Annotated in this window: 48 protein-coding genes; 20 read left to right on the forward strand and 28 right to left on the reverse strand. The window is 46.2% G+C overall.

Annotated features, from left to right (window positions below):
- Positions 1–67: 67 nt before the first annotated feature.
- A complete protein-coding gene (locus Q1A70_RS07260; protein WP_299688414.1) occupies positions 68–994 on the reverse strand; it encodes a D-2-hydroxyacid dehydrogenase in 927 nt (308 codons plus the stop codon).
- A 71-nt stretch (positions 995–1,065) separates the two neighbouring features.
- Between Q1A70_RS07260 and Q1A70_RS07265 the strand changes: the two genes are divergently transcribed.
- A complete protein-coding gene (locus Q1A70_RS07265) occupies positions 1,066–1,653 on the forward strand; it encodes a DUF416 family protein (RefSeq protein WP_299688417.1) in 588 nt (195 codons plus the stop codon).
- Between the two features lie 82 nt (positions 1,654–1,735).
- Here Q1A70_RS07265 and Q1A70_RS07270 read toward each other — a convergent pair whose 3' ends face one another.
- A complete protein-coding gene (locus Q1A70_RS07270; protein ID WP_299688420.1) occupies positions 1,736–2,869 on the reverse strand; it encodes a hemolysin family protein in 1,134 nt (377 codons plus the stop codon).
- Positions 2,870–3,139: 270 nt separating this feature from the next.
- Here Q1A70_RS07270 and hupA point away from each other — a divergent pair, with 270 nt between their 5' ends.
- Positions 3,140–3,412 (forward strand): nucleoid-associated protein HU-alpha, encoded by a 273-nt coding sequence (hupA, locus tag Q1A70_RS07275; protein ID WP_004729753.1) that lies wholly within the window; start codon positions 3,140–3,142, stop codon positions 3,410–3,412.
- Positions 3,413–3,458: 46 nt separating this feature from the next.
- A complete protein-coding gene (locus Q1A70_RS07280) occupies positions 3,459–4,157 on the forward strand; it encodes a DUF1481 domain-containing protein (protein ID WP_299688425.1) in 699 nt (232 codons plus the stop codon).
- Positions 4,158–4,324: 167 nt separating this feature from the next.
- On the opposite strand, the gene purD is transcribed toward Q1A70_RS07280, so the two are convergent.
- Together purD and purH are read right to left on the reverse strand one after the other, a co-directional pair.
- A complete protein-coding gene (gene purD / locus Q1A70_RS07285) occupies positions 4,325–5,614 on the reverse strand; it encodes a phosphoribosylamine--glycine ligase (protein WP_299688428.1) in 1,290 nt (429 codons plus the stop codon).
- Between the two features lie 283 nt (positions 5,615–5,897).
- Positions 5,898–7,490 (reverse strand): bifunctional phosphoribosylaminoimidazolecarboxamide formyltransferase/IMP cyclohydrolase, encoded by a 1,593-nt coding sequence (gene purH / locus Q1A70_RS07290; RefSeq protein ID WP_299688430.1) that lies wholly within the window; start codon positions 7,488–7,490, stop codon positions 5,898–5,900.
- A gap of 325 nt (positions 7,491–7,815) precedes the next feature.
- Here purH and zntR point away from each other — a divergent pair, with 325 nt between their 5' ends.
- The 7 genes from zntR to Q1A70_RS07325 all read left to right on the forward strand — a co-directional run bounded on the left by zntR (position 7,816) and on the right by Q1A70_RS07325 (position 13,834).
- Positions 7,816–8,247, forward strand: coding sequence for a Zn(2+)-responsive transcriptional regulator (gene zntR / locus Q1A70_RS07295; RefSeq protein ID WP_299688433.1), 432 nt, complete (start codon positions 7,816–7,818; stop codon positions 8,245–8,247).
- A gap of 442 nt (positions 8,248–8,689) precedes the next feature.
- Positions 8,690–9,892 carry a site-specific integrase gene (locus Q1A70_RS07300; protein WP_299688437.1) on the forward strand — a complete coding sequence of 401 codons (1,203 nt, stop codon included), beginning with the start codon at positions 8,690–8,692 and terminating at the stop codon, positions 9,890–9,892.
- Positions 9,892–10,473, forward strand: a complete 582-nt coding sequence (locus Q1A70_RS07305; protein ID WP_299688439.1) for a hypothetical protein — start codon at positions 9,892–9,894, stop codon at positions 10,471–10,473. The genes Q1A70_RS07300 and Q1A70_RS07305 overlap by 1 nt, the downstream gene beginning before the upstream one ends.
- 122 nt (positions 10,474–10,595) lie before the next feature.
- A complete protein-coding gene (locus Q1A70_RS07310; protein WP_299688544.1) occupies positions 10,596–10,736 on the forward strand; it encodes an AlpA family phage regulatory protein in 141 nt (46 codons plus the stop codon).
- A gap of 263 nt (positions 10,737–10,999) precedes the next feature.
- Positions 11,000–12,772, forward strand: coding sequence for a DUF5906 domain-containing protein (locus tag Q1A70_RS07315; protein ID WP_299688442.1), 1,773 nt, complete (start codon positions 11,000–11,002; stop codon positions 12,770–12,772).
- 309 nt (positions 12,773–13,081) lie between these two features.
- Positions 13,082–13,402 carry a hypothetical protein gene (locus Q1A70_RS07320; protein WP_299688445.1) on the forward strand — a complete coding sequence of 107 codons (321 nt, stop codon included), beginning with the start codon at positions 13,082–13,084 and terminating at the stop codon, positions 13,400–13,402.
- 297 nt (positions 13,403–13,699) lie between these two features.
- Complete coding sequence (locus Q1A70_RS07325; protein WP_299688448.1) at positions 13,700–13,834, forward strand: hypothetical protein; 135 nt, start codon at positions 13,700–13,702, stop codon at positions 13,832–13,834.
- Positions 13,835–14,171: 337 nt separating this feature from the next.
- Here Q1A70_RS07325 and fis read toward each other — a convergent pair whose 3' ends face one another.
- The 9 genes from fis to Q1A70_RS07370 all read right to left on the reverse strand — a co-directional run bounded on the left by fis (position 14,172) and on the right by Q1A70_RS07370 (position 23,981).
- On the reverse strand, positions 14,172–14,468 hold the full coding sequence (gene fis / locus Q1A70_RS07330; protein WP_004729744.1) for a DNA-binding transcriptional regulator Fis: 297 nt from the start codon (positions 14,466–14,468) through the stop codon (positions 14,172–14,174).
- Positions 14,469–14,491: 23 nt separating this feature from the next.
- Positions 14,492–15,460 carry a tRNA dihydrouridine synthase DusB gene (gene dusB, locus Q1A70_RS07335; RefSeq protein WP_299688452.1) on the reverse strand — a complete coding sequence of 323 codons (969 nt, stop codon included), beginning with the start codon at positions 15,458–15,460 and terminating at the stop codon, positions 14,492–14,494.
- Positions 15,461–15,599: 139 nt separating this feature from the next.
- On the reverse strand, positions 15,600–16,487 hold the full coding sequence (gene prmA, locus Q1A70_RS07340) for a 50S ribosomal protein L11 methyltransferase (protein WP_299688455.1): 888 nt from the start codon (positions 16,485–16,487) through the stop codon (positions 15,600–15,602).
- 187 nt (positions 16,488–16,674) lie between these two features.
- Positions 16,675–18,018 carry an acetyl-CoA carboxylase biotin carboxylase subunit gene (accC, locus tag Q1A70_RS07345; RefSeq protein ID WP_299688458.1) on the reverse strand — a complete coding sequence of 448 codons (1,344 nt, stop codon included), beginning with the start codon at positions 18,016–18,018 and terminating at the stop codon, positions 16,675–16,677.
- Positions 18,019–18,033: 15 nt separating this feature from the next.
- Complete coding sequence (accB, locus tag Q1A70_RS07350; protein WP_299688461.1) at positions 18,034–18,489, reverse strand: acetyl-CoA carboxylase biotin carboxyl carrier protein; 456 nt, start codon at positions 18,487–18,489, stop codon at positions 18,034–18,036.
- Positions 18,490–18,569: 80 nt separating this feature from the next.
- The gene (gene aroQ, locus Q1A70_RS07355; protein ID WP_299688465.1) at positions 18,570–19,019 is read right to left on the reverse strand and encodes a type II 3-dehydroquinate dehydratase; all 450 of its coding nucleotides are present in this window, start codon (positions 19,017–19,019) and stop codon (positions 18,570–18,572) included.
- 324 nt (positions 19,020–19,343) lie between these two features.
- Positions 19,344–21,293 carry an acetate--CoA ligase gene (gene acs, locus Q1A70_RS07360; protein ID WP_299688468.1) on the reverse strand — a complete coding sequence of 650 codons (1,950 nt, stop codon included), beginning with the start codon at positions 21,291–21,293 and terminating at the stop codon, positions 19,344–19,346.
- Positions 21,294–21,511: 218 nt separating this feature from the next.
- Positions 21,512–22,144: a 3'-5' exonuclease gene (locus tag Q1A70_RS07365; protein ID WP_299688471.1), complete on the reverse strand. Its 633-nt coding sequence runs from the start codon at positions 22,142–22,144 to the stop codon at positions 21,512–21,514.
- 4 nt (positions 22,145–22,148) lie between these two features.
- The gene (locus Q1A70_RS07370) at positions 22,149–23,981 is read right to left on the reverse strand and encodes a DUF294 nucleotidyltransferase-like domain-containing protein (protein ID WP_299688474.1); all 1,833 of its coding nucleotides are present in this window, start codon (positions 23,979–23,981) and stop codon (positions 22,149–22,151) included.
- Positions 23,982–24,208: 227 nt separating this feature from the next.
- Between Q1A70_RS07370 and Q1A70_RS07375 the strand changes: the two genes are divergently transcribed.
- Together Q1A70_RS07375 and Q1A70_RS07380 are read left to right on the forward strand one after the other, a co-directional pair.
- Positions 24,209–25,366, forward strand: coding sequence for a 3-phenylpropionate MFS transporter (locus Q1A70_RS07375; RefSeq protein ID WP_299688477.1), 1,158 nt, complete (start codon positions 24,209–24,211; stop codon positions 25,364–25,366).
- A gap of 221 nt (positions 25,367–25,587) precedes the next feature.
- Positions 25,588–29,019: a PAS domain-containing hybrid sensor histidine kinase/response regulator gene (locus tag Q1A70_RS07380; protein ID WP_299688480.1), complete on the forward strand. Its 3,432-nt coding sequence runs from the start codon at positions 25,588–25,590 to the stop codon at positions 29,017–29,019.
- Positions 29,020–29,376: 357 nt separating this feature from the next.
- On the opposite strand, the gene Q1A70_RS07385 is transcribed toward Q1A70_RS07380, so the two are convergent.
- Both Q1A70_RS07385 and Q1A70_RS07390 read right to left on the reverse strand, forming a co-directional pair.
- Positions 29,377–31,080, reverse strand: coding sequence for a sodium:solute symporter family protein (locus Q1A70_RS07385; RefSeq protein WP_239830601.1), 1,704 nt, complete (start codon positions 31,078–31,080; stop codon positions 29,377–29,379).
- Positions 31,081–31,090: 10 nt separating this feature from the next.
- A complete protein-coding gene (locus Q1A70_RS07390) occupies positions 31,091–31,357 on the reverse strand; it encodes a DUF4212 domain-containing protein (RefSeq protein ID WP_010435433.1) in 267 nt (88 codons plus the stop codon).
- Positions 31,358–31,773: 416 nt separating this feature from the next.
- On the opposite strand from Q1A70_RS07390, the gene Q1A70_RS07395 reads away from it, so the two are divergent.
- Positions 31,774–33,525: a potassium/proton antiporter gene (locus Q1A70_RS07395; RefSeq protein WP_299688486.1), complete on the forward strand. Its 1,752-nt coding sequence runs from the start codon at positions 31,774–31,776 to the stop codon at positions 33,523–33,525.
- On the opposite strand, the gene Q1A70_RS07400 is transcribed toward Q1A70_RS07395, so the two are convergent.
- The 4 genes from Q1A70_RS07400 to aspA all read right to left on the reverse strand — a co-directional run bounded on the left by Q1A70_RS07400 (position 33,522) and on the right by aspA (position 39,382).
- Positions 33,522–34,151 carry a response regulator transcription factor gene (locus Q1A70_RS07400; protein ID WP_299688489.1) on the reverse strand — a complete coding sequence of 210 codons (630 nt, stop codon included), beginning with the start codon at positions 34,149–34,151 and terminating at the stop codon, positions 33,522–33,524. The two genes, Q1A70_RS07395 and Q1A70_RS07400, sit on opposite strands and share 4 nt — an antisense overlap.
- Positions 34,152–34,362: 211 nt before the next feature.
- Positions 34,363–36,213 carry a protein-disulfide reductase DsbD gene (locus Q1A70_RS07405; protein WP_299688492.1) on the reverse strand — a complete coding sequence of 617 codons (1,851 nt, stop codon included), beginning with the start codon at positions 36,211–36,213 and terminating at the stop codon, positions 34,363–34,365.
- A 229-nt stretch (positions 36,214–36,442) separates the two neighbouring features.
- Positions 36,443–37,750, reverse strand: coding sequence for an anaerobic C4-dicarboxylate transporter (locus Q1A70_RS07410; RefSeq protein WP_299688495.1), 1,308 nt, complete (start codon positions 37,748–37,750; stop codon positions 36,443–36,445).
- Positions 37,751–37,930: 180 nt separating this feature from the next.
- Positions 37,931–39,382, reverse strand: a complete 1,452-nt coding sequence (aspA, locus tag Q1A70_RS07415; RefSeq protein ID WP_299688498.1) for an aspartate ammonia-lyase — start codon at positions 39,380–39,382, stop codon at positions 37,931–37,933.
- A 284-nt stretch (positions 39,383–39,666) separates the two neighbouring features.
- On the opposite strand from aspA, the gene Q1A70_RS07420 reads away from it, so the two are divergent.
- Positions 39,667–40,191 carry an FxsA family protein gene (locus Q1A70_RS07420; RefSeq protein ID WP_299688501.1) on the forward strand — a complete coding sequence of 175 codons (525 nt, stop codon included), beginning with the start codon at positions 39,667–39,669 and terminating at the stop codon, positions 40,189–40,191.
- Positions 40,192–40,503: 312 nt separating this feature from the next.
- Here Q1A70_RS07420 and trmL read toward each other — a convergent pair whose 3' ends face one another.
- The 3 genes from trmL to Q1A70_RS07435 form a co-directional block, all read right to left on the reverse strand.
- Positions 40,504–40,983: a tRNA (uridine(34)/cytosine(34)/5-carboxymethylaminomethyluridine(34)-2'-O)-methyltransferase TrmL gene (gene trmL, locus Q1A70_RS07425; protein WP_299688504.1), complete on the reverse strand. Its 480-nt coding sequence runs from the start codon at positions 40,981–40,983 to the stop codon at positions 40,504–40,506.
- Positions 40,984–41,090: 107 nt separating this feature from the next.
- Positions 41,091–42,470 carry an envelope stress sensor histidine kinase CpxA gene (gene cpxA, locus Q1A70_RS07430; protein ID WP_299688507.1) on the reverse strand — a complete coding sequence of 460 codons (1,380 nt, stop codon included), beginning with the start codon at positions 42,468–42,470 and terminating at the stop codon, positions 41,091–41,093.
- Positions 42,470–43,159 carry a response regulator gene (locus Q1A70_RS07435; RefSeq protein WP_299688510.1) on the reverse strand — a complete coding sequence of 230 codons (690 nt, stop codon included), beginning with the start codon at positions 43,157–43,159 and terminating at the stop codon, positions 42,470–42,472. Before Q1A70_RS07435 ends, cpxA begins: the two co-directional genes overlap by 1 nt.
- Before the next feature lie 177 nt (positions 43,160–43,336).
- Here Q1A70_RS07435 and Q1A70_RS07440 point away from each other — a divergent pair, with 177 nt between their 5' ends.
- The 3 genes from Q1A70_RS07440 (at position 43,337) to pfkA (ending at position 46,226) form a co-directional block, all read left to right on the forward strand.
- Positions 43,337–43,843: a CpxP family protein gene (locus Q1A70_RS07440; protein ID WP_299688513.1), complete on the forward strand. Its 507-nt coding sequence runs from the start codon at positions 43,337–43,339 to the stop codon at positions 43,841–43,843.
- Between the two features lie 197 nt (positions 43,844–44,040).
- Complete coding sequence (gene fieF / locus Q1A70_RS07445; protein WP_299688516.1) at positions 44,041–44,949, forward strand: CDF family cation-efflux transporter FieF; 909 nt, start codon at positions 44,041–44,043, stop codon at positions 44,947–44,949.
- Positions 44,950–45,263: 314 nt separating this feature from the next.
- Positions 45,264–46,226 carry a 6-phosphofructokinase gene (gene pfkA / locus Q1A70_RS07450; RefSeq protein WP_299688519.1) on the forward strand — a complete coding sequence of 321 codons (963 nt, stop codon included), beginning with the start codon at positions 45,264–45,266 and terminating at the stop codon, positions 46,224–46,226.
- 146 nt (positions 46,227–46,372) lie between these two features.
- Here pfkA and tpiA read toward each other — a convergent pair whose 3' ends face one another.
- A complete protein-coding gene (gene tpiA, locus Q1A70_RS07455) occupies positions 46,373–47,143 on the reverse strand; it encodes a triose-phosphate isomerase (protein WP_299688522.1) in 771 nt (256 codons plus the stop codon).
- A 252-nt stretch (positions 47,144–47,395) separates the two neighbouring features.
- Between tpiA and Q1A70_RS07460 the strand changes: the two genes are divergently transcribed.
- Both Q1A70_RS07460 and Q1A70_RS07465 read left to right on the forward strand, forming a co-directional pair.
- Positions 47,396–47,743, forward strand: coding sequence for a 5-carboxymethyl-2-hydroxymuconate Delta-isomerase (locus Q1A70_RS07460; RefSeq protein WP_299688525.1), 348 nt, complete (start codon positions 47,396–47,398; stop codon positions 47,741–47,743).
- Between the two features lie 88 nt (positions 47,744–47,831).
- The gene (locus Q1A70_RS07465; protein ID WP_299688528.1) at positions 47,832–48,254 is read left to right on the forward strand and encodes a DUF805 domain-containing protein; all 423 of its coding nucleotides are present in this window, start codon (positions 47,832–47,834) and stop codon (positions 48,252–48,254) included.
- 66 nt (positions 48,255–48,320) lie between these two features.
- Here the strand turns inward: Q1A70_RS07465 and Q1A70_RS07470 are convergent, their stop codons facing one another.
- From Q1A70_RS07470 to glpX, 3 genes are all read right to left on the reverse strand, one after another.
- A complete protein-coding gene (locus Q1A70_RS07470) occupies positions 48,321–48,671 on the reverse strand; it encodes a DUF3135 domain-containing protein (protein ID WP_299688547.1) in 351 nt (116 codons plus the stop codon).
- A 121-nt stretch (positions 48,672–48,792) separates the two neighbouring features.
- A complete protein-coding gene (locus Q1A70_RS07475; protein ID WP_299688531.1) occupies positions 48,793–49,434 on the reverse strand; it encodes a metalloregulator ArsR/SmtB family transcription factor in 642 nt (213 codons plus the stop codon).
- Positions 49,435–49,631: 197 nt separating this feature from the next.
- The gene (gene glpX, locus Q1A70_RS07480) at positions 49,632–50,639 is read right to left on the reverse strand and encodes a class II fructose-bisphosphatase (protein WP_299688534.1); all 1,008 of its coding nucleotides are present in this window, start codon (positions 50,637–50,639) and stop codon (positions 49,632–49,634) included.
- A gap of 331 nt (positions 50,640–50,970) precedes the next feature.
- Here glpX and zapB point away from each other — a divergent pair, with 331 nt between their 5' ends.
- The gene (gene zapB, locus Q1A70_RS07485) at positions 50,971–51,213 is read left to right on the forward strand and encodes a cell division protein ZapB (RefSeq protein WP_008219652.1); all 243 of its coding nucleotides are present in this window, start codon (positions 50,971–50,973) and stop codon (positions 51,211–51,213) included.
- Positions 51,214–51,322: 109 nt separating this feature from the next.
- Here zapB and rraA read toward each other — a convergent pair whose 3' ends face one another.
- Together rraA and Q1A70_RS07495 are read right to left on the reverse strand one after the other, a co-directional pair.
- On the reverse strand, positions 51,323–51,841 hold the full coding sequence (rraA, locus tag Q1A70_RS07490; RefSeq protein WP_299688538.1) for a ribonuclease E activity regulator RraA: 519 nt from the start codon (positions 51,839–51,841) through the stop codon (positions 51,323–51,325).
- Positions 51,842–51,914: 73 nt separating this feature from the next.
- Positions 51,915–52,832, reverse strand: a complete 918-nt coding sequence (locus Q1A70_RS07495) for a 1,4-dihydroxy-2-naphthoate polyprenyltransferase (RefSeq protein WP_299688541.1) — start codon at positions 52,830–52,832, stop codon at positions 51,915–51,917.
- Positions 52,833–52,980 lie beyond the last annotated feature (148 nt).

Raw genomic sequence — 52,980 nt, forward strand, 5'->3', positions numbered from 1 at the left:
GCATTCATGTTGATGTGGCTACCGATGTATTGTTGAACGCGAAATGTACAGCAAAGATCAACACGCCCTAGTAACCTTTATCAAAATTGATGACATGATTAAGTGTAAAGCCATCTCGCCACTGTTGGTAATTCTCTACGAAGATCTCGACCACTTGTCTTGGCTCACTGAGTGCAGCGATGTGTGGCGTAATCGTCACTTGCGGTAGTTTCCAGAAAGGGTGATCTTGCGGAAGGGGCTCGCTTTCAAATACGTCTAAAAATGCGTGTTCTACCCATCGGTTTTTAATAGCTAACAGTAAAGCTTTGTTGTCGATGCTTTCCCCTCTGCCGACATTAAACAGCAGCACATTAGAGCAGTAACTTAACGTGGTTTGGTTCAACAGCTGATAGGTTTCAACGGTTGATGGCAAGGTGTTGACCACAATATCGGCCTGCTTGAGGGCAGCCTTTATTTCATTGATGTGGAAGGTCTCTTTAAAGGTTTCTTGTTTGGATGGGATGCCTGTACGATTGACACCTATGGTATGAATACCAAAAGCCGCTGCGGTTTTTGCCAAATGACTGCCGATCGAACCTGTTCCTAAAATCACCATGGTTTTGTCAGTTAGGCTAGAATAAAGCTGAGGCTGCCAGTTTCGTTGCTGTTGTTGCTGGTGGTAATGAGGAAAGTGTCTAAAGTGGCTGATTGCGTAACCTAAAACGTATTCTGCGATAGCCGGGCCAAAGATGCCTTTGACATTGGTTAGCGTATAGTCCTGACGCAGATCCGGCTGAGTGAGTTTATTGATTCCAGCATAGGTACTCTGTAACCAGTCTAGCTCTTTAAACTCGCCGAGGTGCTCTGCGATTAGAGGCGGTGACGCCAAGACAATCTTTGCTGATTCGGGGTTTTGAGTGATTTCTAGGTCAGGTAGATCGTGGTTGAGTATCAGTTGTGTATAGGTATCGTCATGCTCAGTAGCAATATAGAGCTTATTCGTAAAATTGTTCATCGGCTTACCTTTTCCCCCCAGTATTTATCAAGTACACTTTCGATGTCTTTTTCTGCAATTATTGAGTGACTATGCTTCAGAATCCACTGCAGGTTCGTCTTGAAAAGTTAGAACCTTGGCAACAAATTACCTTTATGGCGTGTCTATGTGAGCGTATGTACCCTAACTATGCCATGTTTTGTGAGAATACAGAATTTGCGGAAGCTCGAATCTATCGTGATGTTTTGGATAGCATTTGGGAAATCCTAACGGTGAAAACGGCAAAGGTGAACTTTGAGCGTCAACTCGAGAAAGTGGAAGAGCTATTCCCTAGCGCAGATGATTTCGATTTCTATGGCGTATACCCAGCAATGGACGCATGCCAAGGCTTAGCGACGTTGATTCATGGCCTGCTTGATCGTGAACATATGTTGGAAGCGGTAATTAAAGTCAGTCAACAATCAGTGAAGACGGTTGCTGAACTTGAGTTTGCTCAAGGTGCTGAAGAAGTGACGAACGAAAACCAGAAAGAAAACGAAGCGGTGTGTGAAGAGTGGGACGTTCAGTGGGCCATTTTCCGACCTCTACGTGAAACGACTGAGCGTGACCTAGAGCTGATCAAAGATCTACGTCATGAACTGCGTGAAGATCCCGTCAGTAATATTGGTGTCTCGCTATAATTGGCTATCGCACGACAGCATAAATAAAAAAACAAAGGCTCCCGGTGGAGCCTTTGTTGTATCTGGCGATATCAAATTTAGATTAAGCGTCTTTTTTGTCTTGGTTCTGCGCTTTGTCTTTCGATGCGTCGTTCTCTGATGGGGTTTCTTCCTCTAGCTCGTCCTCGTCATCGCGGTTTTCGATAACACCGTGTGTTTCTTTCCACTTCTCCCAACGTTGGAACGCCAGTTCTTGCATGTCAGTCGTCTTATCCGCCTCGTCGACAATCTCTTCGCCCACTAGGTGTTCAAAAATATCTTCTAGGGTGATGATCCCCTGAATGGTGCCGTACTCATCCACAACTAAAGACAGTTGCAGGCGGTTCGCCATCATCTGGTCAAAGGCCTTAGCCAAGCCCATGTTGTTCAGCAACACATGGATAGGGCGCATTACTTCACCCAAGGCTTTTTCTCCACTACCAGCTTGCTGCAATCTGAACAGCTCTAAGCGGTGGACAAAACCGATGATATTGTCACTCTGCTCACTGTAGACCAGTGGGCGAGAGAATGGCGTGTCTTTGTGTTTCTCTAGGAAGGTATTGACGCTCATTTCCGCATCGACACGGAATACTACAGGCCGTGGCGTCATGATCTGAGTAACGGGTACATCTTGAATGCCCAATAGGTTGCTCAGGATCTTTGATTCGCCTTCTGCAAACTCACCACTCTCTTTTGCCAGAATGGCCATCGCAGATAGTTCATCACGCATTTTTGGCGCTTGGTGGCCTCGAGCAAGGCGTTTAGTGATCTGTTCTGAGAACCAGACAAACGGTGTCAGCAGGAATACCATCCAGCGTAATACGGTTGATGCTGCTGGAGCGAGTTGACGCCAGTAAGTGGCACCAATGGTTTTTGGCACAATCTCAGACAAGACTAAAATACCGAGCGTTAACACGGCAGAGAAAACACCTAGCCATTGGCTGCCAAAAACGACAGCCGCTTGTGCACCTGCGGTTGCCGCGCCGATAGTATGTGCGATGGTGTTGAGCGTTAAAATGGACGCTAGTGGGCGGTCTATGTCTGTTTTCAGTTTATCTAATGAGCCTGCTGCAGGGTGTCCATTTTGTTTGAGTTGAGCAATGTAGCTTGGACTAATACTCAACAGTACAGCTTCCAAAACGGAACAAATGAAAGAAATTCCAATGGCAATGGAGACGTAAATAGTTAGCAGCAGCATGTTTGCCCTTAAATTAAATTGTACGCTTTATCAGCGATTCAACGTCGATTATAGAGAATAACTAGTAGCTAGGTCACCATTAATTTTACTCTCCAGCCCTTTTAAATAAGGGCTTGCCTAGGATAATCAGTAACAAATTGTGAGTTATTACTCATATTATGGCTAAAACTGCGGCATTAGAGCTAAAGAACGGCGACAAACCTTTGCCAGATAGGGCATTTATGTTTTAGAGTAAATTGAATTCAAAAATACAAAGAAGGGAAACCTAAAATGAACAAGACTCAATTAATCGACTTTATTGCTGAAAAAGCGGACCTTTCTAAAGCACAAGCTAAAGCTGCTCTAGAAGCGACTCTTGGTGGTGTAACGGATGCTCTTAAAGATGGCGATCAAGTTCAGCTAATTGGTTTTGGTACTTTCAAAGTAAATCACCGTGCCGCTCGCACGGGTCGTAACCCAAAAACTGGTGATGAGATTCAAATCGCTGCTGCAAACGTTCCAGCATTTGTTGCAGGTAAAGCGCTGAAAGATTCAGTGAAATAATCTAAACTGTGCCGAGGTAATCGCAACTCACCTCGGTACAGGTTTTATGAAAAAAGCATTTCTTCTCGCTCCACTCTTATCAACACTTCTTGTTGGCTGTTCTTCAACCAGCCCGCGCGCCAACCTAGAGCAATTTGAGACCTATACCGGCGGCCAAGTTATGGGCGACGCGACCAGCTTCTATTGGGTTACCAACAAACTTACGCAACCTTACACCTCAGCGGATTATGTGACGGTAGGGGATTACGGTTGGTATCAAACAGACTATGCTTGGTCATCAGGGATATTACGTGAATTTGTCCGTGAAGGAGAGCAGCGCAATTCATCAAATGAGTTGGTTTCTTATCGCGTTCATGTGCGTTTCAACCAATCTGGCGAGGCTGTTTATCAACATTATCGTCTTAATAGCAAAATCTTACCTATTCAAGCAAAGCAGCTTGCCAATTATCAGAAAGAAGCGACCTCGGTTTTAGAGACCACAAGTAAGCAGAATGATGAAGGTCTGAAGCTGATTCAGGGTTACTGGGATGGCAGCTCTTTTGAGGCGTGCTCTGGCCGTGAGTTTGACCGCTTTGAGTTTAACCAGACCTTACCGAGCTTTGTGATTGACCGATTGGCGTCAGTTGAAAGCTACGCAGCCTTGCTTGGCCGTGATTCACTTAGAAAGGTGAGCGTTGAAGAATTATTGATGCTGGCTGATGACAGCTATGATTGTGTCGTTAGGCCATCACTGTTGAAAGAATAGCGAGCAATCAAGGATTGAGAGTATTTGGCCTGCTGTAGGCCAAGTACTGGTTTGTCTGTACAGGTACAGATTCCTAGAAAGATTGAGTAATAAAAAAGGCGCCTATCGAGGCACCCTTGTTGTTATTTACTTACTGTTATTGGAAAGTAAGCGAGTAACACTATTGATTACTGCTCTTGCTCGCGCGCAATCGCACGGTAACCAATGTCATTGCGGTGGAACATACCATTCCAGTTAACTTGCTTCGTCAACGCGTAAGCGCGCTCTTGAGCTTCAGAAACCGTGTTACCCAGTGCAGTAGCACAAAGAACGCGACCACCGTTTGTCACCACGTCGCCAGCTTCGTTATTTTTGGTACCCGCGTGGAACACTTTTTGGCCTTCAACTTCGGTAGTTGGTAGTGAAATAACGTCACCTTTTGCGTAGTCAGCAGGGTAACCGCCAGCTGCAAGAACAACACCAATTGAAGCGCGTGGATCCCACTTCGATTCTGCTTGGTCCAGTTTCTCGTCGATAGCCATTAGGCAAAGCTCAACCAGATCCGATTCCATGCGCATCATGATTGGTTGCGTTTCAGGGTCGCCGAAGCGGCAGTTGTATTCGATAACTTTCGGAGTACCGTCAGCGTCGATCATTAGGCCAGCGTAAAGGAAGCCTGTGTAAGGTGCGCCTTCAGCGTCCATACCACGTACCGTTGGGTAGATAACTTCTTCAAGGATACGGTTGTGGATTTCAGGTGTTACCACTGGAGCTGGAGAGTAAGCACCCATGCCGCCCGTGTTAGGGCCAGTGTCCTTGTCGCCAACACGTTTGTGGTCTTGGCTGGTGGCCATAGGCAGTACGCTAGCGCCGTCAACCATTACAATGAAGCTTGCTTCTTCGCCTTCTAGGAACTCTTCGATAACCACGCGGCTGCCTGCTTCGCCAAATGCGTTGCCTGCTAGCATATCTTTGATTGCATTTTCAGCTTCTTCAAGAGTCATCGCAACGATAACGCCTTTACCAGCCGCAAGGCCGTCAGCTTTAACTACGATTGGCGCACCTTGCTCACGAACGTAAGCGATAGCTGGCTCAATATCAGTGAAGTTTGCGTAAGAACCCGTTGGGATGTCGTGACGAGCTAGGAAGTCTTTAGTGAATGCTTTAGAGCCTTCCAGCTGTGCTGCCGCTTGAGTAGGGCCAAAGATAGGCAGACCGACTTCGCGGAATGCGTCAACCACACCAATAACGAGTGGCGCTTCAGGGCCAACGATAGTCAGTTCGATTTTTTTCTCTTGAGCAAACGCGACTAAACCTGCGATGTCTTCAACGCCGATGTTTACATTCTCAAGTTTCGGCTCAAGTGCAGTACCTGCGTTGCCTGGAGCGATGAAGACTGTTTCAACGTTTGGGTTTTGTGCTGCTTTCCAACCTAAAGCGTGCTCACGACCGCCTGCACCAATAATCAATACATTCATGTTTTAAAATCCTTATAGCTGCTTCAGAACCTTTATTTCTGTGTCAAACATGCTCACTTATAGTCATAAGCTCCGCGTGTTTTCCTTGAACTAAAGTCACTGACTTGCTCTACGTATTTCAAATATCGGAATATTTAAAAAAACAAAATTATAAGTTTTGCTCAAAGTAGTTGGTGATGTGGCTAGGCAGCAATTGAGCCCATCCCCGGTCACATAGCTCGCTATGTGACCGGGGTGGGCGAAAGCAGCTAACGACGCCACAGTGCCAAATACGAAGAGGAAATTAGTGGCGGAAGTGACGCATGCCTGTAAAGATCATCGCCATGCCGTGCTCGTCTGCTGCTGCGATAACTTCGTCATCACGCATAGAGCCGCCCGGTTGGATAACACACTTAATGCCCGCTTCAGCTGCCGCGTCGATACCGTCACGGAATGGGAAGAATGCATCTGATGCCATTACACAACCTTCAACCTGTAGACCTTCGTCTGCAGCTTTGATGCCTGCAATTTTCGCAGAGTAAACGCGGCTCATTTGGCCTGCGCCTACACCGATAGTCATGTCACCTTTCGAGTAAACGATAGCGTTAGATTTCACGTACTTCGCTACTTTCCAGCAGAATAGGGCATCTTTTAGCTCTTCAGCCGTTGGTTGACGCTTAGAAACGACTTTAAGGTCATCTTCAGACACCATGCCTTGGTCACGGTCTTGAACTAGCAAGCCACCGTTAACGCGTTTCACGTCAAAACCAGTTGTCTTAGTTGTCCACTCGCCACACTCAAGTAGGCGAAGGTTTTTCTTAGCCGCTACGATTTCTACTGCTTCAGCAGAAACAGAAGGTGCAATGATAACTTCAACGAATTGACGCTCAGTGATAGCCGTTGCTGTTGCTGCGTCTAGTTCACGGTTGAATGCGATGATGCCGCCAAATGCAGACGTTGGGTCTGTTTTGAACGCGCGGTCGTAAGCTTCTAGGATGTCTTTGCCTAGCGCTACACCACATGGGTTAGCGTGTTTAACGATAACACATGCTGGCTCGTCAAATTCTTTCACACACTCAAGAGCGGCGTCAGTATCAGCGATGTTGTTGTAAGATAGTGCTTTACCTTGGATTTGACGAGCGGTAGAAACGGATGCTTCTTCTGGATTTGCTTCAACGTAGAATGCGGCTGCTTGGTGGCTGTTCTCACCGTAGCGCATGTCTTGTTTTTTCTCGAACTGTTGGTTGAACGTGCGAGGGAATTTGCTTTCTTCGTCACCCTCTTTGTTCTCGCCGTAGCTAGGAACCATAGTGCCGAAGTAGTTTGCGATCATACCGTCGTAAGATGCTGTGTGCTCGAATGCTGCGATAGCTAGGTCGAAGCGAGTTTCTAGTGTTAGAGATTTCTCGTTCGCGTCCATTTCCGCGATAACACGGTCGTAGTCGTGAGCGTTCACAACTATAGTCACGTCTTTGTGGTTTTTCGCTGCAGAGCGAACCATTGTTGGACCACCGATGTCGATGTTCTCAACAGCATCAGCAAGCGTACAGCCTTCTTTGGCAACGGTTTCTGCGAATGGGTATAGGTTTACAACAACCATATCGATAGGGTTGATACCGTGAGTTTCCATCACGTCATCGTCTTGGCCGCGACGGCCTAGAACACCACCATGAACTTTTGGATGCAGAGTCTTAACACGGCCGTCCATCATTTCTGGGAAACCAGTGTAGTCAGATACTTCTGTAACAGAGATGCCTTTTTCAGCAAGCAGGCGAGCAGTGCCACCGGTAGATAGGATATCTACACCACGGTTAGCAAGAGCTTGTGCAAATTCAACGATACCAGTTTTGTCTGATACGCTGATTAGAGCGCGGCGAATTGGACGAGCGTTATTCATGCTTCCATCTTCCTCAAATTCATGGGGTTAAAATAAAGATATTTGCCAAAAAAGAACTTGTTTCTATCTTCTTAGCGTGGATTATCTTAGATACCAGTAAGAGATAAAATATTGGCCAGTTTTGGTAAAGACCTTTTGGGTTTGTCTTATGATCTCGCTATAAGATAACCAACTCCAAATTTGATGGCGCAGATTCTAACTAATTTATTACAAAAAAGCTCGCGCAATCGTTTGGCATCTCAAAAATAATTATGAAAAGTGCCATTTCAGCCTGAAAAGTAACGATAAGGTTAATTGTGGAATGGACGAAGGAATAGGAAAAAACATGTTTCAGATCGGTGAATTAGCGAAACGATGCGGCGTGACAGCCGATACCTTGCGATTTTATGAGAAGAATAATCTGATTGTGCCAGCCAGTCGCAGTGAGTCGGGTTATCGTCTCTATGATGAAAATAACCAGAAACAGGTGACCTTTATTCTCAAATCCAAAGAGTTGGGGCTGAGTTTGGATGAGATTAAAGAATTGCTCGAGATTCGCTTGGAAGCGACGCAGCACAGTTGCGCCGAAGTGAAGTCGATTACCACAGCGAAACTGGAGATGATCGATGAGAAGATTACTGAGCTCACTAAAATTAGCACCGCGCTTAAAAAAATTAATGATGCATGTTGTGGCCACATAGATGACAACGCTAGCCATTGTTCAATCCTAGCAGCGCTAGACTCAGCCAATGTTGATAAAGGGCACTGCTGTAGCTAACAGGTGCTGTGGTGAAGAGAAAGACGCTTTCACGCGACTCACTTTATCCATAACTCAATCGACCAGCCAAAAAAAAGCCAAACTCAATTAATGAGTCTGGCTTTCAGTTCAATTAATTACGAAAGAACGATTAGTTCATGCCGTATTATCAAATAAGCCATTACTCTCAAACTCATCATATCCCACTTTAGTTCACCTAATGCCCCTTGCAGCAACGGTTTACTATCCTATTGTGTCTCACCTTCTCCCATAATATTCTCAGATGTATCAGTAATTGTGTGGTATTTGCTGTGGTAGCTAATTCCTATCACTGGTAAGTTTCAAAACAATTCTAATATTTAATATGACTCTTATGACTCTTATGACCAACCCTTATGTAGCAAGGGCTGAGAGGCGTCATAAGACTTGTTTTTCTTATGACGGACAATGAAAGGCTTATGACATGGCAATTAGTGACAGCAAGCTAAAAGCACTCAACGGAAAGAAACACGACAACGCTAACCCTATAAAGATTGCAGACCGAGACGGGCTTTACGCGTTCCACTACAAAACAGGGAAAGTTTCGTTTGTACTTCGCTATAGATACAACAGAAAGCAATACGAATTAAAACTAGGCTCCTATCCCGCAACATCACTACTAGAAGCGAGAACGGCAGCTACCGAGCATCAAAAGCATTTAGATAAAGGTTTAGATCCAAAGGTGCAAGCACAACTCCAACGAGAAAAGACACTGGAAGCGGTAACGGTCAGGGATGCTCTCGAGCACTGGATAGATAATGATGCAGTTAAAAAACGTGCAAACTTTGAAAAGCACCGAGCTCAATTCAAAAAGCATATATACCCGTTCATTGGTCGTTTGCCTTTAGAGCTGTGTGAAACGCGGCATTGGGTTCAAGTCTTTGACGATATTACCAATGGAACGCACTCTCGCCCCGCCCCAAAAGCAAGCGGGTATATTCTTCAAAATGCGAAACAAGCCCTTAGATTTTGCCGAAACCGCCAGTTTGCTTATTCGACAGCACTGGAAGACTTAAACATTGCTGATATTGGCGAACACCAAAATAAAAAAGATCGCGTTTTGTCGTGGCCTGAGCTTATGGAGGCTTGGAAATGGTGTGATAACGGGAAAAACCATTGGTACTACAGAAATCTAGTTCGTTTATTGGTTGTTTTTGGCTGTAGAACCCAAGAGCTGCGTTTATCAAAAATCAAAGAATGGGATTTAGATTCGATGCTTTGGACTGTTCCGAAATCTAACAGCAAAACGGGTTCTGAAATTAAGCGCCCAATCCCGATAGAGCTAGAAAGTGTTATTCGGACGCTAGTTGAAAACTCAAAAAATGAATTTCTGTTGGGTGAAGAAAAACGACCAGAGGCCGTATCTGCTTATGGTGCAGGAATTAGCAAAAAGCTAGGTCATGAAAAGTGGAATCTACATGATTTACGCAGAAGTTTTGCTACCTACCTAAATGATATGGAGATAGAGCCTTATGTGGTTGAGCAGATGCTAGGGCACGCCTTAGGTGGGGTGATGGCTATCTACAACAGATCGCAGCATATAGAGAAAAAAAGAGCAGCTTTAGAGCTTTGGTTATCAAAACTAACTGACACAGAACAAGGGTCAAATGTAGTGGGGTTTAAATAATGGCGCGTCCTAAATTTGATGGAAAAACATGGCTTTATGCGCTTTGTAAAAAAGAAGCTGTCGAGCGATGGCTGAATGATGAGTTTAAACCATGGAGTCCTAGAGATGGTATTGGGGAAGGTAAATATTTATTAGAAGGGGATGAACGTGGAGCTAAGGACGCACTATCCAAGCTAATGCGAGGGGTAAATCCTTTCAAGCCAATTCCTTTGAACTACACCAGGCGTGATTATATTAAAAAATTAGAGCCTGCTTATAAATGTCTATATAGCCTCTATCGGGGAGAGCGGAAAACTCACCTACTAGATAAATACGGAAAGCAACACACAACGGCATTAGATGAATGGCTTGTTTCACATTTGTCTGGTGAGTTTGGCTTGTCCCGATCCGGCGGAGAAGACTCAGAATTTATGAGTAATTTTTTACGAAGATTCGCGCCCGGTACTCCAACAGAAAGGACTAACGCGGACCTCGTGGAATTAATGCTTGTGTTGTTAGAGAACGGCGGAGCTCCCTATCAGTTTGGCAGCATAAAGCTATGTGAGGACAGCGAGTGGCCGATAAACAGAATTAAAAATTAGTTTTCCTGTTTATTGCTTGAGTGAAAACTCAAATATTATTTATTTCATATCTCAGGGCGTACCAACAAAAGGCAAGAGTAATGAATACAGAAAAACTACTTACATATGCAGACCTTTGTCCAATGCTAAATCGAAGTTACAAAAGCATTTGGCGATGGGTACAGAATGGCACGTTTCCACAACCTGTTAAGCACCTTGGCCGTACAATTGGTTGGAAGCAATTGGATGTTGAAAACTGGATTAAAGAAAGTAGTGAATCTTAGGTTAGATAATCACTAATGAATTAATCTTTATTTTTAAGTTATTGATTATTAATTGAAGTTATTGATTTTTTGGATTTAAAAAGGAAGTAACTACCATGTTAAATACCAAAAACTTTGAATTTATTGAATGAACGAAGTCAATAAAGCGGCAGAAAGAAAAAACGCCCAACAAATAAATGTTGAGCGTCCTTAAAAAATCATTGGCTAACGGTAGATTCCAGCAAGATTCGAACCATTAGCCAACGCTAAGAGTATAGAAAATTATGGCTAAAAACGCACGGACTTCCATAAGTTGCGAGCAGCGAAAGTTTGAAAAGGCTATACATGATGGCATTTGCCTAGACGTGAATATTGCATTTGGTGACGCTAAACAAATCGACTTAGACTTAATACAGGATGAGCACTATAAGCTAGTGATATCAACCTATGTAGACTTATTTGAGTACCCACACGCTCGCCCAACAGGGCAGGATGTAGCAAAGGAAATTCAAATTAAACTCATCCAAAGCGGCATGGCTACGGAGGATGCGGAGCGCATAGCTGACAGGGTCGAAGACTTTCACGGTATAGAGCCGGATACAGTTTTAATCAGGCGAGCACTAAAAGGGCTAAGAACGGACACCGCTGCACCTACGTACTTACACGAAATTAGCGAAAGCGCTCATCCTGTAGCTTATGACGCACTGCTTATCCTTTGTAGGGAATCTACAGGGGCAACGGTTTTAAGTGAAATTACTCCTGAAATTATTTCTATTTTCAATTCTACGCATTCTGTTGTTTTGCATGGAAGTAAAACGCTTATTTGTGAAAGAGCCACCGATCATAAAGGGGAGGTTAATTACACTTTCTCAAGACCAGAGGACAAAAAGCAATTTTATGGAAATATGAATTTTTCATATCAGCAAGGCGAACAGACAAAGAAAGGTAATTGTTGGTCTGTCTGGATGAGGGATTTGTCACGAAATACTTATCACGGTGTAGTGTTCGACCCGTCCGGACGCGCTAGCAATCGTTTTTTAAATATGTGGCAAGGTTTTGCGGTTAAACCCGCCGATGGTGACGATCTCCTAGACCGGATTATGTGGCATTTAAAGCACGTTATATGCTGCGGGAATGACGATCATTTTAAGTTTTTATTGGCGTGGATGGCTCACCTGATCCAAAAGCCTGAGGAAAAAAGTGGTATTTGTGTCGCTCTAAAATCAGACGCAAGGGGAACAGGTAAAAGCACCGTATCTAGGCTGTTAAGTCGATTACTGGGGCAGCACGCAATCACAGTGCAGGATTCTAAGCATTTACTGGGGGCATTTAATAGCCATTTAGCTAACAAGCTGTTAGTGACGATTGAGGAGGCATTTTGGAGTGGATCACCTAAGGATGCCGGCAAGATAAGAACATTAATCACTGAGAGCACGATATCTATTGAGGCAAAAGGAAAGGACGCTATTGAGGTCGACAGCTTTCACCGCTTTTTAATGATTACTAACAATGATTGGGTAGTGCCTCAAACTGCTAATGAAAGACGCTTTTTTGTGTTGGAGGTTTCGGACGAAAAGGCCAATAACCGCGATTATTTCAAGCCGCTTAATGCTGACATTGAAGATGAGCAAACCATGGGGCAGTTGTTGAACTTCCTACAAGATTACGATTTATCGAGCTTCGATTTAAGAAAAGCTCCAAGGACAGAGGCGACACAGCAACAAGTTATGGAGTCGCTAGAACCACATGAGGAATGGCTGTCTGGAATCCTAGAAAATGGCGAAATAATTGACGGGAACCAGTCATACGATCTTGAGGATGGGGCAATCGTTCCCAAAGGCAGCTTTTTTGAATCTTATACAGGGTATTGTCAGAAATTGAGTGTTTCAGGCCATCGAATAATAAACGAGAAAAAGCTAGGGCGGTACCTGATTGGGACAGTGAACTTGATCGATGGAGGAAGGCCTACAATCAACGGTAAGCGTACAACCTGTTACAAAGTGCCATTGCTAGAAGAAATGAAAAGCGCATTTGAAAGGGCTTATGAGTACCAATAATTGAGAGCGGGTAAATTGATTATGAGTGATGTTGGATTTGACCCGCTTTACGATCATGGGTGGAGAAAAATCTTTTAAAAATAGCGAAATGGGAATATCAACCCTATGAGGTTAGGAATGTAAAAAGGCTGATTTTTAGAGCCTTAATTCCCATTCTAATAACAAGAATATTGATTTTCAGATAATGAAATGAGCAAAAACGGCAAATATCTCTACACAAACACAGAATATTGATTTTTAAATTAATTATTGCCAACTAACTAAAAGCATTGGTTAGATCTACTGGCAAAAAAACACAGGATTACCATTTTGAAGCTATTAACTATCGAACAAGCGCGAGCAAAAGCAATCTCAGAACTAGCTGCTAAACTGGGCTTTGCTGTTGCTCACAATGTGGATTTGGACGCGCCTTCTCATATGCAGGAAAAAGACTCAAGTCGCGCAAAGGCTGCATTAATTGCAGGAATCGAAAAGCTGATTGAGATTAACGCTCGCGACTTGCTGACTGATCACGTTCACGGTAGCTACCAAGGTCGAATTGCAGAATTAGAGAGTTCGCTAAGGGAGGCAAACAAGAATCACGAAATGGAATTACAGAAGCTAATCGAGGAAGTGGAGGGTTTGAAGTGAGCAAAAAGGACAAGTTACTAGAGCTGCTTAATATGTCAAAGGCCGCTGACGATGCAATTATTCAGATTATGGACGCAAGGCATCCCAATTTCGATTCTAAGGAACTTAAAGGTAAAAAGTTACGGGATTGTGTCGATGAGTACTTAAAAGCCGTATACGAGCGCGCAGGGAGGGAAGAGTTCAACTTAATCATGAATTATCGTGACCCATCTATTAGCACGGGCGGGTTAACTGGAGTTTTACGTAGACTAAAGTAACCGACCCAAGCACAGAAAACCCAAACAAGGAAAATACATCATGAGTAATTCATACCCGCCAAAATCGAGCACTGGAAAAGATATGACCAATCCGGCCTATAAGAAAATGAACGACCACTTAGCCAACTTTTTCCCTAAATCGGTGAAGTCCGTCCCCCCTAAAGAAAAGAGCTAAAATACAAATTATTGAGTTGAGAGAGGCGCTAGGAACGGCGCTTTTTTTGTGCCTGTCATGTTTTGGTCACGTTTCTAATATGACGGGCGTCATAAGAGCGTGTTTTTGAAACCCTTGCTACATAAGGGTTGGTCACATTAGTCACCTTTTCCACCTTATTTTTTGAAAAAAACGCGGGGGATTTTTTTTGATGAGTTTGGGAGGTCGCATGATAAAAATTAATGCGCAGTTTTTAGTGTAAAAAAACGGAATTGGTAGTTTGTGTGGTAGCTATAAAATAAAAAAGCCACTCAGTGAAATGAATGGCCTTTAAAAACAATAACTTATGAATTTTTTATTAATTCATGCCGTATTTTTTAAGTTTCTTGCGAAGAGTACCGCGGTTGATACCCATCATAGTTGCTGCGCGAGTTTGGTTACCGCGAGTGTACTGCATGATGGTGTCTAGTAGTGGCTGTTCAACTTCAGCTAATACTAATTCGTATAACTCGCTGACTTCTTGACCGTTTAATTGAGCAAGGTAGTTTTTCAATGATGCTTTCACTGAATCACGTAGTGGTTTCTGCGTGATTTGGTCTTGTGATGTTACTGTAGTCACTGTCAATGCTTCTGAAGTCAGATTTTGTTCGAACATATTCGGTCTAGCTCTTCTCGTAATTATGGTGCAACGTTATCAAAATAACCTTCTAGCGCCTCAAGTTGCAGATCACCTGCTTCGAGTGCGTTGAAGGTACGGCGAAACTCACTCGCTTGTTCATGCTCTTTTAGATACCAACCCACATGCTTACGAGCGATGCGAGGGCCTAAAAACTCCCCATAGAATTGATGCAGAGCATTAACATGACCAAGCATGATGTCCTTCACTTCCGCAACCGGGAGTGGGGCCATCGTGGTACCGTTTTCCAAATAGTGTAGGATTTCGTTAAAAATCCACGGGCGACCTTGGGCAGGACGACCAATCATCAAAGCGTCAGCGCCGGTGTATTCCAGCACAAACTTCGCTTTTTCCGGGCTATCGATATCACCGTTAGCAATAACCGGAATAGAGACAGCTTGTTTCGCAGCTTTAATGTGTTTGTATTCTGCCTCACCTTTGTACATACAAGCGCGAGTTCTCCCGTGAAGGGCAAGTGCCTGTATGCCGCAGTCTTCGGCTATTTTAGCGATGTGGACACAGTTCCTGTTCTCTGTATCCCAGCCTGTACGAGTCTTTAACGTTACTGGAACGTCGACAGCGTTTACTACGGCTTTCAAGATCTCTTCGATGAGTTCTGGATGCTGCAGTAGGGCAGAGCCCGCAAGCTTCTTATTCACTTTTTTGGCTGGGCAGCCCATGTTGATATCGATGATTTGCGCACCGTTATCGACATTAAATTGCGCAGCTTCGGCCATAAGCTGTGGATCTGCACCAGCGATTTGTACAGAACGAATGCCCGATTCGCCTTCATGTACCATACGCTGCTGAGACTTCGACGTTTTCCAAACCTTAGGATTGGAGGACATCATTTCACTGACTGCCATCCCCGCACCGTAGCGAAGACACAACTCACGGAATGGTCTATCCGTTACGCCAGCCATAGGAGCGACGATTAGATTGTTCTTAAGTTGATAATTTCCGATTTTCAAAACGTCATCACAGTTCTGTACCAGCAAGGGCGCGCATTTTACGCATTTTTTTGCTGCGTGAAAAGACTAATATTTGAGCATTTACAAATTGTTTTTGTAATTTGCATTAAATTCAATCAATTAGCGATAAAAGTCTTATCTAGCCTTGCTTGCGACCAGAGATTCGACACCACTCTTGTTGCTCGATAATCGGATCAATGTGAAGTTCATCACGGTAATAATTCGCCACGTCTTCTGCTTGTGTATCTAAAACGCCCGACATTGCAAGCACACCATTTGGCTTAACTAGGCCTTTGATGATGCCTGAAAGGTCGCGTAATGGACCCGCAAGAATGTTGGCAACAACAACGTCTGCTAGCAAACCTTCAGGTTGATCTTGTGGCAAGAACACCTCTAGTTGCTCAGCAACGCCATTGCGTTGTGCGTTGTCTTTTGATGCAAGCAGGGCTTGAGGATCAATATCGATCCCGATAACTTTTGCTGCGCCAAGTTTGATCGCTGCGATCGCCAGAATGCCTGAACCACAACCGAAGTCGATCACGGTTTTACCTGTCAGGTCTAGGCCTTCAAGCCACTCAAGACACAATGCCGTTGTTGGGTGAGTGCCTGTACCGAATGCAAGACCTGGATCCAGCATGACGTTGACAGCATCTGGTTCAGGGATATCGCGCCAGCTAGGGCAGATCCACAAACGCTCACCAAACTTCATTGGGTGGAAGTTGTCCATCCATTCACGTTCCCAATCCTTGTCTTCAATTTGCTCTACTTTATGAGCAAAGTCTGCAGGGAACATGTTGCTTGCTTTAATCTGCGCTAGAACGACACCAGTATCAGTCTCAGCGTCGTAAAGCGCGAGAATGTCAGTATCACCCCAAAGGCGAGTTTCACCCGGCAGAGGCTCAAATACAGGGGTATCTTGTGCATCCAGGAAAGTGACAGAAAGAGCACCAGTCTCTTCCATTAACATGTCGCCGATTTGTTCGGCATTTTCATTGGTAGCATTAAGCTTGATTTGAATCCAAGGCATGGCTGCATCTTCTATATGAGAAAAATTGGATGGCGATTCTAGCAGAAAATATGAGCAAGTTCACCCAAACCCCACCGAATATCATGGGGATTATAGATTGAGTTTTTCGACGATTTAAAAACAAAAATGCCCACCGAAGTGAGCATTTTTAGGGACTTTATAAGAACCTATTATCTAAGGCGAACTTCTACTGTAGACCGAGCTTCTTCTCAAGGTAGTGGATGTTTGCACCACCGTGTTGGAAGTTTTCGTCGTTCATAATAGCCAGCTGAAGGTCAGTGTTAACGTTAATACCTTCAACAATCATCTCACCCAATGCGTTTTTCATGCGAGCGATAGCCACATCACGGTTCTCACCGTAAGTGATCAGCTTACCAATCATTGAATCGTAGTGTGGTGGTACGGTGTAGCCTGTGTAGATGTGAGATTCCCAACGTACACCCATGCCGCCTGGAGCGTGGAAGCGTTGAATCTTACCTGGTGAAGGTAGGAAACGAACCGGATCTTCCGCGTTGATACGGCACTCGATAGAGTGACCGCGCAGCTTAATGTCATCTTGTGTGAATGACAGTGGCTGACCTGCAGCAATACGCAGTTGCTCTTTCACTAGGTCGATGCCCGTTACCATTTCAGTAATCGTGTGTTCAACCTGGATACGCGTGTTCATCTCGATGAAGTAGAACTCACCGTTCTCGTATAGAAATTCAAAAGTACCTGCACCACGGTAACCAATTTCAAGACAGGCACGAGTACAGCGTTCGCCGATGTACTTACGCATCTCTTCTGTGATACCCGGTGCTGGTGCTTCTTCCACTACCTTCTGGTGACGACGCTGCATAGAACAGTCACGCTCACCTAGGTGGATAGCATTACCTTGGCCATCAGCCAGCACTTGAACTTCAATGTGACGTGGATTTTCTAGGAATTTTTCCATGTAAACCATGTCGTTGTTGAAACAGGCTTTTGCTTCAGCACGAGTCATCGCGATAGCTTCGGTGAGCTCTGCTTCAGAACGAACCACACGCATACCACGACCGCCGCCGCCGCCAGATGCCTTGATGATCACTGGGAAGCCAATGCGCTTAGCGTGCGCTTTGTTTTTCGCATCGTCGTCATCAAGAGGGCCATCAGAACCCGGTACACAAGGTACGCCAGCTTTCTTCATTGATGTGATGGCGGACACTTTGTCACCCATCATGCGAATAGTTTCTGCTTTCGGGCCAACGAAGATAAAGCCACTACGCTCTACTTGCTCAGCGAAATCCGCATTTTCAGATAGGAAGCCGTAGCCTGGGTGGATAGCCACCGCGCCTGTCACTTCAGCTGCACTGATGATACGAGGAATGTTCAGGTAGCTATCGATACCGCGCGCAGGGCCGATACAGATGGTTTCGTCTGCTAGCAGTACGTGCTTAAGGTCACGGTCAGCCGTTGAGTGAACGGCCACCGTTTTAATACCAAGTTCTTTACATGCACGCAGAATACGCAGTGCAATTTCACCACGGTTCGCGATTACTAATTTATCTAACATAATGAAGACTCTCTACTATTCGATAATTACTAGAGCTTGGTCGAATTCTACTGGTTGACCATCTTCAACTAGGATAGCGGTTACCACACCAGATTTGTCAGCTTCGATTTGGTTCATCATTTTCATTGCTTCAACGATACACAGTGTTTCGCCAGCAGTAACCGATTGACCGACCTTAACGAACGGTTTTGCGTCTGGGCTTGGAGCGCCGTAGAAAGTACCAACCATTGGAGAAAGAACTTGGTGACCCGCAGGCGCAGCAGGCGCCGCCGCTTCTGCTTCTGCTACTGCCGCCGCAGCAGGCGCTGGAGCCGCGATAGGTGCAGGCGCTGCTGCGTATTGAACAGGTGCGACAGGTGCAGTGCTGTTACGACTGATTCGTACTGACTCTTCACCTTCAGAGATTTCTAGCTCAGAAATACCAGACTCTTCAACCAATTCGATTAGCTTTTTGATTTTGCGAATATCCATAGTTTCTTTCTCTTTCTCTTTATCTGTTAATTGAACCTACTCTATGACTGAGTTGGTTAGTAATAGTTCGTTGTTTGTGTTTACTTTGAGTTGAGCTTGCTCAGTGCAGCGGTCAAAGCAAATTGATAACCTTGGGCACCTAAGCCACAAATCACACCTTCTGCTTTATCAGACAGGTAAGAGTGGTGGCGAAATGGTTCACGTGCGTGAACATTCGATAGGTGAACCTCAATAAATGGGATGGCAACGCCAAGTAGTGCATCACGCAGTGCCACACTGGTATGTGTAAAGGCTGCTGGGTTGATAATAATAAAATCAACAGTTTGATACGCACTATGGATAGCTTCAACCAGTTCATACTCACGATTTGACTGTAAATGAGAGAGCTCAACATTGTGGGTTTTCGCTTGCTCGGTCAAGGAGCGAATAATCTGCTCAAGTGTTTGAGACCCATAGTGTGCCGGCTCTCTAAGGCCTAGCAAGTTCAGATTTGGGCCATTTAGAACTAGAATGCGAAACTTTGTAGACATTGTGGGGCTATCTTCCTTTATCGTGTTGACGAGTGTGAATGTTGCCATTTTATTGAAAATTTGGGGTGAAATTCTAGTAAGAAAAAACCAAATTTAAAAATTAGAACCAGATTATAGCTAATTCAGCACAAATCGCAGCAATTTACTGGTCTAATCTCCTATTTATATAGAATGGAATTGTTATCAACTTAACAAAAAATCGTCATAGCCTTAATTTTGTCGAGGATATTTGAGATCAAGATCAGCTATAAAAAAAACCGCCACATAGGTGACGGCTTAGGAAAACGCTGTTTTAAACATTGAATAGTCGGTGTGACTCGCGACTTATGCCAGTTCTGCTTTTTCGGCAATCAGCTTATCGACCACACTTGGGTCAGCGAGTGTAGAGGTATCACCGAGGTTACCCGTGTCACCGGTAGCAATCTTACGCAAGATACGACGCATAATTTTACCTGAGCGTGTTTTTGGTAGTGAATCTGTCCAGTGCAATACGTCTGGTGTGGCAATCGGGCCGATCTCTTTGCGCACCCAGTCTTTTACTTGTTTATGCAGCTCTGCGGTTGGGAATTCACCATCATTGAGTGTGATGTAAGCGTAAATGGCTTGGCCTTTAATATCATGAGGGATACCGACAATCGCAGCCTCGGCAATTTTATCGAACGCCACCAGCGCTGATTCAATCTCTGCTGTTCCCATACGGTGTCCCGATACATTAAGTACGTCATCCACACGACCGGTGATCCAGTAGTAACCATCTTCATCACGACGAGCGCCGTCACTGGTGAAGTACATGCCTTTAAAGGTCGAGAAGTAAGTTTGTTCAAAACGGTCATGATCGCCATGAACGGTACGCATTTGGCCAGGCCAAGAGTCAAGGATCACTAGGTTGCCGTCGGTTGCCCCCTCAATGATGTTACCCATATTATCAACCAGTGCCGGCTGCACACCGAAGAATGGACGAGTCGCTGAGCCCGGTTTTAGATCGGTTGCGCCTGGTAGAGGCGCAATTAAGATGCCGCCTGTTTCTGTTTGCCACCATGTATCAACAATTGGCGATTGCTCATTACCAATCGTTTTGTAGTACCACTCCCACGCTTCTGGGTTGATAGGTTCACCCACTGAGCCCATAATTCTTAAGCTGTCACGAGATGTACCTTCAACGGCTTCATTGCCTTTCGCCATCAATGCACGAATAGCCGTTGGTGCAGTATAAAGAATATTCACTTGGTGCTTATCGACCACTTCACTCATGCGGCTTGTGTTCGGGTAATTTGGCACGCCTTCAAACAGAATGGTTTTTGCACCATTAGTTAGTGGTCCGTATACGAGGTATGTGTGACCCGTAATCCAACCCACATCAGCTGTACACCAGAAGGTTTCGCCCTCTTGGTAGTCGAATACATATTTGAATGTCATCGCTGCATAAACAAGGTAACCACCTGTGGTGTGCATAACACCTTTAGGTTTGCCCGTTGAGCCTGAGGTATAAAGGATGAATAGTGGATCTTCGGCGTTCATCTCTTCTGGTGGGCAATCTGCCGATACGTTTGCAATAGCATCGTGCCACCACACATCACGGTGTTCATGCCAAGCAACATCACCGCCGGTACGCTTGAATACCACAACTTTCTCGATGTTCTTCACTTCAGGGTTAGTTAGGGCTTCATCAACGTTTTTCTTTAATGGAACAGCACGGCCGCCACGCACGCCTTCATCGGCAGTGATAACAACTTTAGAATTTGAATCGATAATACGGCCAGAAAGAGCTTCTGGTGAGAAACCACCGAATACTACGGTGTGAACTGCGCCAATACGGGTACACGCCAGCATTGCTACTGCTGCTTCTGGCACCATTGGCATGTATAAACAAACCACATCACCTTTGCGTACGCCTTGCTCTTTCAGAGCATTTGAAAACAGGCACACTTCTTTGTGTAGTTCATTAAAAGTTAGGGTTTTATCATCCGCTGGGTCATCGCCCTCCCAGATGATTGCGACTTCATCACCGCGTTCTGCAAGGTGACGGTCGATACAGTTAGCCGATACGTTAAGCGTGCCATCTTCAAACCAGCGGATGTCGATATGGCCAGGGTCAAAAGAGGTGTTTTTTACCTGGGTAAAAGGCTTGATCCAATCCACGATTTTTCCGTGTTCACCCCAAAAACCTTCAGGGTTAGAAACCGATTGCTGGTACATGGCTAGGTAAGTGTCATTATCCGCATGGGTGGTTGATTTGATATTTTCTTTTACCGGATAAACGTGGGCTTCACTCATTGCATCTCTCCTTGTGCCTACATTCCTAATGAACGGGCAACTTCCTTTAGGTTCGTTTCTAAGTCTATTGCTGGACTGTCTTTGTGTTATCACTCTCGGCTAGGACGATTATTTCTACAATTAGACTTTAGGATGAGACGATGCTTTTTACTTACAAAATAGCGGGTTAAGTTGATTTTTTGCGATATTGCTCTCTATGTTGGAAGGCAATGGTTGAATTAAGAATAAGAAGAGTTGAAGCGAGGTGTTTCTCCGTGTTTTAAGCGAATGAAGATCAGCGCCGCAGAGATAGCGTCTTGTAATGCATCGTGTTTATTGACCGGGATCGGTAGATCAAGCTGGCGACAGATAGCGTCCATACTGAGGTCGAAATAGGCATTGGGCAGCTGCCTTTCTAGTTTGTCTTGATAGAGTTGGCTCACTTCGATCAGCTGGTTAGGCAGTGGAAAACCGAGTTGTTTCAAGCAAGCACGGTCGAGAATTTTTTTATCGTAACGGATGTGATAGCCGACTAAAGGGCGATTGCCAATAAAACTCAACAGCTCTATTAAGGCTTGTTTTTCTTCGATGCTATGCTGGAGATCTTGGTGGCGAATGCGGTGGATTTTGATTGAATTGCAATCGAGCGATTGAGGCGCTTGGAGCCGAACTTCAAAAGGCTGGCTGGTCATGATTCGGTTACCGATGATCTTAGTCGCAGCAATGGTGACCAATTCGGCCTGATGAGGGTCGAGGCTGGTGGTTTCGCAATCGAGCGAAACGTATTCATGATCAAGCGGCGCTGCGAACAGGGGCTGGTACGGCGAGCTTTTGAGCTTACGATACCAGTAATAGCGAACCAATCTATTCATTGCCTTAATCTCTTATCTGATAGTGATAGCCGAGCCATTGCTTGAATTTTTTCACCACATGTAGGCTATGGCGAAGCAGATCCCTATCGGCACGCTCCATCAATTGGACGTTGATCTTATTGCTATTGTGTTGCTGTGACAGCCTTTGAATCAAGCGCCACTTAAAGAACTGTTTGAGTGCTTCATTGAGATTATCAGCCGTGCTCTGTTCAAGTACCTTGATGCTGACCAGTTGTTCGATGCGCTCAAAGGTGTTATTCACTGTGACGCCATGCTCAAGGCTCAGCGCTCGGATGCCATGCACGATAGGGAAAATGCCGCCCTGTTTGATATCGAGCCCTGACTTGGATTGCTTGACGTTGCCAAATAGAGTGAGAGGCACTGAAAAATTCAGCGCTGGGCGACAGAACTCGGTAAGGATCAATTCCTGACCGAGCATTAAATCACTAAGGTGTTGTTTGATTGGTTTTAGTAATTCTCGATTACCCGCCACGGCGTGTGCATCCGCCATAATCGCAATATCCATCACCGTGTCTGGCGTGGCTTTTTTGACCCAATGACTGAGGGTTTGTTTCCACTCTTGCTCGGAATGAACCCATTGAGGGTTGTTGACCATCACGTTGCCCGGGCATAACGGATAGCCTAATTGCTGCAAGGTATGAGTCAGGGTGTTCATGACGCTTTGGCATTGAAGCCACTCTAAGCCATCTTCGATGATCAACGCATTATCTTGATCGGTTTTGAGGATTTGTTCTCCGCGTCCTTCCGAGCCTAACACGATCAGGCAGCAGTGGTTATGCAGTGCTGGTGGCATCACGAGCTCAAAGGCCTTCTCTATGATCTGCTCATTGACGGCAGAAATCAGCTCCATGATAAAGCGCGTGCGAATCCCATTGCTGATCAGGCTCTCGACCAGTTGCTTCTGTTTGTTGGATGCCATTGCCAGTTCTTCAATGCAGGTGGCTCGAGCAATACGCAGAGTGAGGACGTGAGAGTGCGTGGAGAATGCACTGAGAATCTGGGTCATATCCAGCATGCCAATGGCATTTGATCCATCACACACCATCAACCTTTTCACCTTGTTTCTGGTCATGGTGATCATGGCATTAAATAAGAAGTCACCGTGATTAACATACATCACTGGAAACGTTGCGATATCACCGACGGGGGCATCTAGCGGGAAATTTTCGAGCATCACCGCGTGCAATAAATTGGTGCGAGTGACGATCCCATACGGCAAGAAACATGATGATCTAAAAGCTTTTGGATCATCATGTTCCAAATGAACCAAGGCCGAGTCTAAGCCCCGCTCTTTAAGGGTTTGAGTGACTTGGTTTATTGGCTGGTTGGGCTCAAGTATCAGTGGTGGGTGATAGATAGAGTCATCCACTTTAGTGAGTATGAACTCCGCCAGATTTTGCTGTTGCTGGGCGGCTTCAATTAGGGCTTTTCGTGTCGAAAGACTGCTGTCAAAGTAGGCAGCAAATTGCCCATTCTCGTGGTAAAGCTCTAGGAAAATTTCGGTGGGCAGCAGATAGCTTAAGGTGTCTTCGAGCGCGATATATTGGTGTTTGGTATGAGGTTCAAATTGGCTGCGAACATCAAACATATCGTCATTGGCATAGTGTGCGTATATCTCACCACCACGATTGGCGCGTTCTTCCACGGCCCCTTTGATCAGAATATGCAGGTGTCGATTTGGTCGGTCCGCTTCCAGTATCACTTCTTTGGCTCGGTAATAGACGACGTCTAATGAAGATCGAAGCTTGAGCTGTTCCGTATCGGACAAGCTGTCGAAGGGCGGATGCTGCATATTAAATTTGTCAGGCATAAGCATTAGAATAAATGGGAATCTTTAATCAGTTTGGCAAATTACCCGCGAAGCTCCAGACGACTTTAGTCTAAATGCGAGTGTGGTTATTGGTGACCGTCGGATCTCTTGCTGAAGTGTGCTATCGAGAGAGTTCAATATAGGCATGCTGACCCAGGAATAATTCCCTTTTTGATCTGAGGTGAGATAGGCATAATTGCCGCTGCTTTTTCCGTATATTTGATAGGTCACTTATGTTTAGCCCTTCCCCTTATGGCTGGGTCTCCCAGTATTTTCTTGGTTTCTTTTTTGCTTATGGCGTGTATTTGCCATTTTGGGCGCTATGGTTTGAAGACCAAGGTGTTGCGGCTGGTGACATTGGTGTATTGATCGGTGCTGGCTTGGCAACACGTTGTGTAGCCAATTTGGTGATCACGCCGTGCATTCATAAAGCCGAGCATTTGATGCCTGCTTTGCGTTGTCTTAGCTTTGCTGCGTTGTTGTTTGTTGGCTTCCATTTCTTTACTGGCGGCAGTTTTTTATTGATGTTGCTGGCAACGGTATTATTCAACCTTTGCTGTGGGCCGATCATTCCGCTTTCGGATTCGATGGCGAACCATTATAGCCGACTCAATATGCTCGATTATGGCCGTACCCGTTTGTGGGGATCGATTGCCTTTATTGCAGGTTCAACGGTGGTCGGTTATTTAGTGGCCCACTTCGGCACAGATATGATCCTGTATACCGCGCTTGGTGGGGTGTTATTGTCATTGATGCTGGCGATGCGAAACCCTAACGTGATGCCAGTGACACAATCTGAGCAACCTACGGTTCGCCCTAAAATAGGTGAGCTATTGCGTGAGTCGTCAGTGGTTAAATTCTTGGCTTTGATGGCCTTACTCCAAGGTAGCCATGCCGCTTACTACAGTTTTAGTGCGATTTACTGGAAACAGGCTGGCCACTCAGAAGCGGTCATTGGCTATTTGTGGAGCTTAGGGGTTGTTGCTGAGGTGGCCGTGTTTGCCTTAAGTAAGCGTTTATTTGCGGGTTTAACGCTGCGCACCTTGTTTGTGGTTGCGGCAATTGGTGTGATGGCTCGCTGGGGGATCACCGCTTCAACGACGGCTATTTCCGCCTTGGTGATGGTGCAGTTGCTGCACGGTGTGACTTTCGCCATGGCGCACATCGCCGCCATTCAATACATCCAAGCACAACCGCAGAATAAGATGGTTGCGCTGCAGGCTCTGTACAACGCGATCCCATTGGGGGCGTTTATTGCCTTAATGACGATGCTAAGTGGTTGGGGTTATGAATTATGGGGAGCCCATATTTTCTGGGGTATGGCCGCGATGGGGGCTCTGGCGTTGTTCATTAAACTCGATGAGCGAAGTGCTGCGCCTGAGGCAAGTTAAATTTCCATTCGCTAGCTAACGTGCAGAGCTTAAGTTGCTTCACACCCAGTACTTAAGCTACCTAACGTGTAGAACTTATGATCAGCATCGGGCTTAACAACTTGAATTAGAGCCTAAAGCACAGAATTTAAGCACTGCGATTGAGTTAGATACTCATCCTTAGTTAAATGAAACCTCTCCCTTATGGATAGGTTTTTTTTTGGATAAAAAAAGGGTTCTCAATGCAAGGATGGATAGTCATTCCCGTTTCTTTAGCCTATTTGGGCGTGTTATTTTTGATCGCTTGGTATGGGGATCGACAAGTTCGCTGGCTATCACGTTGGCGTCCGTGGATTTATAGCCTTTCGATTGCGGTGTATTGCACCTCTTGGACCTTCTATGGCACGGTCGGACAGGCGAGCAGCAACCCTTGGTCGTTTTTGCCGATTTATCTCGCGCCTATCTTAGTATTTACCCTCGGCTGGCGGATCTTAGCGCGGCTGATCCTGATAGCCAAGCGTGAGCACATTACCTCGATTGCCGACTTTATCGCGGCGCGTTATGGCAAATCTCAAGGCTTGGCGGTGGCGGTGACCCTTATCGCCGTGGTCGGTATTCTTCCCTATATCGCCCTGCAGCTGCGTGGTATCACCATGGGGTTGGATATTGTGGCTCCGAGCCTTGCTCAAGATCTCGGTTATCAGCAGTATCATGTTTCTTGGTTTGTGGTTGGTGCTCTGGCGGTTTTTACGATGCTGTTTGGTACGCGACATATCGATAATACCGAGCATCACCGTGGCATGATGATGGCGGTGGCATTTGAATCCATCGTTAAGCTAGTGGCGTTCTTAATTGTCGGTCTGTTTATCCTTTATCTGGCGATGAGCAGCGATAAAATCGACCTGCTTGAAGTTGCGGTGACCACCTATCAAGCGCCGAACATTCCTACCTTAGTTATCCATACCATTTTGACCATGTTGGCGATTGTCTGTTTGCCGCGTCAGTTTCATACCATGGTGGTCGAGAACGAGCACCCTCAAGATTTGCATACCGCGCGTTGGCTATTTCCTGTGTATTTGGTGCTGATGGGATTATTTGTGCTGCCAATCGCATGGGCAGGGCAAGGGCTATTGAGCGGCGTGTCTGCCGATACCTATGTGATCAGCGTGCCGATGGCGGAAGGGGCGGATCATATTGCGTTATTGGCGTTTGTTGGTGGTACTTCGGCGGCGAGTGGCATGGTGATTGTCTCAACCATTGCACTGGCGATCATGGTCTCAAATGATCTTGTTATGCCGTTGCTGCTGCGTCGCATGCGTTTGACCCAAAGAACCCACAAACATTTCTCGGGTCTGTTATTGGTGATTCGCCGTGGGTTAATCTTATTGCTGTTACTGGGGGCTTGGCTGTTTTTTCAGGCGCTCGATAGCATTCATTCACTGTCCGCGATCGGCTTTCTTTCGTTTGCGGCGATCGCTCAATTTGCTCCTGCACTGATTGGCGGTTTGTACTGGCGGCCGGGTAATCGCAAGGGTGTCTATGTCGGCTTAATGGTCGGCTCGGTGATTTGGCTGATTACTCTGATGAGTCAAACCAGCATGTTGGCAGGCGATAGCGAGAGTAACCTTTTGTTGTGGATTATCACGCCGCCAGAGTTGCTCAGTAGTTGGAATATCAGTAGTTCGAACTGGGGCATTGTGCTGAGTATTGTGCTTAATACCTTGTGCTATGCCGTGGTTTCAATGTCGACAAGACCAAGCCTAAGTGAGCGCTTACAATCAGCGGCGTTTGTGGGCACGCCATTGCCTGAAAATGAAAATATTAGTCTTTACCAGAGCCGAGTGACAGTCTCTGAACTAGAGATGCTCGCCTCGCGTTTTGTCGGTCGAACGCGAGCGAAAAGTGCCTTGTACAGCTATTGGCAACAGCATGGGCAGCCGCTACTGCCCAATCAGCAAGCCCCCGCCAGTCTGATTCGACATGCCGAGCGCGTGCTCGCCGGTGTGTTCGGGGCGTCCTCAGCTAAGTTAGTACTCACTTCTGCCTTGCAGGGCAGAAACATGCAGCTTGAGGAGGTCGCTACCATCGTTGATGAGGCCTCTGAGCTGTACGATTTCAGCCGAGGGTTATTGCAAGGTGCGATTGAGCATATTGGTCAAGGCATTGCGGTGATTGATAAACAGATGAGGCTGGTGGCGTGGAATCAGCGCTACTTAGAGTTGTTTGAATTCCCGAATGGTCTGATTCAAGTTGGCCGCCCCATTTCAGATGTGATTCGTCACAATGCTCAGCAAGGTTTGTGTGGTCCGGGTGACCCCGAAGATCACGTTCGACGCCGTGTTTATCACCTTGAACAAGGCACGCGCCACACCTCTTCTCGTATTCGTTCGGATGGCCGAGTTATTGAGGTGCAAGGTAACCCGATGCCGGGGGGCGGTTTTGTGATGAGTTTTACGGATATTACGGTATTCAGACAGGCAGAGCAGGCATTAAAAGACGCCAATGAAAGCTTAGAATCAAGGGTGCATCAGCGGACTCAACAGCTCGAAAAGCTTAACCAGCGTTTGGTGAAGGCCACGCAGATTTCCGAGCAAGAGTCGCAGTCTAAGAGTCGTTTTTTAGCGGCGGTAAGCCATGATTTGATGCAGCCATTGAATGCGGCTCGCCTGTTTGCTTCGTCACTGTCTGAGGTGGCAAAAGAGCAAGAGGTGAAACAGCTTTCGTCTCATATTGAAAGTGCGTTGGGCGCCGCTGAAGATCTGATTGGTGACTTGCTGGATATCTCTCGCTTGGAGTCAGGCAAGCTAGATACTCATGTCCATGCGATTGCGGTGCATGACGTGCTCACCAATTTGAACGCTGAATTTAGTGCATTAGCTGCACAGCAAAAAATCCAATTTAAGATGATTCCTTCGTCATTGTTTATTCACTCAGACCCTAAGTTGTTAAGGCGTGTCATTCAGAACTTTTTGACCAATGCCTTTCGTTATAACCCCCAAGGTAAAGTGGTACTTGGGGTGAGGCGGGTTAATGGTCAGGTACGCATTGATGTGTGGGATAACGGCACTGGGATTGATGAAGACAAGCAACAAGAGATCTTCGAAGAGTTTACTCGCGGCAGTCAAGTTCGCGCCGATCAGGGCTTAGGGCTAGGGCTGGCTATCTCTAAAGGGATTGCCCATGTGCTTGGTCACCAAATTTCGATGCGCTCATGGCCGGGACAAGGCAGTGTGTTCTCTATCACGTTAGCTAGGGCACAACAGGTCGATCCCATTGCGCCAGTATCAGTACCCACCGCCGTCAGCGACATCGAGCATCTGAAAATATTGTGTGTTGATAATGAGCAGGAGATCTTGGTCGGTATGGAAAACCTGATTGGTCGCTGGGGCTGTGAAGTTAAGGTGGCGGCTGACTTAGTGGAAAGCTTGAAGTGTTTGGATGATGACTGGCATCCGGATGTCATTTTTTCTGATTATCGTCTGGACAATGGCCGAACTGGGCTTGAAGTTCTGCAACAGTGCCGATTGCGGCTAGGCGATTCCTTTGAAGGTGTCATTATCAGTGCAGACAGAACCGAAGATATGTTGGCGGCGATAAAAGCCAACAGCTTTAGCTTTATTGCTAAGCCCGTTAAGCCTCTCAAACTTAGGGCGGTTTTGAACCGAGCGGGTTAGTTCTGGTTGGTTGATAAGTATCGATTATCGAGAGACAGAGAAGCCTAAATATGGCGAGTAAGGATCGTTTGCGATCTTATTGATCGCAATTGCTGTTATTTCCAGCGAATAAGAGTCTGCCGCGATCGTGCTTCGGGTGCGGAGGAAAAGAGGGATTAATTAGAGGTGAAACGCCTTTTTATTGATGAGAGTTGGCTGTGAACTCACGTACAGATCGACTGAGGGTCAGTTAAGTGAGCACCATGCTTGATCGCAGAGGAAAAGAAAAAGCCGATACATAACGTATCGGCTTTCTGAGATTCAGTACCTAATCCCTACAATGTAAGTACTGATTCATTTTTTGCTAAACATCTTTGTTTAGTGGTCGTGAGCTTCACCAGCACCTTTCGGGTAACGGATGTTCTCAACCATATCTTGTACATCTTGTGGCACTTCTGCAGTTACTTTGTTTACAGCAATTGATACTACGAAGTTTAGACACATACCTAGCGTACCGATGCCTTCTGGGCTGATACCAAACCACCAGTTTTCAGGTGTGCTTGCTGCTGGGTTAATGAACTTGAAGTAGATGATGTAGCTTGCTGTGAAGGCAATACCTGACAACATACCTGCAATTGCACCTTCCTTGTTCATCTTCTTGTAGAAGATACCTAGGATAATCGCTGGGAAGAAGGATGCTGCGGCTAAGCCGAAGGCAAACGCTACTACCTGTGCTACGAAGCCTGGTGGGTTAATACCCAAGTAACCTGCACCGACAATCGCGACCATAGCTGCCAAACGAGCGGCTAACAGCTCTTGCTTGTCGGTCATGTTTGGTCTGAAGCCTTTCTTCAACAAGTCATGTGAAATCGACGTCGAGATTACCAATAGTAGACCCGCGGCAGTTGATAGTGCGGCTGCTAGGCCACCGGCTGCCAGTAGTGCTACAACCCAGTTTGGTAGTTTCGCTAGCTCTGGAGAAGCCAATACGATGATGTCACGGTTAATCTTCATCTCGTTGCGCTCATCGCCCGAGTAGAACATTTTGCCATCGCCGTTTTTATCTTCCCAACCGACTAGACCAGTGCTTTCCCAGTTTTTGTACCAGCTTGGTGCGTCGGCTGCTGCGACACCTTGCATGTCAGGGCCGTTGATTGTTTCGATCATGTTTACACGAGCGAATGCTGCAACGCCTGGTGCTGTTGTGTATAGCAATGAGATGAACAGTAGAGCCCAACCCGCTGAGATACGAGCATCACGTACTTTTGGCACCGTGAAGAAACGAATGATTACGTGTGGAAGACCTGCAGTACCGACCATTAGAGCCGCACAGATGAAGAATACATCCACCATGCTCTTGTTACCTTCGGTATAGGCGGTAAATCCGAGTTCTTCGGTGAGTCCATCGAGTTTATCAAGTAAGTAAACATCCGTACCTGATAGCGTAGAGCCCATACCAACTTGTGGAAGTGGGTTACCAGTCATCATGATTGACGTAAAGATTGCTGGAACAAGGAAGGCGAAAATGAGGACACAGAATTGAGCTACCTGCGTATAAGTGATGCCTTTCATGCCACCCAGTACTGCGTAGAAGAACACAATACCCATACCAATGATGATACCTAGGTTAATGTCGACTTCTAGGAAGCGAGAGAATACAACGCCTACACCACGCATCTGGCCTGCAACGTACGTGAATGATACGAAGATTGCACAGAATACCGCTACCATACGTGCTGTTTTCGAGTAGTAACGCTCACCGATGAAATCAGGAACCGTAAACTGACCGAACTTACGTAGGTAAGGTGCTAAACATAGCGCAAGTAGTACGTAACCACCTGTCCAACCCATTAGGTAAACTGCACCGTCGTAACCAACGAATGAGATGATACCTGCCATTGAGATGAATGATGCGGCCGACATCCAGTCAGCGGCGGTCGCCATACCATTAGCGACTGGGTGTACACCACCGCCCGCTACGTAGAATTCACTGGTCGACCCTGCTCGAGCCCAGATAGCGATGCCGATATACAGTGCGAAAGTGATACCGACGAGAATAAACGTCCAAGTTTGAATATCCATGTTCTAGCCTCTAGTCTTCCTGTACGTTGTATTTTTTGTCGAGCGCATTCATGCGAACAACGTAAATAAATATCAGCGCCACGAAGGTATATATCGAACCTTGCTGAGCGAACCAAAAGCCGAGCTTGAACCCGCCAAACTGAACGGTGTTGAGGGCATCAACAAATAAGATGCCAGCGCCGTAAGACACTGCAAACCAGACCGCGAGCAGTGTTCCCATAATTCCCAAGTTTTCCTTCCAGTAGGCTTGAGCATGTTCCGTAGATTCGAACGCCATTGCCTTCTCCTTTATTTCGTTTTCGTAGAAATCGTTTCTGTAGAAAATTACCGTGTTAACGTAATGTTATGATTTAAAATGTAGCAAGGATAAGTCAAGGGATCAGTGCAACTTTAGTCGGGACGAATTTGTCACTAAAGGGTTGAAATATGGGAGTGGCACGACATAACGAGAGTAAAGTGTGATATTGCGATGTTGTTAAATTAGCCAAAGGTCTAACAAAATTGGATGAATTAGAGTGCGAGTCATAAAATTTAACAACTAAATGACCGAGAAGCGGTATTTAGTCCTGCGAATGACACGAAGGGAAACATAAGTTTGTTATAGTAACCAAAGCACTGTCATCGACCGTGCCATGCTTAGCGGCAGAAGATCAACATGCTTAAATCTTGAGTTTTATTCTTTGGGGTAACGAATTGGACGCAATAACTATCAACCACTTATTTTTAACTGGTGCGGTGCTCATCGCCATCAGTGTGCTTTTCTCACAAGTGTCCTCACGGTTGGGCGTTCCGATTCTTTTGATCTTTTTGTTCGTTGGTATGTTGGCGGGTGAAGATGGTCCGGGTGGTATTAATTTTGATGATTACTCACTGACTTATTTGGTGAGTAACCTCGCGCTTGCCGTGATCTTGCTTGATGGCGGTATGCGAACCAAGGTCGCAAGCTTCAAGGTCGCCTTCTGGCCATCGCTCTCATTAGCGACAATAGGCGTAGCCTGTACTGCGACTCTAACCGGTTTAATGGCGGCTTGGCTATTTGACCTGTCACTGATGCAGGGCATTTTGGTCGGCGCAATTGTCGGTTCAACTGATGCGGCAGCGGTATTCTCTTTGTTGAAAGGGCAGAGCCTCAACGAACGTGTTGGCTCAACCCTAGAGATCGAATCGGGTACCAATGACCCAATGGCGGTCTTCCTGACGGTGACCTTAATCGCGTTACTTGGCACCCCAGATGCCGAGATGGGAATGAACTTCCTACTGAAAAGCTTTGCGATGCAGTTTGGTGTCGGAACGCTTATCGGCCTTGGTGGCGGTTGGGTTCTGTGGAGTCTAATCAACCGAGTACAGCTGGCTGATGGCCTGTATTCGATTCTGGTGCTCAGTGGCGGTGTGGCTCTGTTTGCTTTCTCTAACATGCTTGGCGGCAGTGGTATCTTATCGATTTACTTAGTGGGCTTGTTCATTGGTAATCGTCCGACGCGCTCTCGACACTCGATTCTTAATGTCCTTGATGGCATGACGTGGCTAAGCCAAATCGTGATGTTCTTGGTGTTGGGTCTATTGGTCACGCCATCGACCTTAATGGACATTGCTCTTCCTGCGTTAGCATTGGCTTTCGGTATGATCTTGTTTGCTCGCCCACTGTCGGTTTGGTTGGGCTTGCTGCCGTTCAGAAGCTTTACCACCAAAGAGCGCTGGTTTGTTTCTTGGGTGGGTTTACGTGGTGCGGTGCCGATCATTTTGGCTGTGTTCCCGATGATGGCTGGACTGCCTAATGCTCAGCTTTACTTTAATATCGCATTCTTCGTGGTTATGGTGTCGCTGATTGTTCAAGGCGGCAGCTTAATGAAAGTCGCAAGATTGGCTCAAGTGACTTTACCTCCAACACCGACACCGATTTCTCGTACAGGCATTGAAATCTACCCTGCCAGTGAGTGGGAGATGTTTGTCTACAAGCTGAAAGAAGAGAAGTGGTGTGTGGGCGAACCACTGAAGCGTTTGTCTATGCCGGAAGGAACGCGAATTACCGCACTGTTTAGAAAGGATGCCTTGCTTCACCCATCAGGCAGTACCGTGCTAGAGGCAAATGATATTCTCTGTGTGCTTGGACAAGATAAAGACCTAGATAGCCTAAGTGAGCTATTCAGTGAGGCACCTTTGGCCGAAGATGCAGCTCGATTCTTTGGTGATTTCTTCCTTGAGGTTGGGTTATCGATTGCCGCAGTGAGTGACTGCTATGGCATTGAGCTTAGCTCGGAAGAAGAGCGCGACATGACGCTAAAACAATTGGCTGAGCGTGAGCTTGGTGCGCACCCAGTATTGGGCGATAGCTTCGAGTGGCATGATATTAATTGGGTAGTCGCAGAGATAGATGATCATAAAGTCGTCAAGCTGGGTCTGTGTTTGCCTAAGACGACTTTAGAAGAGGATATAAGCGAAGCCTAGTTATGGACTTCTTGTAGCAAGATAACTGCTTGAGTTCGGTTTTTCACATCCAGTTTACGGAAGATGGCTGTCATATGTGCCTTGATGGTCGCTTCTGAAACATTCAATTCATAGGCAATTTGCTTGTTAAGCAGGCCGTCGGAAAGCATACCTAATACCTTGTATTGCTGAGGTGTTAGCGTGGCAATTTTTTCCGCAAGATCATTACATGCGGCGTGGTTGGTAATAAGCCCTTCAGGGAAGAACGGGTCGCCATTCAGCACTTGGTTCAGTGCGCTCACCAATTCACGCATATCACTCGACTTAGGAATGAAACCAAACGCACCGTGGCTCTTAACTTGGGTCACCACGCTGGCATCTTCACTGGCAGAAATCACCACAATCGGTAGATCTGGGTATTCAGCTCGAAGTTGAATGAGGCCAGACATACCATTAGCTCCTGGCATTTTTAGGTCGAGAAGTAGCAGGTCGGGTTCATCTTCTTTCTTAAGCAGAGTCAGTAAGGCGTCGAGAGAATCAGCCTCAAGCAGGTTCGCACCGCTGATCGCCATATGAACTGACTGAAACAGGGCGTTGCGAAAAAGAGGGTGGTCATCAGCAATGATGATGGTATAGGTCGAGTCCATGACGTTCATACCTTTAACAATTTAGTTGATATTTATTATCATCCTGATTGAGTATGTGGACAATATCTATGCATTAAAAGTCTGAACCATATCGACTTTTATCTCTGTTCTTGGAAAGCGTTTCCTATAATCACAAAAAAGCCGCACTGCCATCTCGTCATTGAGGGGGCGTGCAGCTTTTGGTTTAGCTACATTTTGAAGAATATCACCGTTATAGCTGGTGGTCTTGGATGTGTTTTAAGAATACATCGGCAGGCATAAAACCAGTCACACGAGCATTTGGAACATGGTTACCCTCGCCATCCCAGAACTCAATCGTCGGTAAGCCGAGTACCTGTAATTGTTTAAGCAGCTCAATATCTTGGGGCATATTCTTGGTGACATCGGCTTGAAGTAGTACAAAGTCAGTCAGCTTGTTTTCAACGTCCGCTTGATGGAATGTGTACTTCTCAAACTCTTTACACGCCACACACCAGTCGGCATAGAAATCGAGCATCACAGGTTTCCCCAGTTTTTTTGCTTCGATGAGTTGGATCTCTAACTCTTCAACGGTGTTGATGCGTGCAAATTGGATATGCTGTTGTTCTATTGTTACGCTCTTCTCCGCAAACCAATAGTTCAATGCAGGCTGTGCGGAAGCGAACAAGCCAAGTATCGCGATGATGCCGACCGCACTCTGCTTCCAGCCGCCGAATGGCAGTGCATTCTTGCTATGATAAAGCCAACCAAAGGCGATGAAGCCAAGGCCAGACCAAAGCACGGTTGCCCATAATTCAGGGATAATGCGCTCTAGCAGGAAGATAGGTGCTGCCAGCAAGATAAAGCCGAATACGATTTTTACCTTGTCCATCCAGCTACCTGCTTTCGGTAGTAGCTTATTACCAAACACCGCCACCAAAATCAGTGGGATACCCATACCCATGGCTAGCGCATACAGAGCGATTGCGCCAGTAAATAGGTCACCACTTTGAGCGACATACAACAGAGCACCCGACAGTGGCGCTGTTGTACAAGGCGAACACACCAAGCCCGAGATAGCACCCATCGCGAACACACCCAAGGTATTGCCACCTTGCTGCTTGTTGCTTTGGTTATTGAGCCACGTTTGGACGCTGCTTGGCAGTTGCAGGTTGTACACGCCAAACATAGACAGCGCGAGCACGACAAATAGGACACTTAAACCGATCAGAACGTAAGGGTGCTGCATCGCTGCTTGGAACTGCATACCCGCAGATGCCACGACTAAGCCAAGTAGGGTGTAGGTTAGCGCCATACCTTGTACGTAGATGAAGGACAACATCAGCGCACGACCTTGGCTGAGCTTGCCGCCACCTAAAACGATACCCGTTAGAATTGGGTACATCGGCAGAACGCACGGGGTAAAGGCTAAGCCAACACCTAGTGCTAAGAACAATAATGGTGTCCACCAACTGTCACCGAGCTTATCGGCTAGGCTCGCTTCTTTTGAAACGGGTGCAGTTGATTGTGGAGTGGTGTTAGTTGCAACGTCTGCTTTTGGAGAAGCTTGTTGTGTTGAAACATCGGCATCATTGTTTGCAGCCGATGACTCTTGCGACGCTGCATTAGCTTGAGAGTTGCTTGAACCTGTAGCTGTAAATGGCTCAATGTCGATGACGCGCGTTTCTGGTGGGTAGCAGAAGCCTGCATCTGCGCAGCCTTGATACTTAACGATCAGCTGCGAGCCATCTTGATAATTTTGCAGCGGCACTTGCACGAACAAAGGTTGGGTATAAATGCTCACCTCACCAAAAAATTCATCTTGATGCGGCACACCATCTTCCATTTTGACATGACCGATCGCGAGATTCTGGCCGCTAAAAGAGAAGCTATGTTGGTAGAGGTAATAGCCGTCTTTTATTTGCCAGTCGAGCAGGAGTTTGCCGTCTTGTTGGTAGTGATTGAAAGGGAAAGCTTGGTCGACTGAGACAAAGTTATTGGCCGAGTTCACGTCAAGGCCTTGGTCAGTATTACCAAAGAGAGCGAAGGCCGGGTTGGACAAACTAACAAGCCCAACGCAAAGCATAGTGATAAATGCGCGCATAAGTAAATTCGTTTTGATTAAGTTAACAGGGATATTAACGTAATCAGACCCTATTGCTGACTAATAAGTTTCAAATTGGCGTTTTTATTATAAGAAATGTGTTTAAGCGATGTTAAAAGCTGTGCGTTATTGTGCGTTTAGCTCTGCACGATGAGTATTTGAGAGCATCGACTGGCAATAAAAAAGGAAGCCGCAGCTTCCTTTTTAGAGTTCGACTGATGAGTCGTGGTTAGATAAATATCCCGCCAAATGCGAAGCCTAGTGTAACCGCAGTGGTAATGGTGACCACACCAGGGATGAAGAACGGGTGGTTGAATACGTACTTACCAATACGAGTAGTGCCAGTGTCGTCCATCTCAACCGCCGCCAGTAGCGTTGGATAGGTTGGAAGAACAAACAGAGCGCTGACCGCAGCAAAAGAAGCCACGGTCGTTAATGGTGCTACGCCGATCGCCAGTGCTGCCGGCATTAGTGCAACCGTCGTCGCACCTTGAGAGTAAAGTAGCATAGAGGCGAAGAACAAGATCATAGCCAGCATCCATGGGTAGTCTGCCAGTAGAGCGCCAGCGACATCTTTGATTTCAGCCACGTGCGCGTTAACAAACGTAGAGCCTAACCAAGCCACACCAAGAACACATACACACGCTGTCATACCAGAGCGGAAGGTTGGCGCAGAAGAGATTTTTCCTGCATCAATCTTAGTAAATAGAACGATTGCCGCTGCTGCTGCCAGCATCACCGACATGATGGCTTCGTTACGACCTAGTGCTGGGTTGTCAATCAGGCCAACGGAGCTAGAGATAGCCGCCGCGTAGCAGACAACGAAAACAATCGCCGCGAGGAAGATGTAAGTTGCTCGCTTTGCGGTCGGTAGAATTTCACGTTTCTCTTCGGTCGCCAGTTTGATCAGCCCTTTTTCTAGTCGCTCTTGGTAAACCGGATCATCTTTCAGTTCGCAGCCCATGTAGTTCGCGACAAGTGCGCCGACCATACAGGCGATAAAGGTTGTTGGGATACATACTATTAGCAGGGTTAGGTAATCGACACCAAAAGGGGCAAGCATTGCTGAGAAAGCGACAACAGCTGCAGAAATCGGTGAAGCGGTGATCGCAATTTGAGAGGCAATAACAGCAATAGACAATGGACGAGAAGGGCGGACACCTTGGCCTTTGGCAACTTCAGCAATAACCGGAAGTGTTGAGAATGCTGTGTGACCTGTACCGGCCATCAGCGTCATGACAAAGGTCACGATTGGTGCATAAAAAGTAATACGTTCAGGGTGTTTACGTAAAAAGTTTTCTGCGATCTGTACTAACCAATCCATACCGCCAGCCACCTGCATAGCGGCAATAGCGGTGATCACCGACATGATGATCAAGATGACATCGATAGGAATAAAAGCTTGGCTGGTTGGCACGCCAAGAAGCAGTGAAAGGGCAATAACACCCGCACCGCCAGCAAAACCGATACCAATACCGCCGATCCTGGCCCCCAAAAAGATAAAGAGCAGGACGACAAAGAGTTCTACTGCAATCATACGTAACACCTCATATTAGACTTTATTATGTGAACATTCTCCGATGTAATATTCAGATAATAGTTCTACTGTTTAGATTCAATTAAGCAAAAGCGCAACCGGATAAAAACCACAAAGTTAACATGGTTAACCTTATGGAAGCCTAAAAAAGGCTCCATTTGGAGCCCATGGTTGCTAACCTTACTCGTAGCGCTTTGCTTTATACTGAGGATGCATCAAATTTTCAACCGAGAAAATGTCATCAAGTTGTTCTTCGGTCAATAAACCGCGTTCTAGCACTACTTCACGGACGCTCTTACCAGTTTCAGCGCAGATCTTACCGACAATATCCCCTTCATGGTGACCAATGTATGGGTTGAGGTAAGTGACAATACCGATAGAGTTAAATACGTGTGATTCACATACTTCTTTATTCACCGTAATGCCGTCCACACATTTATCGCGTAGGTTGATGCATGCATTAGTCAGAATATCCAAAGACTCAAACATGCTCTGTGCGATCACCGGTTCCATGACGTTCAATTGCAGTTGCCCACCTTCTGCTGCGAAAGAAACTGTGTTGTCGTTGCCTAGAACTTTGAAGCAAACTTGGTTGACGACTTCCGGCACCACAGGGTTTACTTTAGCAGGCATGATTGAAGAACCGGCTTGCAGTTCAGGCAGGTTCAGCTCGTTCAATCCGGTTCGTGGGCCAGAAGAAAGCAGGCGTAAATCGTTACAAATTTTAGACAGTTTCACGGCCAAGCGCTTAAGCGCACCGTGTGTCATTACGTATGCGCCGCAGTCAGAGGTTGCCTCGATAAGATCTTCAGCAGCCACGCATTCTAGGCCTGTAACTTCGGCTAAGTGTTTCACTGCCAGACCTTGGTAGCCTGACGCGGCGTTCAAGCCAGTCCCGATAGCTGTTGCCCCTAGGTTAACTTCAAGCAATAGCTTTGATGTGTATTGTAGGTTTTTGATTTCTTCATTGATGGTCACTGCCCACGCGTGAAACTCTTGGCCGACCGTCATCGGAACCGCGTCTTGAAGTTGAGTGCGACCCATCTTCAAGATGGTGTTGAATTCTTGGCTCTTAAGCTCGAAAGCGCCCTTTAGGTACTCAATGGCATCGATCAGCTTGAGTACGCTGTTATACACTGAGATGCGGAAACCGGTTGGGTAAGCACAGTTTGTTGATTGGCTACGGTTGACGTGATCATTGGGGTTGATGAACTCATATTGGCCTTTCTCTTTGCCCATCAGTTCAAGTGCGACGTTGGCGACGACTTCGTTGGCGTTCATGTTTACAGAAGTGCCTGCGCCCCCTTGGAAAACATCCGATGGGAACTGATCCATGCACTTGCCTGTCTCTAGGATAAGGTCGCACGCTTGAATAATGTATTTAGCCACATCGCTGGGTATCACCCCCAACTCTTTGTTTGCTAACGCCGCCGCCTTTTTTGTCATCACCATACCACGAACGAATTCAGGTACATCTGAGATGGTGACATTTGAGATGTTGAAGTTTTCAACTGCGCGCAGAGTGTGGATGCCGTAATAAGCATCAGCCGGAACATGACGTTGACCTAATAGATCTTCTTCTAGTCGAGTGGCTTGAGGGGCATCAACTTGAGATTTTGATAGAGTAGCCATAACAGGATCCTTAGATAATTATTCTGATTATATAATAAGTTACTGGCCTGTTCTGTGTGCAAAAACTCCGTTCGCTAGAATATTAGGCTGATAAATCCGTCCTGACTTATGTGGCACATGATACTGTACCTAGCGCATAAAAATAGTAAGTTGATCACCTTTTGGGCTTTTGTTAGGTCAATACTTTGTAAAGTTATTATTGGTCAATAAATACGCTTACTTACAGGATAAATTTGTGATTGATGGGGCTTTCAGCGTACACTGGACGTAACAAAGGAGGGCCTGTGTTTCCTATCTTATTATTACTCTTTATCTTCGTACCCATCATTGAGATTGGGTTATTTATTCAAGTTGGTGGCTTTCTAGGACTGTGGCCAACGATTGCGTTAGTGCTTATCACGGTATTTGTGGGGGCATCTCTGGTTCGCAGCCAAGGTATCCAAACATTAATGTCGGTTCAAGGTCGCTTGCAGCAAGGTGAAATGCCTGCTCAACAAATTCTTGAAGGCGTGATGCTTGCTGTTGCTGGTGTACTGCTGTTAACTCCGGGCTTTATGACCGACGGGCTTGGTATGTTGGTCTTGCTACCAGCACCAAGAGCGATGCTCGCCAAGAAAATGATGGAAAAAATGGTGGTTACCAATATGTCTGGCGGTTTTCATGCGGGTGGACAAGCCGGTTTTGGTCAGAGTCCATTTGGACAAGACCCATTTAACCGCGATCCCTCTGAGCACTCAAAAGACGGCAACACCTTTGAGGGGGAGTTTGAGAAGAAAGACGATGGTAATGATCGTAATCGCTTAAACTAATACCAATCGTAGTAAATAACTGGTCACCCTAGCTTGTGAAAACGCTCGATAACTGCGTTAGAATTTTTGATTGTAGAATAACTACTTGTCGAAACTTCTTGTTGAAAAGAGCTGTCTTGTTTTCAAGCTTTTTTCCTGCGCTATTTCTGATCACTTACTTAATGTGATTGGTATAATAGATTTTTTCTCTCTTTAATAGAGAGGGAAAACTGAAAAGGCTCTTACCTTTATCTTTCGCAAGAAAGTGATAATGGTAAGAGCCTTTTTTATTACGCATTGCCCGCAATTGGCACGCGCAGTGTGAGCATTCGGTTATACCGCGCCTTCAAACCCCATTTGTCGCCACGCTTCAAAAGCAATGATGGCCACAGCATTCGACAGATTTAGGCTGCGTGCGTCTGGCATCATTGGAATACGGATGCGTTGTTCCATTGGCATGCTTTCGATGAACTCAGCGGGTAGGCCGCGAGTTTCAGGCCCGAACATCAGTACATCACCTTGTTGGAATGCTGCATCTACGTGGTGACCGGTGGTTTTTGTGGTGCAGGCAAAGATGCGGAAATCTCCCTCTCGTTCATTCTCTAGATATTCAAGAAACACTTCTAGGTTCTTGTGGCGCTTTACTCGGGCCAGATCATGGTAGTCCAACCCCGCACGACGAACCTTCTTCTCTTCAAAATCAAAACCAAGTGGCTCGATAAGGTGCAGGTTTGCGCCGCAGTTAGCACATAGGCGGATGATGTTGCCCGTATTGGGCGCAATTTCTGGTTCGTATAGAGCGATATCAAACATAGTGGTTCACAAGAGTAATCAAAGATAGTCCGAGTATACGGTGGCAAGCTGAGTGAGTACAGTTCACACCATAATGGCCATCACTATGGTGTGAACGTTGTAGGGGACTAGAGGGGGAGGATCGGCAAGCTGATTTCGATCTGCAATCCACCGAGTTGACTGCGGCTCGCGGTAATGGTGCCACTGTGTTGACGAATCGCACTCTCGGTAATGGTGAGTCCGAGCCCTGTGCCACCAGAATTGCGGTCACGTGCAGTGGAAACGCGATAGAAAGGTCTGAAGATGGAATCCCGTTCGTCATCCGGTACCCCTTCGCCATTGTCATTGACGCAAATGTTGAGTTGATCGTGTAACACTCGGAATTGCACATCAACTTGGTCTCTGCCGTAGTAGATGGCATTACGGGTAATATTGTCTAACGCACTCATTAGCAGCTTAGGGTTACCTGAAATAGAGCGATTGGGGATCTCTGAAAATGTCAGTTGTTTGCCCATTTGCTCAGCTTCAAATTGTGCGTCTTTTAGGATTTCTTCCCATAAACTTGAGATGGGCTGAACCTCACGGGTGATATGGCTATCGACCTGCATCCGCGATAGCGTCAGTAGTTCACTGATCATCTGCTCTAAACGTTGCGCTTCGGTATCGATGCGATCGAGTTCAGGGCTCTCACCTTGCTTACGAATCGCCAATGCATTTGCCATGCGTAGGCGAGTCAAGGGAGAGCGCAGTTCGTGCGAAATATCAGAAAGCAGACGCTGCTGCCCGGAGATCATCTGGTTTACTGCTTCGACCATTTGGTTAAAGCTTTCTCCCGCTTGTTTAAATTCGGAGGTGCCTTTTTCGAGGCTTGGATCGACCTCAAACTGGCCTTTGGCCACGCGTTGTGCGGCGTGCTCTAACCTGCGTGCTGGTTGGCTTAGTGCCCAAGCTAACCAAAGCAAGAGTGGGGTACTTGCTAGCATTACCGCTAGTAGTAACTGCAATGGTTTATCAAACAGTCGTAGCAAAAATGGCGGTGGTTGATTCCACTTGATCCCGGCGTACATTAACAACTCTTGACCGGCGAGTTTAACAGGCACTGGCCCTGCTACCATGTAGTTGCCGTACAGTTTTTGTTTTGGCACCTCTGGATTATCAACCGAGGTCACAAAGTTACGAATGGCTTTCAGCTTATAGTTCGAACGCTTTTTCGAGGTGAGGACTGCACCATCAAGATCGCTTAAATAGAGATGAGTGCGCGAATTTTTACGGCTGCGGGAAGCGTCAAGTTGGGCAACGATCTTGGCGATGTTCGATTCTTTGACGTAGTGCTGCTCAGCACCCTGTGCGATATACTCTAATTTATTGAGGTGATCGGCTGTGACATCGCGCGCCACGCGTGGGTCTAGGTGTGGCAGCGAAAGTACTGACAGTAGCACCAGTAACATGGTGAACCAAAATATCGCAAAGATACGGCCATATAAGCTAGTGATTTTAGGGATGCGCACTAATCCTCCTCAACCAATAAGTAACCACGGCCACGCAGAGTTTTGATGCGAGACTTACCGTCGCTGCGCTCGGGGATTTTTTTTCGCAGGTTAGAAATGTGCATGTCGATGGCGCGATCAAAAGGTGCGAGCCTTTTTCCTAACACATCCAGGCTGAGAGCTTCCTTAGTAATCACTTGCCCTGGGTTCTGAATTAGATGGCTCAACAAAGCAAACTCAGTACTGGTTAGGTCAATCAACAGACCACTGCAGTAAGCTTCTTGTTTGCCAGGGAATATTTCAATGTCTTGGTATTGAATGGTGTCGCTGGTGTTTTTCGGTGCGCTGCTGCTTTGTGTACGACGCAAAATAGCCCGTATACGCGCCAGCAGTTCTCGGTCGCTGAACGGTTTTGGCAAATAGTCATCCGCGCCAAGCTCAAGGCCAATCACGCGATCGATCTCTTCCCCTTTTGCGGTCAACATTAAAACCGGAATTTCCCAATTTTCTCTGAGTTTTTTCAGTGTTTCCATGCCATTAAGGCGTGGCATCATCACATCTAACAGAATGAGGTCAATGTCATCATTGATCGCCTCGAGTCCCGCATAGCCATCATTGGCTTCTGAAACAGTGAAGCCCTCAAAGCCCAAAATGTCTTTAAGTAAACTGGTTAACTCGGTGTCGTCATCAATAAGAAGGATGTGCGCCATTGGGAAGCCTTAATCGGTTATTTACAGGTTAATAGTACTGCGAATTATTCACCAACTTTCATTCTTTACGATTCTTTACGCTTTCTAAACGTCATTTTACAAGGGAGCGACTAATCTATATTCAAGCGCTGAGAAAAACGCAATCCATGACCTATTATACTGAATGAGGCAACAATTATGAAAATGACCAAGAAACTTGTATTAGCCGCTGCGGCACTTCCATTAATGTTAACGACAGCCAGTGCGTATGCTTATGGTGGTGGCAAAGGCGACAACAAAGGCATGCACGGCAAATGCGGTGGCTTTGATCAGAAAGTGATGCGTCAACTCGATCTGACCGACGCTCAAAAGGCAGAATTGAAAACGATGCGCGAAGCGGATCGTGCTGAGATGAAAGCAAAACGTTCTGGCGATAAAGCGGGCAAAATGGCGCAAATGCAAGCGAACCAAGAAAAAGTACAAGATTTGGTTTTAGCGGATACCTTTGATGAAGCTGCTGCGAATGATCTCGCCAGCCAAATGGTAGAGAAGCAAACAGAGCGTCGCGTGGCGATGCTGAAGAAACAGCACCAAATGATGAGCGTACTGACCGCAGAGCAAAAAACGCAGCTGAAAGAAATCCAGCAAGAGCGTATGGCCAAGTGTGCTGAAAAAATGGAAAAGCGCATGAGTAAAGACAAATAATTCATGGCTTAATACAGCTAAATTGAATGAAAATGTAAAAAAGCGGCCGTGTGCCGCTTTTTTTGATCTCTCAATACTTTTTGATCTCTCAATACTTGTTCTATGCTAACCCATTGGTGGTTTAGGTCACGGCTGTCATATTCAATGAATTGTTCACGGGTTATACTTTCTAATTATCGGTCACTTTTAGCCAGCTTATGAAACAAGAATACGCACGTTTAGTTACGCTCGCTGCTTGGGCAGCGACAACCATTGCCACACTGTTATTAATAGTCAAAGTCGCCGCGTGGTGGGTGACAGGTTCAGTTAGCCTACTGGCTTCGGTAGTCGATTCACTGCTTGATATCGCCGCTTCGGTGGTTAACTTACTGGTGGTTCGTTATTCTCTGCAGCCTGCCGACAAAGAGCACACCTTTGGTCATGGCAAGGCGGAATCCCTGGCCGCATTAGCACAGGCGATGTTCATCTCTGGGTCTGCTTGCTTTCTTATTCTCAATGGTATTGAGCGCTTCTTCAGACCTCATGAGCTGAATTCACCTGAAATTGGTATCTACGTCAGCTTGTTCGCGATGGTCGTCACCTTTGGTTTGGTTCGATTTCAAAAGCATGTGGTCAACAAAACCGGTAGCCAGGCAATTGCCGCAGATTCTCTGCACTATCAGTCCGACTTGTATATGAATGCCGCGATCATGCTGGCGCTGGCGTTGAGTTGGTTTGGAATCGGGCAGGCAGACCCAGTGTTCGCGATAGGCATTGGTATCTACATTCTTTACAGCGCTTATCAAATGGCGATGGAAGCGATCCAATCTCTGCTTGATCGAAACCTACCAGATGAAGAGCTTAAACGGATAAAAGAGACATCGTTGAGCGTGGTAGGGGTGTTAGGGGTGCATCAATTACGAACTCGCCGCTCGGGGCCAACTCGATTTATTCAGCTGCACCTAGAGCTGGAAGATACTATCCCACTGATTGAAGCGCACCGTATTGCCGACGAGGTTGAGGCTAAGCTTATCTCCGTTTTCCCTGAGGCGGATGTATTGATTCACCAAGATCCGTATTCAGTAGTATTCGGCCCTGAAAAGCAGCAGAAATTTCATTCGTGGTAACCAACGTCGAAAGTCGTGAGTCAATGGTAAGTGGGTGGCTTTTGAACTACAGTGGCTAACAATTGCTGATTGTTTGGTGAAACAAAATACAGTAGTAACAATCAATGTTGATTCTGATATGAATCAACAAAGTTTCTTAGCAAAGCTGCAATACTTCTTAAATAATTCGAGGTGTTAAATAAATTTACACGATTTAAGTGCTATTCCTATTGATGGAATGTAACATAAAGCACAATATAGATTTAAAATCTTGTTGATATACAATCAGCAGGCAAAAGAATTTTAATAATAGATTCCTAAAATCGAGGGTGAGCATGATTAAGAAGATCGGTGTTTTGACCAGTGGCGGTGACGCTCCGGGCATGAACGCAGCGGTTCGCGGCGTAGTTCGTACCGCACTATCAGTTGGCATTGAAGTTTACGGCATTTACGATGGCTACCAAGGTCTGGTTGAAGATCGTATCGAAAAGCTTGATCGTTCCAGCGTATCTGACGTGATCAACCGTGGTGGCACTTTCTTAGGTTCTGCACGTTTCCCAGAGTTTAAAGACGTGGCTGTTCGTCAGAAAGGCATCGAGAACCTTAACAAGCACGGTATCGAAGCCCTTGTGGTTATCGGCGGTGACGGTTCTTACATGGGGGCTAAGAAGCTGACTGAGATGGGTTATCCATGTATCGGTCTTCCTGGCACAATCGATAACGATATCGCCGGTACTGATTACACCATTGGCTACCTAACGGCACTGAACACGGTTATCGATTCTATTGACCGTCTGCGTGACACGTCGTCTTCTCATCAACGTATTTCTATTGTTGAGATCATGGGGCGTCACTGTGGCGATCTTACGCTTATGTCTGCCATCGCGGGTGGTTGTGAGTACATCATTACTCCAGAAACGGGCCTAGATAAAGAGCAGCTCATCGGCAACATTCAAGACGGTATTGCGAAAGGTAAGAAGCACGCAATCATCGCTCTAACTGAGCTCATGATGGATGCAAATGAGCTGGCTAAAGAGATCGAAAACGCAACCGGTCGTGAGACTCGCGCGACGGTTCTTGGTCACATTCAACGTGGTGGTCGTCCTACTGCATTTGACCGTGTACTTGCGTCTCGCATGGGTAACTACGCGGTGCACCTTCTTCAAGAAGGCCACGGTGGTCGTTGTGTAGGTATTGAGAAAGAAGCGTTGGTTCACCATGACATCATCGACTGTATCGAGAACATGCAGAACCCAGACCGTTCTGAGCTGTTCCGCGTTGCCGAAGAGTTATTCTAAGCCGTACTTAGCGTTCGCTTAAATACATTGAAAACCGCTGATTGTTCAGCGGTTTTTTGTACTTGTTATTTCAGAAGTGACCGATACAAAAAAGGCCAACCTAAGTTGACCTGTCATCTAATCTAATCTAAACGGTGATGTTTAAATTAAGCTTTTGCTTCAGCGGCTGCTTTAGCGATAGCTGCGAAGCTTTTCGCGTCTAGAGCTGCACCACCAACTAGAGCACCGTCGATGTCCGGTTGTGCGAAGTAAGCTGCTGCGTTTTCTGGCTTAACAGAACCGCCGTATTGGATAACCACTTTCTTAGCAACGTCTTGAGATTTCTCTGCGATGTGTGCACGGATTTGAGCGTGGATGCGTTGTGCATCTTCAGCTGTAGCTGCTTTACCAGTACCGATAGCCCAGATTGGTTCGTAAGCGATGATAGCGCCTTCAAGAGCTTCAACACCTTGAGTATTGATAACTGCGTCAAGTTGACGAGCACATACTGCAACCGTTTCGCCTGCTTCGTTTTGTGCTTCAGACTCACCGATACAAAGCACTGGCGTTAGGCCGTTCTCTTTTAGGAAGGCGAATTTCTTAGCAACGAACTCGTCAGACTCAGCGTGGTATTCACGACGCTCAGAGTGACCGATGATGATGTGAGATGCTCCGAACTCTTTCAGCATTGCTGGAGACATGTCGCCAGTGAAAGCACCGCTATTGTTAAGATCAGAATTTTGAGCACCTAGGATGATCGCGCTGCCCGCTTCAGTAAGCGTACGCTCAGCAAGATCAACGAAAAGTGCTGGTGGAGCAACTGCTACGTCTACGCCTGTTACGCCTTCAAGCTCAGCGTTAAGACCGTTTAGTAGATCAACAACCATTTCTTTGCTGCCGTTTAGTTTCCAGTTACCCATAACTACAGGATGACGCATAGGAATATCTCCAAAAAGTATTAAAATAAATCAAATGTGAAAAAAAATAATCTTTATTGCGAAATAATATAACAGATTAATATCAACAGATCATGACTAGGGTCATGACTTTTCAGGATCTTATTCAATTGGCAGCGTGAGTTTTGAGGTCTATCAGTGATCTGGTAGACAGAATGATCGCGAACCTCTCGGATTTTTCATCGTTAGTTGCTATTAAGAGAGCAACGACTACGTCAATAACAGGAAATAACCATGCCGAATCTAGTTCTAGAGTACTCCAATTCAGTGGATGAACGAGTGAACATTCAAGGCTTATTGGAGGATCTCCACCAAGTTGCACTGACTTGCGGCTTGTTTGATGTGCCGTCTGTTAAGTCTCGCTCATTGCGCTGCCACAATTGGTTAGTTGGTGATGAGGAGGATAGTGTGGACTTCATTCATATCAGCTTTGAGTTACTTGCGGGACGAACGGAACAGCAAAAGCGAGAGTTGTCACGCACGTTGATGCAAACCTTACAAGAACAAGCGAGTCATGTTAGGAGCTTAACGGTGAATATTCGTGATATGGATAAGGGCTGTTTTCAGAAAGTAACAAATTAACCAACCCAATGAACCAAAGCAACAAATCAAAGTAATAAACTAACCATTGCTGCTGATTTTCAGCGGCGTACAAATTTGAGTTTTTAAGATGTCGATGAAAGATTTACTGCTCTCTTTCAAAGGGAGAATTGGTCGTAAGACTTACTGGATGTGGAATATTTTCTACTACATTGCGATTACTGGTTTTGCTTCTGGTATCTCGGTTTTGTTCCCTGCGTACTCCTACATTTTGCTGCCGATCTTCTTATTATTGCTTGTGATTCCTGATCTTGCGGTCACGGCTAAACGCTGGCATGACCGCAATAAGTCGAATTATTGGCTACTATTAAATATTCCGCTTGTTTTTGGTCGTTTGGCGTCGCCGATGACCGCTACCACCACTGAGCCTGTATCGTCGACGCATATGGTTGCAACTGTTGCGGCATTAGTATGTGGTTTATGGATTCTGATTGAATGTGGCTTGATGAAAGGCACTGAAGGTCGGAATGATTACGGCGAAGATCCAGTGTAATCGCGGAATGATAAATGAACCAAAGGGAGCACTGAACTCCCTTTTGTGCCTCTCGTGCTTTTAAAACTAATACATTTTGGGTTCTGTATTTGTTGACCTAAAAGCCACCACATTATCAGGTTGAGGATCTTCAAAGCCAGTGCGTCCTTTTAGTGCATCTTGGAACTTACCGACCTGGCTGCGTAGCTCTTGCATGAGTACGACATTCGCATGGTGTGGGTTTTTACAACGGTCGACCACCAAATCAATATGGCTTTGCTGGGCGCGAAGCCTATCTTGCATCACTTCTGAAGCCGAACCGATCATCTGCTCACACATCTGTTGCTTAAATTGATTGAATGCTTCGGGATCACTTTTGGCGAGTTGAACCAGTTCATCAAAGGGAGGAAGTTTTTGATTCGTATGTGTGTGTCCCATCATTCTTTCCTTAGAATAAAGCCTATTTGACATGCTTTAAGCTTAAGAAAGAAATCTGTACATTTTTCAGTCTATGGGTGTTTTCTCAATATTGAGACGTCATTAGCGGTGTGGCGTTAGGTTATTGGCCTTGGTGTTTCGATAACAGAGTGGGCGTTATGGTATAGGCACAGCGTCTTTCGCCAGCAATGATGTGCTCAGTACGGCTGACCTGACACTCATCTTTAAGTAGCTCAGTAAACACATTGAGTTCAGATTGGCACAGGCTAGGGCAGCGAGTAGCGGCTTTGCAGATAGGGCAGTGATTCTCGAACAGTATATAGTGATCGCCTTGGTCTTGCAGTTCAGCCATATAGCCTTCATCTTCTCTCAGTTGAGTGAGTTTGTTGAGCTTACTGATGAGAGATTCGCAGCCAAGCAAGGCCTTTTGATAGTGTTGCAGTGTGTGCTGTTCACGCTCAGTAGCAACCTTGGTGACTCCCTCTTTACCGAATAGGTGCTCAACGGCATCGATAACTTGAATGGTGAGTTCGCCATGTCGGTCTGAAAACTGGCTATGACCGTGCTGAGTGAGAGACCAGTGGCGAGTCGGGCGTCCAACTTTTACTTTGACGTCATGAAACGCAAGAATACCGTCATCTTCTAGGCTTTGCAGGTGCTGCCTTGCCCCCATTGTCGTCATGCCAAACTCTTCTGACAGTTGTTTTGCGGTTACGGCACCTTGACGCTTAATGGTCTGTAAGATTCTGTCGCTTGTTTTCATACTATCTCTGCCTCATCAACTCTACTATTATGATGCAAGGTGTTTATAAAGCAAACCATTTACTATTTTGATGGTGTTTTACTGTATAGATAGCGTTGACTCTATCGGCAGCAATGGTGAGATTCTGGTGCGCCAATAAAACAAAAGGCTGATACTTGGTATCAGCCTTAGCATGTTCTGGATCGCCGAAATAAGGCTTACAGGATATGACTAACCACTTCTGGGTCTTTACGCTCTAGGTAGTGGATAGATTTGATACGGCGAATCGTACGGCAGCGGCCACGGATAAGCAGCGTTTCTGTTGTCGCGATATTGCCTTGACGAGTAATGCCTTCCAGCAAATCGCCCTTGGTGATGCCCGTTGCTGAGAATACCACGTTGTCGCTGCGTGCCATGTCTTCCATCTTCAATACGATGCCCGCCGTTACGCCCATTTCAGCACAACGTTCTAACTCAAGCTCACCGTGTTTACGGTTCTCTTCTGTATCGCCTTTCACTTCGTGACGAGGCAGAAGACGACCATGCATGTCACCGTCTAGCGCACGAATAACAGCAGCAGAAACCACACCTTCAGGTGCGCCGCCAATGCAGTACATGACGTCGACTTCGCTGTCTGGCATGCAGGTTAGGATAGAAGCGGCAACATCACCGTCTGGCACTGCGAACACACGAACGCCCATTGCTTGCATGTCGGCGATCACTTGGTCGTGACGAGGCTTAGCCAGCGTGGTTACCACCAATGTATCGAGGGTTTTCCCCAGCGCTTTGGCGATGTTTTCTAGGTTTTCTGTCAGTGGCAGGTTTAGGTCAATGACGCCTTTCGCGCCAGGGCCTACAACCAGTTTTTCCATGTACATATCAGGCGCTTTTAGGAAGCTGCCTTTTTCACCTGCAGCCAATACAGCCAATGCGTTTGATTGGCCCATGGCTGTCATGCGTGTCCCTTCGATTGGGTCAACGGCGATGTCGACAGCGTCGCCGCCGACACCTACGTTTTCGCCGATGTAAAGCATAGGTGCATCATCGATTTCACCTTCACCGATAACAATCTCACCGCTAATTTCGGTTTTGTTTAATAGGCTACGCATGACTTCGACAGCAGCGCCATCTGCAGCGTTTTTATCGCCACGGCCAAGCCACTTGTAACCAGCCAGTGCAGCACCTTCTGTGACACGAGAGAATGACATTGCTAAATCGCGTTTCATGCGGACTCCAAAATTTTCAAAGGGGGGGAATAGAAATTTCGCGGCGAATTTTACCATATCCCCAAGGAAACGTTTGCCTTTTTGTTTTTTGGAGATTGCTCTTGATCAATGAGCAGTGGAAAACTGCGGTTATTCATCAAAATCATCGGTTTGTGGTTATGGCGCGAATCGCTCACGTCAATATTAGGTAAAAAGCGCTGTTTTTTTCATCGAATGGCGCAAAATATCGAATATATTGAGTGTTTATCCTTGCTCTGCTGAGTAGAATGGACAAATAAGTGAAGTGAAGTGAAGCTTCACCATCAAATGGATAACTTAAAGGTAGGCCAGAATGTCTTTTGAAGTATTAGAGCAGCTAGAAGCAAAAATTCAAACAGCAGTAGATACGATTGCACTTCTTCAAATGGAAGTGGAAGAGCTTAAAGAAGAGAAACAGGCACTAGCAACTGAAGCTGGTGAGCTTAAAGCAAGCCGTCACGAGCTAGAGCAAAAAACTCAGCAAATGCAGGAAGAGCATTCAGCATGGCAAGACCGCATCCGTAACCTTCTTGGTAAAATGGATGAAGTAGAGTAATTGACTCTTCAGTTTTAAAAAACGCCCGCTACTTAGTAGCGGGCGTTTTTGTGTGCGTTCTAATACTTCGTATTCTTATGCTTTGTTTCAGTATTCAAAACCGAGTGAGTTACTCGAACTCTTGTTCTTCGACATCCAAATCAAGTTCCACATCTAAAGGCTCTGCCGAAAGTATGATCCCGGTGTTGTCTGCGTAGAGGTAATCTTCTGGCAAGAAGGTCACACTGCCAAAGTTCACGGGAACATCTACTTCACCAATATTGTCTTGGCCAGCCCCGACAGGGATAGAGGCTAGAGCCTGAATACCTAGATTCATGTCTTCCAGCTCGTCGACTTCACGCACGCAGCCATAAACGATAATGCCTTCCCACTCATTGTCTTCGGCAAGTAGCGCGACTTCAGCATCGACCAGCGCTTTGCGTAATGAACCGCCGCCATCGATTAACAACACCCGACCGAGGCCATCTTGCTCTAATACGGAGCGGATCAGCGCATTGTCTTCAAAACACTTTAAGGTCGTGATCTGTCCGGCGAAGGATGCACGCCCACCGAAATTACTGAACATTGGCTCCACGACATCAACTTGATCCAAATAGATGTCGCACAGTGCTGAGGTGTTGTATTCCATTAGTATACCTTTTGAACAATGAGCTTATTTTGAGTATATCGATGCTTGATCCCTTTGCAATGATTAGTCTCAATTAACTGAAGAGAGTTTGAGCGACGACAACACCAGCAAACAGTAGGTTAGTGATCAGTGAGCATTTGACGATAATCGGCATCATGGGAGCAATCTGCACCGGCTTTTCGGTTTCCCAAACGGCCTTACCGTGTTTGTAGACAGGGATGATGCTCAATAAAAAGGGCAGGTTGATCCAGAGTGGCGTGTTCTGAATAAGTAGGTAGAGCGCAAAAGACACCAGCGCTAAGCCAAGTAAGGTGAAGTGATAATGTTTGGCTTTACGCTGGCCAAGACGAACGGCCATGGTGCGCTTGCCACATTCGCGGTCGTTTTCAATATCACGCATGTTATTGATATTGAGTACCGCCACCGCCATTAGTCCGCAGCCTAATGCAGGCAGAAGTAGGCTTGGTTCAACATGACCTGTGTGTAAGAAGTAAGTGCCGGATACCCCGAGTAAACCGAAAAAGGTAAACACAGATAGGTCACCAAGACCAAGGTAACCATAGGGCTTATTACCCATGGTATAAGCGATGGCAGCGGCGATCGCTAATATGCCTAATACAATAAAAGATACGATGCTTTCGAGTGAGGTCAGCGCATGAAAGATAAGAATCAGCCCAGCGATGGCAGTCAATACGATGTTGAGGATGATCGCTTGCATCATGGTTTTAGCGGTCACTGCGCCAGATTGCATCGCTCGTGTTGGCCCGAGACGGTTTTCATTGTCGGTGCCTTGTACGGCGTCACCATAGTCATTGGCTAGATTTGACAGAATTTGCAGTAGCGTGGCGGTTAAAAAAGCCAGTAGGGCTATCGATAAAGAAAACTGATCACTGGCAAACGCTAAACTGCTCCCGGTAAGGATAGAGACCAGTGCAAGAGGCAGAGTTTTCGGTCGTGCGGCATCAAGCCAAATCAGTAAAGATTGTTTCATTGTGGGTCTATTTCGTCATCATTCGTCGTTGAATATTGTGGTTTGAGTATACGCCCATTTTTCAGCCAATAAAAAGGTTCATCGCGGATTAGCGGGAACTAAAAACAAAAACGGTAGTAAGTGATATGGTTTAGTCGCCAAACAAAAA

The sequence above is a fragment of the uncultured Vibrio sp. genome (genome assembly GCF_947488985.1).
Lineage (GTDB): Bacteria > Pseudomonadota > Gammaproteobacteria > Enterobacterales > Vibrionaceae > Vibrio.

Bases quoted from the DNA above. Each gene is read 5' to 3' on its own strand.
- Q1A70_RS07260 (WP_299688414.1), bottom strand. From the start codon at position 994: ATGAACAATTTTACGAATAAGCTCTATATTGCTACTGAGCATGACGAT.
- Q1A70_RS07265 (WP_299688417.1), top strand. From the start codon at position 1,066: ATGCTTCAGAATCCACTGCAGGTTCGTCTTGAAAAGTTAGAACCTTGG.
- Q1A70_RS07270 (WP_299688420.1), bottom strand. From the start codon at position 2,869: ATGCTGCTGCTAACTATTTACGTCTCCATTGCCATTGGAATTTCTTTC.
- hupA (WP_004729753.1), top strand. From the start codon at position 3,140: ATGAACAAGACTCAATTAATCGACTTTATTGCTGAAAAAGCGGACCTT.
- Q1A70_RS07280 (WP_299688425.1), top strand. From the start codon at position 3,459: ATGAAAAAAGCATTTCTTCTCGCTCCACTCTTATCAACACTTCTTGTT.
- purD (WP_299688428.1), bottom strand. From the start codon at position 5,614: ATGAATGTATTGATTATTGGTGCAGGCGGTCGTGAGCACGCTTTAGGT.
- purH (WP_299688430.1), bottom strand. From the start codon at position 7,490: ATGAATAACGCTCGTCCAATTCGCCGCGCTCTAATCAGCGTATCAGAC.
- zntR (WP_299688433.1), top strand. From the start codon at position 7,816: ATGTTTCAGATCGGTGAATTAGCGAAACGATGCGGCGTGACAGCCGAT.
- Q1A70_RS07300 (WP_299688437.1), top strand. From the start codon at position 8,690: ATGGCAATTAGTGACAGCAAGCTAAAAGCACTCAACGGAAAGAAACAC.
- Q1A70_RS07305 (WP_299688439.1), top strand. From the start codon at position 9,892: ATGGCGCGTCCTAAATTTGATGGAAAAACATGGCTTTATGCGCTTTGT.
- Q1A70_RS07310 (WP_299688544.1), top strand. From the start codon at position 10,596: ATGCTAAATCGAAGTTACAAAAGCATTTGGCGATGGGTACAGAATGGC.
- Q1A70_RS07315 (WP_299688442.1), top strand. From the start codon at position 11,000: ATGGCTAAAAACGCACGGACTTCCATAAGTTGCGAGCAGCGAAAGTTT.
- Q1A70_RS07325 (WP_299688448.1), top strand. From the start codon at position 13,700: ATGAGTAATTCATACCCGCCAAAATCGAGCACTGGAAAAGATATGACC.
- fis (WP_004729744.1), bottom strand. From the start codon at position 14,468: ATGTTCGAACAAAATCTGACTTCAGAAGCATTGACAGTGACTACAGTA.
- prmA (WP_299688455.1), bottom strand. From the start codon at position 16,487: ATGCCTTGGATTCAAATCAAGCTTAATGCTACCAATGAAAATGCCGAA.
- accC (WP_299688458.1), bottom strand. From the start codon at position 18,018: ATGTTAGATAAATTAGTAATCGCGAACCGTGGTGAAATTGCACTGCGT.
- accB (WP_299688461.1), bottom strand. From the start codon at position 18,489: ATGGATATTCGCAAAATCAAAAAGCTAATCGAATTGGTTGAAGAGTCT.
- aroQ (WP_299688465.1), bottom strand. From the start codon at position 19,019: ATGTCTACAAAGTTTCGCATTCTAGTTCTAAATGGCCCAAATCTGAAC.
- acs (WP_299688468.1), bottom strand. From the start codon at position 21,293: ATGAGTGAAGCCCACGTTTATCCGGTAAAAGAAAATATCAAATCAACC.
- Q1A70_RS07365 (WP_299688471.1), bottom strand. From the start codon at position 22,144: ATGAATAGATTGGTTCGCTATTACTGGTATCGTAAGCTCAAAAGCTCG.
- Q1A70_RS07370 (WP_299688474.1), bottom strand. From the start codon at position 23,981: ATGCTTATGCCTGACAAATTTAATATGCAGCATCCGCCCTTCGACAGC.
- Q1A70_RS07375 (WP_299688477.1), top strand. From the start codon at position 24,209: ATGTTTAGCCCTTCCCCTTATGGCTGGGTCTCCCAGTATTTTCTTGGT.
- Q1A70_RS07380 (WP_299688480.1), top strand. From the start codon at position 25,588: ATGCAAGGATGGATAGTCATTCCCGTTTCTTTAGCCTATTTGGGCGTG.
- Q1A70_RS07385 (WP_239830601.1), bottom strand. From the start codon at position 31,080: ATGGATATTCAAACTTGGACGTTTATTCTCGTCGGTATCACTTTCGCA.
- Q1A70_RS07390 (WP_010435433.1), bottom strand. From the start codon at position 31,357: ATGGCGTTCGAATCTACGGAACATGCTCAAGCCTACTGGAAGGAAAAC.
- Q1A70_RS07400 (WP_299688489.1), bottom strand. From the start codon at position 34,151: ATGGACTCGACCTATACCATCATCATTGCTGATGACCACCCTCTTTTT.
- Q1A70_RS07405 (WP_299688492.1), bottom strand. From the start codon at position 36,213: ATGCGCGCATTTATCACTATGCTTTGCGTTGGGCTTGTTAGTTTGTCC.
- Q1A70_RS07410 (WP_299688495.1), bottom strand. From the start codon at position 37,750: ATGATTGCAGTAGAACTCTTTGTCGTCCTGCTCTTTATCTTTTTGGGG.
- aspA (WP_299688498.1), bottom strand. From the start codon at position 39,382: ATGGCTACTCTATCAAAATCTCAAGTTGATGCCCCTCAAGCCACTCGA.
- trmL (WP_299688504.1), bottom strand. From the start codon at position 40,983: ATGTTTGATATCGCTCTATACGAACCAGAAATTGCGCCCAATACGGGC.
- Q1A70_RS07435 (WP_299688510.1), bottom strand. From the start codon at position 43,159: ATGGCGCACATCCTTCTTATTGATGACGACACCGAGTTAACCAGTTTA.
- Q1A70_RS07440 (WP_299688513.1), top strand. From the start codon at position 43,337: ATGAAAATGACCAAGAAACTTGTATTAGCCGCTGCGGCACTTCCATTA.
- fieF (WP_299688516.1), top strand. From the start codon at position 44,041: ATGAAACAAGAATACGCACGTTTAGTTACGCTCGCTGCTTGGGCAGCG.
- pfkA (WP_299688519.1), top strand. From the start codon at position 45,264: ATGATTAAGAAGATCGGTGTTTTGACCAGTGGCGGTGACGCTCCGGGC.
- tpiA (WP_299688522.1), bottom strand. From the start codon at position 47,143: ATGCGTCATCCTGTAGTTATGGGTAACTGGAAACTAAACGGCAGCAAA.
- Q1A70_RS07460 (WP_299688525.1), top strand. From the start codon at position 47,396: ATGCCGAATCTAGTTCTAGAGTACTCCAATTCAGTGGATGAACGAGTG.
- Q1A70_RS07465 (WP_299688528.1), top strand. From the start codon at position 47,832: ATGTCGATGAAAGATTTACTGCTCTCTTTCAAAGGGAGAATTGGTCGT.
- Q1A70_RS07470 (WP_299688547.1), bottom strand. From the start codon at position 48,671: ATGGGACACACACATACGAATCAAAAACTTCCTCCCTTTGATGAACTG.
- Q1A70_RS07475 (WP_299688531.1), bottom strand. From the start codon at position 49,434: ATGAAAACAAGCGACAGAATCTTACAGACCATTAAGCGTCAAGGTGCC.
- glpX (WP_299688534.1), bottom strand. From the start codon at position 50,639: ATGAAACGCGATTTAGCAATGTCATTCTCTCGTGTCACAGAAGGTGCT.
- zapB (WP_008219652.1), top strand. From the start codon at position 50,971: ATGTCTTTTGAAGTATTAGAGCAGCTAGAAGCAAAAATTCAAACAGCA.
- rraA (WP_299688538.1), bottom strand. From the start codon at position 51,841: ATGGAATACAACACCTCAGCACTGTGCGACATCTATTTGGATCAAGTT.
- Q1A70_RS07495 (WP_299688541.1), bottom strand. From the start codon at position 52,832: ATGAAACAATCTTTACTGATTTGGCTTGATGCCGCACGACCGAAAACT.